Here is a 52,762-nt window from a genome sequence, read left to right as displayed (position 1 = left end):
GCGATCGCTATCGGATCGGGGCCGCCGAATTCGAGGTCAGCCAGCCGCGGGTGACCTGCTATCGAGCCGGGCTGCGGATCGGCGAACCGCGGCTGGCGGCGCTGCTGGTTTCCCATCACCGGCCCGGTTTCTATATGCGGGTGGTCAAAGAGGGGCTCGTACGGGCCGGCGACGATATCGTCCGGACTTATGCCGGGGTGGGAAGTGTGAGTGTCGCCGCCGTCGACGCCCTGCTGTATTTGCCGGACAAGGACCGCGAAACGCTCCGCGGGCCGTCGACATCTCGGCGCTGAGCCACGGCTGGCAGGAATCGCTGCGGCAACTGCTGGACCCTGACGAGACTCCGGGTCCAGGGTGGACCGGGTTCCGGAAACTGCGGGTGACCCAGGTCGTACGAGAAAGCGCCACGATTTCCTCGATCCACCTCGCCGATCCCGATGGCGAGCGGCTACCGCCGGCGCGGCCAGGCCAGTATTTGTCCGTACGCGTGCCAGTCGGCCCGCATGGCGCGGTCCGCAGCTATTCGGTGTCGTCCACGGACGCATACCGGATTAGTGTCAAACACGAGCCCCATGGCCAGGTCAGCGGCTACATCCATGTGACCGTACGAGCCGGGGACACCCTCGAGGTCGCCGCGCCACGCGGAGATTTCGTGCTGGGGGAGGACAACCGGCCGGTCGTGCTGGTCTCCGCCGGCGTCGGCATCACGCCGGTGCTGGCGATGCTGCACCGGCTCGCCGCCCAGCGGTCCGAGCGCGAGATCTGGTGGCTGCACACCATCCGGCGGCCGCAGGAGCAAGCCTTCGCCGGCGAGACGCAGGACCTGCTCGCCTCGCTGCCGCACGTTCATGCCCGTACGTATTACAGCGCCGAGAGCCGACTTTCGGCGGCCCGGCTGGCCGAACTGAAGCTTCCAGCCGATGCCGTCGCGTACGTGTGCGGACCGACAGGGTTTATGACCGACATGGCCGAAGGCCTGCGGGCGGCCGGACTTGATCGTGTCTACAGCGAAACTTTCGGCACACTCGCGCCGATCACTCCCGGAATCAGGGACAAGAACACCAAACAGCCCCACCAACCGGCCGGAAAGCTTGGGCGAGGACCGGAGATCACTTTCGCTCGCAGTGGTATTTCGGCGGCCTTCACCGAAGGAAGCATTCTCGAATTCGCCGAATCGTGCGATGTCCCCGCGCGTTGGGCGTGCCGTTCTGGAGTCTGTCGTACGTGCGAGACGCCGTTGCTGTCCGGAGAAGTCAACTATTCGCCAGCACCGCTGGAAAATCCGACGCCTGGCACCGTCCTGCTGTGCTGCGCCCGTCCGCGTACTGACGTTGTTCTCGACATGTAAAGGAAAGCGATGGACCACCAACTCGAAGATGGATCAACATGAACTGGAATGTCCGGCACAGGCTCGCAACACTGGTCCTCAGAACGGTGGTGGTGGGTATTCGTCGTTGGGTGTGACGTCGTAGGTGCGTCCGGTGGGGCTGGTCCAGAGGAATCGGCCTGGTGTTGGTTGGGTGACGGTCCAGCCGTGTTCTTTGATGTCGTTGTGGAATTTGCATGCTGGTCCGGCACTGTCGTACGCGGTTTTCCCTTCCGGGTCACGGAAGGGGGTGGTGTGGTCGAACTCGCAGGTCGCCGCCGGCCGGTTGCAGGCGGGTCCGCAGCATCGTTGGTCGCGTGCGTTCACCAGGTCCCGTAGTGCCTTGGTGGGGCGGTAGCGCGTACGGCCGTGGTCGATGACCACACCACTGACTGGGTCGGTGAGGATGCGGTACCAGTCGCTGTTTTCGTCGCCGGCGAGTTCGCGGGCGCGTTGCGCGGTCATCGGGCCGTATCCACTCAGGATCGCGGGATTGTCGTCCAGACCCATCAGCGTGGTGGCGTCTACGCGGAGTTCGATTTTGGTGCGTACGTTGCTGGGCACGCCCAGACAAAGGTCGGTAAGAGCGTCGGCGCGGAGCGCGTCCATGGTGCGGGACTCGTCTTTGGTTTTGAGGCTGCGGGCGATGGTGTCGATGATGCGGTAGATCGCTTCGGCTGATTCGGCGGGCAGGAACGCGCCCAGTAGAGCCATCCCGTCTTCGCAGGGCTGCTTTTCCACCCGTCGTTCGGAGACGAGTTTCTTGCGGCGGGTTTCGGCAGCGGCTGGGTCGATTTTGATGACCTCCCGGCGGGCCCTGTCCCTGATCGATCGAGGCGTCTTGGAATCGGCGCCGGGTAGGACCTTTTCTTCGACTTTCTGTGCGTCTTCGGGTGAGAGGTGGCTGACCTGGTCCGCGAACGTGAATGCTTTACGCAGGTCAAGGTGACCGTGAGACATTCCCGCCATGGTGCCGGGGAGTTCGTGAACCAGTTGGTACGCCAAATTCAACCGCTTCTGAGCCGCGGACACGCTCCACGTGAGCGATGCGGCGATTTCACCGGCCGCGTACTTGGAGAACGGTGCACCTACGGCGGGGCGGGCGTTGGTGAAGCGGTCCATGAACCGCATCTGCATCGCCTGCGTGTAGGAGATGACTTTGTCGAGTGTCTCGACCGCGGCCAGTGCCGTGTCCGCGTCGGCTCGGCCGTACCGGTCGAGTTCCTCCAGCATCTGCAAAGGAACCCAGCTGGGTGGCAAGGTCCGCCACGGTTGTTTGTTGGGGTCGGTGAATTCCGGTCGCCTTCGTTTTCTGCTCATGACCCGATTTTACCGGCTGCCACCGACAGTTGGGACGCCAATTTTGTTTCTGTGGATAGGAATGGCCCTTGTGGGAAAAGACAAAGAATGATTGTTGTTGTTGATCATGGAAATTCCCGCACTTTCTCGACTTCGTGTCAAGTGCGGGACACTCCCATGATCAACAACTTAGTGCGGGGTGCCAGACGGTGAGTGAGACGGACGTGCCGTATGGCGCTCGGCGCACCGGGAATGCTACCGGAGTAGTTAGCGGATCCCTCCCCGGCGCAAACACCGCGAACTTGACGTTCTCGCAGTGTCTATCGGCGTGTCGGCAGTGAAAACGTCGAGTTCGCGAAGAACTTCGTCTTTGGGGATCCGCTGGAGTCTACCGTCGATCGCGAGAGGATGAGGTGGGAAGGACCACTCGGACCGTCAGGCCGCCGCCTTCGCGCGGGAAGGCGGTCGCGGTGCCGCCGTGTGCGACCGCGACGGACCGGACTATCGCGAGGCCAAGTCCGAAGCGGCCGGTGCTGGCCGTCCGCGGGCCGAGCCGGCGAAAAGGCTCGAAGATGGCCTCGGTCAGGTCGGCTGGTACGCGGGACCGGAATTGCTGACGGTCAGCACCGCGCTTTCTTGGTACTGAAAGGTTTCCACCGCGACCCAGCCGTCTGGTTGGTTGTACGTGAGCGCGTTCTGTACGAGATTGTGGGCTACCCGCTCCAGCAGCACACCGGTCCCCGTTGACCGCCGCCGGACCCAGCGAGGTGCGTACGGTGTCCGCGGCGGATTCCGTTGCGTGCCAAGCGATGTCGGCGAGGTCGACCGGTGTACGGGTAGCCAGCCCCTGGTCGCTGCGGGCCAACGTCAGTAGCCCGTCCAGCAACTGTTCATGCCGGGTGGTGGCGATCAGTAGCTTGCCGCCGAGTTCGCGCAGGTCGGCGGAGGCGTTCGGCCGGTTCATCGCCACCTCCAGCAGCGTACGGTTGACCGCGAGCGGCGTTCGCAGTTCATGCGATGCGTCCGCGACAAACCTGCGTTGGTGCGAAAAAGCGCGGTCCAGCCGGGCCAGCATCGCGTCGAAGGTGTCGGCCAGCTCCTTCAGCTCGTCGTCCGGCCCCCAACCGATCCGCTCGTGCAAGGTGGAGTCCGCGACCGTACGAGCCGTCGCGGTGATGTGGTGCAGCGGCCGCAGTGCCCGCCCGGCCAGCAGCCATCCGCCGGCCAGCGCCAGCATCGCCACCAGCCCGAGCGCGATCGCACTCTCGGTCAGCAACGACTGTTTGGCGGCCGTTTCGGCCGCCAGTTGGCGGCGGTTGAACTCGTCCGCCAACTCAATAGCCGCCTCTTCCCGCTTGGCCGCCTGCGCGTCGGAAAAGCGCGGGGTGGCGGCCACCCCGAGATCCTGAACGATTTTCGCCGTGGAGCGGGGATAAATACGATCGGTCGTGGCGGTGATGTTGTTGTGCAAGGCGTTCGCGAACAGGACGTACGTGATGCTGACCAGACAGAGGCCGGCGACCATCACCATCGCGCCGTACCAGAGCGTCAACCGCACCCGTACGGTCGGCTGTTTCGTTACGACAGCTCGTATCCGGCGCCACGGACCGTGGTGATGAGTGGGGGCTGGCCGAGCTTGCGACGCAACGTCATCACCGTCACCCGTACGACGTTGGTGAACGGATCGATGTTCTCGTCCCATACCCGCTCCAAGAGACATTCCGCCGAGACCACCGCGCCATCGGCTCGCATGAGTTCTTCCAGCACGGCGAACTCCTTGAGGGACAGGTAAATCGGCCGGTTGTTCCGGAGCACCTCGCGGCGGTTCGGGTCCAGCCACAGCCCGGCCTTTTCCAGCACCGGTGGCGCCAACGGCCGGGATCGCCGGGCCAGCGCCCGGATCCGGGCCACCAGCTCGACGAAGGCGAATGGCTTGCCCAGATAGTCGTCCGCGCCCAACGAAAGTCCGCCGACTCGATCGTCCACTGTGGTCGACGCGGTCAGCATCAGCACCCGAGAATGGCCCCCGGACAGCACAATCCGCCGGCAGACTTCATCGCCGGAGAGCGTGGGCAGGTCCCGGTCGAGCACGACCAGTCGTACTCGTTGACCGCCAACCGGTCCATGCCGTCGTCGCCGTCGTACGCCACGTCGGCGGCGATCGCCTGCTGCCGCAGGCCCTCGGCGATCGCGTCGGCCAGCAGCTGTTCGTCCTCGACGACCAGTACGCGCATTTTCCCTCCCGCTGTTCCCGCTCATTGTGGTGATGTGTGTATAAGCGGGGGATAAGGAGAATTCCTTACGCTGTCCTTAACTACCGATCTCTTGACTGTGCCTGGAGAAAGTCCCAGCACCTTCGGAGGCCGAAATGAAACACCGTCATTGGTTGCTCGCCGCCTCGCTGGCCGCGGTGGCGATGACCAGCGCGTGCGGCGCTGGTACGAGCGTGCCGCAGGTGGCGTCGGCGAACGGCTCGTCGGCTCCGGCCGCGTCGCCCAGCGCGGCGGATCCGCACGCGCAGGCGGTGAAGTTCACCCAGTGCCTGCGCAGCCACGGCATCAAGATCGATGACCCCAAGGGCGACTCCGGCGGGTTGCCGCGACTGCCCGCTGGCCAGGACCCTGGCAAGATGCAGGCCGCCTTGCAGGCATGTCAGCAGTACGCGCCGCAGGGCAACGTGGGCAAACCAGCGACCGCCGCCGACCTGGCCAAAGCCCGCAAATGGGTGGCGTGCATGCGCGACCACGGGGTGAAGAACATGCCCGACCCGAACCCGCAGGGTGCCATCCCGGAGCCGTCAAACGTGGACAAAGGCACATACCAGGCGGCGCAGAAGGCCTGTCAGTCCATCTTCGGCAGCGACAGCGGCGGTCGCTGATGAACGTGCGATCCCATACGGCCGTGCTGGCCGGCGGGGTGGGGGCGGTGGTCGTCGTCGCCCTGGTCGCCGGCACGGGCGTACTCACCGCGGCCAAGAGCGGCCCACCCCAGTCCACCGGCCTGCCGCCGGCGACCGCGACGGTGAAAGTCGGGGATGTCACCGAAACGCTGGACACCACGGGCAAGCTGGCGCACGGCTCGCCCGTCGACGACCTCGCCGCGCACTCCGCCGGCACGCTCACCTCGCTGCCCGCGGCCGGTGCCAAGGTGGTGCGCGGTGGCGCGCTTTATTCGGTCGACGCGAAGCCGGTTTTTCTGTTCTACGGAACGGTTCCGCTTTATCGGCCGGTGCATTCCGGCGACACCGGCGCGGATGTGGCGGAGGTCGAAAACAACCTGTCCAATCTCGGCTATGGCGGGTTCACCGTCGACGACAAGTTCACCGACAAGACCGCGCAGGCCATCAAGAACTGGCAGAAGGACGCCGGCGTCCCGGTCACTGGGAGCATCGACGCGGCCGATTTCGCGGTAGCGGCCGGGCCGGTCCAGGTTTCGCAGCTGCACCACGTGCTCGGTGACGCCATCGCGCCCGGCCAGCCGGTCCTCTCGTACACGTCCGGTGGCCGGGTCGTGACCGCGTCGATCGACGCCTCTGACCAGCAATATGCGCAGGTCGGTGCCTCAGTCACCGTCGAACTGCCGGACCACAGCAGTACCGGAGGCACTATCGCCGCGGTCACCAGCGCGCCGCCGCCGAGCACCTCGGACGGGAACTCGTCGTCGTCGGCGAACCTGACAATGACAGTTTCCTTGCAGAATGCCGACAAAGTCACCGGAGTCGATGGCGCGCCCGTCACGGTCCATGTTGTGACCGCCCATAAGGACAACGTGTTGACGGTCCCGGTGATCGCGCTCTTGGCGCTGTCCGAAGGCGGCTATGGCGTCCAGGTGGTGGATGGCGCGAGTACGAAGACCGTTGCTGTCAAGACCGGGCTGTTTTCGCAGGACACGGTGGAAATCAGCGGGGCCGGCGTGAAAGCCGGAATGAAGGTCGGGGTGCCGTCGACGTGACTGTGACCGCGTTGAACGACCACCGCCCGCCGGTGCTGGAGCTGATGGAGGTGGAGAAGATTTACGGACGATCGGGCTCGCAAACGCCGGCGTTGCGCGGAGTGTCGATGACCGTACGAAATGGCGAATTCCTGGCCATTGTCGGCCGTCCGGCCGGCTCCGGCAAGACGACCATGTTGCACTTGGCCGGCACGCTGGAAAGGCCCACCGCCGGGATCGTACGGGTGGATGGCGAGGACATTTCCCGGCTGCCGGACCGGCGGCTCGCGGCTATTCGAGCGTACCGGATCGGCTTTGTTTTCCAGCATTTCTTCCTCTCTGCCGGCAACACCGCGCTGGAGAATGTCGCCGATGGGTTGATCTATGCCGGGGTCCCGGTCCGTCGGCGTCGAGTGCTCGCGGCACAGGCGCTGGAGCGCGTCGGGATGTCCCACCGCGTACGCCATCGGCCGCACGAGCTCTCCGGTGGCGAACAACAGCGAGTGGCGATCGCCCGCGCGGTCGTCGGCGAGCCCGGGTTGTTGCTGGCCGACGAGCCGACCGGCAACCTGGACAGCGAGTCCGGCGCGGGGGGGGGCTGGCGCTGCTGCGGACACTGCATGCGGCTGGTACGGCCATCGCCCTGATCACCCACGACGTGCCGCTCGCGCGGTCCATTCCGCGTACGGTCACCATCCAGGATGGCCGGATCGCGCAGGACTCCCGATGAGCAAATCCCGGCTCCGCCCCTCCGACCTCGCCCGTGCGGGTCTTTATGGACTGCGAGCCCGGCCGATCCGGATCGTGCTGTCCGCGCTGGGCATCGCCATCGGCATCGCGTCGATGGTCGCAGTGGTGGGCATCTCCACCTCCAGCCAGGCCTACCTGAACCAGCGGCTCGCGCGGCTGGGCACCAACTTGCTGAAGGTGCAACCGGGGCAGAACCTCGCCACCGGCGGCACCGCCGCGCTGCCGGACACCGCGCTGTCGATGGTCGGCCACATCATCGCGCCGGTCACCTCCGCGACCGCGACCGGCATGGTGCCGCACACGCACGCGTACCGCAACGATCACATCGCGGACGTACAGACCAACGGCGTCGAGGTGGACGCGGCCAAACTCAACCTGCTGTCGACGGTCGGCGGCACGCTGTCCAGCGGTACCTGCTGAACGCGGCCACCCAAAACGTCTCCGCGGTCGTACTGGGGCACAACACCGCCCAGCTGCTCGGCATCGGTTCCGCTGGCCCCGGCGTGCAGGTTTGGCTGGGCGGCAAGTGGTTCTCGGTGGTCGGCATCCTCAACCCGGTGCCGCTGGCGCCCGAGCTGGACAACTCCGCGCTGGTCGGATGGCCGGTGGCGCAGAAGCTGCTCGGCTTCGACGGGCACGCCACCACCATCTACGAAAGATCAGCAGACGACGCCGTACCAGCCGTGCTGGCCGTCCTCGGCGCCACCGCCAACCCGCAACACCCTGAGTCGGTGAACATCAGCCGCCCGTCCGACGCGTTGGCCGCCCAGAACGCGGCGAACCAGACCTTCAACGGCCTGCTGATCGGGCTCGGCGCGGTCGCGCTGCTGGTAGGCGGCATCGGAGTGGCCAACACCATGGTCATCTCGGCGCTGGAGCGTCGCCGCGAAATCGGCCTGCGCAGAGCTCTCGGAGCCACCCGGCCACATATTGCCGGGCAGTTTCTGGTCGAGTCGGTGCTGCTGTCCGCACTGGGGCGGGGCCGCGGGTTTGCTCTGCGGGATCGCGGCGACGGCCGCCTATGTGCTGCCGCGCGGCTGGGTGGTGGCTGTGCCGGTCTGGGTCAGCCTCGCGGCCGTTGTGGTGACGATGGGGATCGGCGCGCTGGCTGGTCTTTATCCGGCCGTACGCGCCGCCCGCCTGTCACCGACATCAGCGCTGTCCAGCGGGTGAACTCGTCGATGAGTGGAGCTGGTCCTCAGATGCTGCCGGGGTCTTTCTGGAATGCGGGCGGTGGCGGCGTGAGCTCCGGCTTTTGGCGCTTCTCCCGGAAGAACCAGCCGCCGACAATGCCGGCGGCGAATCCGAACAGGTGGCCTTGCCAGCTGATTTGTTCGTTGGTCGGGAGCAGGGCGGTGAGTTGGTACGCGAAACACAGGGCCATTACCGCGCCGATGACGATATCGATCAGGTGCCGGTCAAAAATGCCGCGAACCATGATATAGCCGAAATAACCAAAAACCAGCCCGCTGGCGCCGACGGTGATCGCGGACGACGGGCCGGTGAGCCAGATGCCCAACCCGCTGGCGGCGATGATCAGCGCGGTGACGCCGAGGAATTTCTTCACTCCGCGGTACGCGGCGAGGAAGCCGAAGATGAACAGCGGTCCGGAGTTTTCCCTCGATGTGCGCCCAACTCGCGTGCAGGAAAGGGGCGGTGACGATTTCCGGCAGCGAGCCGATGTCCCGCGAGGTGATGCCGAGGTCCTGGCTCAGCCGGTAGCTGTCGACCGAGTTGAAAAGCTGCACCACCCACATCAGGGCAAGCAGCCCCACCATCACCCACAGCGCCTTCTTGGCTTCGGCGATCATCAGCTCGGCAGCACTGCGGCCCTGCGGATCAACGGCGTTTTTCAAGGCCATGCATGCCAGGCTAGTCGAGAAAGGCCGCACTATGAGGTGATCAGAGCCCGAAGGGCAGTGGGTGATTCCCCGAAGTGCTCCCGGACGGTTCGGCACAGGTGCCCCTGGTCGGCGAAGCCGAGGTCGGCGGCGAGAGTGGCCAGGCTGCGCTCGCCGGCTTCCAGCCGGTCCAGGGCGCGGCCGGCTCGTACGCGATTTCTATACCGAGTCAGGGAAACTCCCATCACCGCGGTGAAGTCGCGGCTCAGCCGGTAGGGCGAGACCGCCAGCAGGTGGGCCAGCGGCAGCAGCCCGGTGGCGGCTGGGTGGCCGGCGAGGATCGCCTCGCGGGCCGCGGTGACCATGCGATTGTCATGAATCGGGCGCAATGTCTGGCCGATGGTGGCGCGGACCAGCGCGAGCAACCGCTCGGTGAGCGCGTAGTCGACATCGCCGCTGTGCCCAGCGGCGAGCAGCCGGCGATGGGCCAGCTCCAGGCGCGCATCGACATACACGGCCGGGTTCGGGTGTTCGGCTGCCCAGGCCGGCCACAACGCGCGGGTGAGCTCGATGCTCGTACAGTCGTCGCCGCCGGCCGGATGCGCGAAGGACTCCTCTTCGTCCGGCACACCCAGATAGGCGGTCGTCCTGTCGAGGTCGGCCACCGCATCGGCGACCCGGCGGCGGAACCGCCCGCGCCGGATCAGCACCACCCGAAAGTCAGTCCGCGCGGGCTCGGCGGACCAGCCGCGGTGGTCGTCTCGGCAGCTCACCGCGGCGACCCGGAAATCGGGCCGCTCGGCGAGCACCACCTCGGACAACATGAGATCCACCATAAACGGCGGGCGCAGGACACTAGTACGACAGTGCCCGCAAGGATCTCCAATACATCGCCGCGACCGGCGGGCAGCCTGATGCCCGCAGGTTCTGTCGCAGTCGAAGGAGCTATCTCATGTCAGGAATCAGCAGTGTCGTCATCAACTGCGCCGATCCGGTCGCGCTCGCGCATTTCTACCAGCAGGCGACCGGCTGGAAAATCACCGCGAGCGACGCGGATTACGCGGCTTTGTCTGGAGAAGGCAGGCACCGTGCAGCTGGGATTCCAGCGGGTGGACGACCACCAGGCGCCCGGCTGGCCGGGCACCGGAAAGCAGCATTCCCATCTGGACATCGACGTCGTCGACCTGGCCCAGGCGACCAAGGAACTGCTGGCGATCGGCGCCACCCAGCCCCAGTTCCAACCCGGCGGCGACGACTGGGTGGTGCTCGCGGACCCGGAGGGTCACGTTTTCTGTTTGGTCACTGGATAACTCGCGGCGGCGCTGGCGGTCGCCTACCAGCAGAAGTCCGGCAAAAGCCAGCGTGTAGGCGGTGATCCGCAGGTCGCGGTGAAACGGAACAGTCATGCTGACGATCAGAACAAGTGCTGATCCGGCGAGCTGTTAAACTCCCGGCATGACCTCAGGGCTCCCGCCGGCGTTGCCTCAGCGCAGCCCGGCGGATCGCCGAGCCTATTTGTTGACCTTGACTTCGCAGGGAAAACGCGCACACACAGCGTGGCGAGCGACTTGTCGATGGATGTCCATGAGTGCGGGACTGAGCATTGGGCAGGTGGCCGAGCGGACCGAGCTGAGCGTGCACGCCCTGCGCTTCTATGAGCGCGAAGGGATCCTGGTCGGCCCGGTGCGGCGGGATCACAACGGCCGACGGGTTTATCACGAGTCCGATGTGGAATGGCTGACCATTTGCACGTGGTTCCGGGTTTCCGGCATGTCCTTGCCGACTATTCGGCGATATGCCGAACTCGTCCGACAAGGCGTTGGCAATGAAAAGAACCGGTTGGCGATCCTGCGCGAGCACGAAGAACGGGTGATCGGTCAAATCCGTGCGCTGTCCGAATCCCTGGACACGATCAAATATCTGGCGAGCGCGTACGAGAGCCGGATCGCCGACGGCAGCGCGACCGGCCTGTGGACCACATCATTCGGCGCCGCACAGACTGCACAGACTGACCAGACGACTTAACGCACGTCTATCGTCGAGTTCATGGCGAACTGGGGAGATCCGGCGCTCGCGCCGGTTCGGCGGCGGCTGGACGCCCGCGCGTTGGTGGCGGCGCTGGCGGCGGATGCCGGCGTGCGGCTGGAGGTGCTGGGGCCGGCACCCGGCGGGCAGGTCGGCGCCGCGTACGTACGCTGGCCGGACGGCCGCGAGGGGGTGCTGACCTGCGCCTCGCCGGGCTCCGCGGGACGGTTGCAGCGGACCGACGAGCTGCTCAAGCTGGCCCGGCTGCGCGGGATTCCGGTGCCGGCGTACGAGCTGATCGCCGACCTGCCGGACGCGGTCGCGATCGTGCAGGAGCGGTTGCCCGGCGACCAGCCCGATCGTGCGGATCTGCCGTTGGTACGCGCGATGGTCGACCTCAACGAGCGGTTCGCTGGTCTGCTGGCCGACCGCCCGGACGTGCCGGCGCCGGAGCTTTACCTGACCAAGAGCGGGCCGGGTTTCTGCGTCCACGAGTCGCTGCGCGTACACAGCCGCCGCAGCCAGGCCTTGCTCGACTGGATAACCGAAGTTGGTCGGCAGGGACCGTCGACGATGAGTGGTGACGACCTCGTGCACCTGGATTTCCATCCGGAAAACGTGTTGGTGCGGCACAACGCGATCAGTGGGATCGTGGACTGGGACGGCATCGGCCGTGGTGACCGGCATTTCGGGTTGGTCACCCTGCGATTCGCGTTGGTGGGCGGCGATCCGGCGGCCGCCCGCTGGGTGGACGACCGGATCGACGCGACGCTGGACGACGAGACATTGTTGCTCTATCAGGCCCACATGAGTTTGCGAATGGTGGACTGGGCGATCCGGCATTTCACCGCGGCCGACATCGAGCGGTGGCTGGACTTCACCGAGGACCTCAGCCGTTCTTGGGGATGATTCCGTTGATGTCCCGTACGGTCGTGGCCAACGTCGGTCCGACCGGGCGCTCCCCGCTGAGCATCTGATCCCACGAGGATTTCAGGATGTTGTTGGCATAAGTGGCCCACGGTTCGACGAACCGGATGCCGACCTTGCCCGGTGAGCTCTCGTATTGGACGGTCGGACCCACCGATCCGTCGCCGACCTTCTTCATGGCGGCGAAAAATAGGTGACCGATGCCGGCGCGTAAGCCGAAGGTGCGACCGGCGCGGCGGCCAGGACCTTGGCCAGCGCGGTCGTCTCCAAATACGTCATGACCGACCAGACCTGGTCCGGGTTGCGCAGCGTTTTCGGTGCGCAGATCCCGACGGCATCGAAGGGTTGCACACGCCGGCCGTTTTCCGGCATCGGCGCGAAACCCCAGCCGAAGGCTGGCTTGGACTGTTGGATGGACGGAGCCAGCCACTGGCCGCCGAAAAGCATCGCCGTACGCCCGCCGCTGAAGGCCGCGGTGGTGTCACCGCTGCCGGCGCCCGGCTCGGTCATCTCGCCGGCCTTGATCGCGGTCACCAGTTTCTCCACCGTCTGGGTGAAAAGCTGATCAGTCTGCACCGCATCGGCGCCGACCGGTCGGTTTTCGAACGGCTTTCCGCCGGCCGAAAAAGGGACGCCTGCGCGATCCCGAATGGCCCGTACAAAGTCGATCCCCAGCCGCCGTCATGCGCGTCCACCACGACACCAGGGCCGGTGTGCCCGTCGGCCTTGGTCAGCGCGGTGGCCGCGGCGAAAAGCTGGGCGTAGGTCCAGCCCGGTTGAGGCACCGGCACGCCGGCCTTCGCGAGCAGCTTTTTGTTGTAATAGAAGCCGTACGTGTTGACCAGCGTGGGCAGCCCATAGAGGCCGCCGTCCGGGCCGTGCCAGTAGTCCAGCGCGCCCGGCACGAAACCGGCCGGGTCCATGCCGTTCGTACGACGGGAAAGATACGCGTTCCAGTCGAAAAGCAGCCCCTTCTGGCCAAGGCTCTGCGCGGTGTCGTTGCCACACCAGAAGAAGTCCGGTGCCTTGTTCGCGAGGAAGAGCGCGGCGATCTTCTGGTCGTAGTTGTATCCGGGCGACGGCACCCTTTCCAGCTTTACCCCGGTCGCCGGTAGGCTGGCCATCGCCGCGTCCGATGGCCGCGTTGGTCTGCGGGGTTTCCCAGGTCAGATACGTCACGGTGTCCGTCGCCGTCCCGCTGCTGGCCGCGCAACCGCTGGCCAGCAACGCAAAAGCGGCCAGCGCACCGACCAGTCGAAGGTGGCTTCTCATCTGGACGCCGTGGTGCCAAGGGCGCTCAGGCCCTGCATGAAATAGCGCTGGGCCAGGAAGAACAGCAGTAATGGCGGCAACATGTAGAGCAGGTTCGTTGCCATGTAGTAGTTGTACTGGGTGGTGGCGACACCGGCGAACCCGCCGAAGAAGGATCCCATTCCCAGCGAGAGGACGAACTTGGACTCGGTGGTGAGGAAGATCAGCGGATTCAGGTAGTCGTTCCAGATGGACTGGAAGGCCAGGATCGACATGGTCATCCACAGCGGTCGGGTGATCGGCAGCATCACCGTGAAGAAGGTCCGGAAGTAGCCGCAGCCGTCGATTTTCGCGGCCTCGTCGAGGGAGTACGGGATTGGTGAAATACTGCCTGGCCAGGAAGATGAAGACCGGGTTGGCCAGCCAGGCCGGCAGGATCAAGGGGATCCAGGTGTCGTCGACTCCCAGCAGGACGTAGAGCCGCAGCAGCGGAATGATGCCGACGATCGGCGGCAGGAACATGCTCGCGGTGAAGACGTAGAACCAGATCTTGCGGCCGGGAAACGGAATTCGGGCGAGGCCGTAGCCGACCAGCATCGAGCTGAACACCGAGCCGATGGTCGCCAGCACGGTGACGATCAGAGTGTTGCCCAGCATCTGGTAGAAGTTGATTTGTTTTGGCCCCGCGACGAAGTTCTCCAGGTGCAGTTCCTTGGGGAAGAACTGTGGCGGGAACTGCAGGATGTCACTGTCGCCCTTCAAGGCGATGGTGACCATCCAGAGCAACGGCATCAGCATGAAGGCCGCGAGCAGCAGGCACAGCAAATACCAGGCGGCGCGGGACACCGCGAGGGGTACGCCCAAGTCGGTCCGCGCGCTCGTACGAGTGAGGACCGCATTGTTGAGAGTGGCCATCGTCGACTCCTAATCCTGCGTGTTGTCGGCGTAGACCCACAAAGACGAGGTCCGGAGGGTCAGCGCGGTCACGATCAGGACCAGGATGAACAGCACCCAGACCTCGGCGGTGGCATAGCCCAGCTGCGGGAACTTGCTGAAATTCTGGAAACCGTCGAAGTAGATCTTGTACATCAGCAGGTTGGTGGTGTTTTCCGGGCCGCCGTTGGTCAACAGTTGGATCGGGGTGAAGGTCTGGAAAGCCTGGTTGATCTGCAACACGATTTGCAGCAGCAGGATCGGCGTGATCATCGGCAGGGTGATCGTGAAGAACGCCCGAATCGGTCCCGCGCCGTCGATCCGAGCCGCCTCATGCAGCTCGGCCGGCACGGTTTGCAGGCCGGCGAGGAAAATCATCATGGTGGCACCGCAGCCCCAGAGCCCGATGATGACGATCGAGGGCAGTGCCATCTGGGTGCTGCCGAGCCACAGGCTGGTGGGCAGGTGCAGTGCGGTGAGTGCCTGGTTGGCGAGCCCGTACTGCGGATCGTAAAGATATTTCCACAGTGTCAGCACGGCGACGGCCGGCAACACGACCGGCAGGAAGAAAATCGTCCGGAACCACCGCACGCCGGCAAGTGCGCGGTTCAGCAGCATCGCGAGGCCCAGCCCGACAATCAGGGTGGCCGGCACGCTGATCAAGGTGAACAACAGGGTCGCCCACAGCGACGGCCAGAAAGTCGGGTCCTGGGTGAAGAGGTACGTGAAGTTGTGCCAACCGGTCCAGGTAGCCGCGGTCAGGCCGTTCCAGTCGGTGAACGCGTGATATCCGCTGAAGATGATCGGATATCCCACCAGCACAAGGAAACCAATGATCGCCGGCGCGATGAACAAATAGCCGGCACCGATGTCCCGACGATGTTTGCGCCACCATTTGCGGCTCGCCGGCCGGCCGGTGGCTCGAGCCGGCGCGAGCGGTCCGGAAACCGGCCGCGACGGCCGTCGTGTCGGTCGACATCCACACCTCCCAGGCGTACGCCCCGAAACTGTCACCGGACAGGCTGTGACATGCGTCTCTGGCAACGTTCTCAGGAACGTAACGACGAGCCGTGCTCCGGTCAAGCCTCACTCCGGCGAACAGTCTGAAGGGCGCGAAGATGCGCGACATCGCCTACGCTGCCGCGCATGAACCGGAACCGCGCGTTGGTGGCCTGTGGCGTGATCGGGCCGCTCCTGTTCGTCGTGGTGTTCCTCATCGAGGGCGCGGTCCGGGCCGGGTACAGCCCGTGGCGGCACCCGGTCAGCTCGCTGTCGCTGGGCCCGCTGGGCTGGATCCAGGCGGTGAACTTCGTGGTCAGCGGGCTTTTGGTGATCGCGTACGCGATCGGGCTGCAGTCCGCGGTGCGGGCGTACGGCGGCGGATTCTGGACCCCGATGCTGATCGCGCTGGTTGGCTTGGGCCTGTTCGGTGCCGGCTTTTTTTCGCGACCGACCCGATCAGCGGCTATCCGCCCGGGACCGCGCCGATAACGGCCGTACGTACGGTCCACGGCGTCCTCCACGACCTGTGCTCGACACCGGTGTTCACCGCGCTGCCGGCCGCTTGCTTCGTGGTGGCCTATCGGATCGGGAAGCGCTTCTGGGTGGTCTACTCGATCGCCAGCGGGGTCGCGTCGCTGGCCTGTTTTGTGCTGACCAGCCTCGGATTCCAGCAGAATCCGGCCTTCGTGTCGGTCGGCGGGCTGCTGCAGCGGCTGACCATCGCGATCGGCTTCGTCTGGATGTCCGCGCTGGCCGTGCACCTGCTGCGCCGGACTGAATAGGGCACGAATGGGCGGGTAGCCGTGCGCGCGATGGCGACTGTGACGGCGGTCTCGTTTCTAGCCTGCTGACCAGAGACCAGCTGGCGAAAGCAGGCGCGCATGCGTACCGAGATGTTCGTGGACGGCAAGTGGATCGGCGCCACCGGCGGCACGTTCGCGAGTGTCGATCCGGCCACCGGCGAAGTGCTGGCCGAGCTGCCGGAGGCCACCGAGGCGGAGGTGAACGCGGCCGTCGACGCGGCCGCGAGGGCCTTCGAGTCGGCCGAGTGGGCGGGCATGTTGCCGGCCGCGCGGGCTCACGTGCTGCTGAAGGCTGCCGACCTGCTGGCGGCGCGTACGGCCGAATTCGCCCAGCTGGAGACCCGTGACCAGGGCCAGCCGCTGGCGATCAGCGCCGGTTTCTCGGTGCCCAACGCGGTCGAGCACTTTCGCTACTACGCCGGCTGGGTCACCAAGATCACCGGCATCACCGCGCCGCTGTCCGTGCCGAACGTCGACTACCGCACCCGGCGCGAGCCGCTCGGCGTTTGCGCGCTGATTACGCCATGGAACTTCCCGCTGATGATCCTGGTGTGGAAGCTCGCGCCGGCGCTGGCCACCGGCAACACCGTGGTCATCAAGCCGGCCGAGCAGACCCCGCTCACCACCCTGCTGCTCGCCGAGGTGCTGGCCGAAGCGGGCGTGCCAGCCGGAGTGGTCAACATCGTGACCGGCGGTCCCGAGGTCGGGAAGGCGCTCGTACGACACCCCAAGGTCGCCAAGATCTCCTTCACCGGCTCCACCGCGGTCGGTCGCGAAATCGCTTCGGAGGCTGGGCGCGCGCTCAAGAAGGTGTCGCTGGAGTTGGGCGGCAAGGCGCCGAGCATCATCGACGCCGACGCGCCGACCTCGACGAGGCCATCGAGGGCAACCTGATGAGCGGCCTGCTGAACTCCGGCCAGGTCTGTGCCGCCGCCACCCGCTTCTACGTCGACCGCAAGCGCGCCGACGAGTTCGCCAGCAAGGTCGCCGCGATCGCTGGCTCGATGAAGCTCGGCTCGGGCCTGGACGAAACCAGCCAACTCGGCCCGCTGGTGTCCCTTGAGCAGCTCGAACAGGTCGACCGCTATGTCCAGATCGGCCGCTCCGAAGGCGCCGACCTGCTCACCGGCGGCAGCCGCGCCGACGGCGACCTCGCCAACGGCTTTTTCTACCGCCCCACCGTCTTTGGAAACGTCACCCAGAACATGCGCATCGCCCGCGAGGAAATCTTCGGCCCGGTGCTTGCCGTTCTGCCGTACGACGACGCCGACGACCTCGCTTCCCGCGCGAACGACACCGATTACGGCCTGGCCGCTTACATCTGGTCGCGCGACATCGGTACGGCCAACCGGCTGGCCCACCAGGTGAAAGCCGGAACCGTCTGGATCAACATGCCGCCACTGCTGGACGCGGGTGCCGCCTGGGGCGGAATGAAGGCGTCCGGCATGGGCCGCGAGATGGGTTGGGCGGCGATCGAGGACTTCACCGAGGTCAAGAGCATCTGGACCAGCCTGGCCTGACTGCGACCAAAGGCCAGGAAACCTACGCAGTGAAGAAGTCGCCGACGGCCACCGCGAGTGACTCAGCCGAGGCCTGGTGGAACTCGCCGTCCAAGGTGGTCAGCGAGCCCTGTTCCAGGGTGTCCGCGAGCCACTTCGTGGACGTATGGGCCCAGTCCTCGACCTGGGAGCCGACGAGGATCAGCGCGGGCATCTTGGCGGCGGCGGTGCGCTCGGGCGACAGCGGGTGGCCGATCATGGTGCCTTCCAGGATTGCGCTGTCGTAGATCAAAGTGGGCGCGACTTTCTCGTACTCGGCCCAGGTGGGATCGGCGCGCATATATGGGATGGCTTCGGCTGGTACGCCGACGCCCTTGACGAAGAAGTGTTCGGCGGCTTCGCCGCGCCGGCCGGCGACCACGAGTTTGACCATGTCGTCGAGGTAGCCGGGCGGCACGGGCGTACGGGAGTCGTCGATGACGAAAGGTGGCTCGTACAAGGCCAGTTTGGTGATGGGGAGGCCGCGGTTGGCGGCTTCCAGGACGAGGGCCGCGCCGGATGACATGCCGTAGACAGCGGCCGAGCCGCCGGCGACGGTGAGCATGGCGGCCAGGTCGTCGATTTCGCGCTGTACGTCGTAGCCGACCGGGCCGGCGTTGTCGCCGCTGTCGCCGCGGCCGCGGCGGTCGTAGTTGAAGACGGTGAAGGTCGCGGACAGCAGCTCGGCGAGCCGGCCCATTTCCGGATTGAAGGCGCGGTGGCCGAGCGCTGGGTGGACCAGCACGACCGGTGGCCCGTCGCCGAGCCGGTCGTACCCGATGACGGTGCCGTCGGTTGAGGTCGTGGTGTCCATCGGAGATCTCCATTCACTGGCGAGCTGACACCAGGGGATCGAAGCATGCCGCCGCGGTTCTACATTTCCCGCGAAATTTCCCGCGGAAGTTCCCGCGGAGTTTCTCGCGACGATTGTCGGATGGCCGCCGCGGTCTGCCCGAACTCGCCCTTCAGGGCCCGGCTGAGGTGCGCCGGGTTCAGGATTCCCCAGCGGGCCGCGATCGAGGCCACCGTCCGGTTGGCCAGCCCCGGGTCGGCGAGGTCGTGCCGGATCCGGGCCAGCCGCTCGCCGCGAATCCACGCGGCCAGCGTGAGATCTCGCGGCTGTAGCAATTTGTACAGATATCGTACGGAAATTCGGTGTGCCTGGGCCACTGACTCGACCGTCAGCCCGGGATCGCCCAGTCGGGTCAGGCAGTACGCCAGCAGCCGGTCGGCGAGCTCGGACTCCGGCCGCCGGACCGGCACGTCGACCAGCTCGGAAATCACCATCGACACCAGCGCGTCGGCGAGGTGCCGGCCGGCGTCGCCGGCGAAGACGTCCGGGCCGGCGTCCAGCGGCTCGCTGACCGTACGGAAGAAGGTCGCCACCGCCGCGCGCGGACCGCGCCACCGCTGGGCACTGCGACGGCGGTCTGGCGGTCCAGGTCACGAGCGTGCAGGCCGAGCCGGCGCACCGGGACGCCGATGACCACCGCCTCGTACGGCTCGGTGAAGGTCAGTTTGTACGGCCGGCTCGTCACGTAGTTCACCAGGTCACCCGGGTGCAGCAGGCTCTGTCGGCCGTCCTGCTCGACGCGTGCCGTACCGGTCGCGTGCAGCGCCACCTTCACCAGCTCGGGATCGGACGAGCCGATCAGGGCGGGCGTCCGCAGGACCGTACAAGGGGCGCCGGTGATCCTGGTGACCCGTACGTCGCCGGCGGCCGCGCTGCGGAACGAGTTCCGGAAATCGCCGCGGCCCGCCGGAGCGATCTTCAGCGGTGCGAACGCCTGGGAGGCGGCCGTCTGGAACGACTCCACCTGGCCGTCGAGCGCGTCCGCGAACCTCGCCATGGCCGCATCATTGCCGAAACCAGCCCGCGTTGTCAGCCGGAAAACGGACGAAAGGCACAGGATCTTTCCTTGGCGTTCGGCGAAGTTTCGCGCTTAGCCGCGGCTATTTCGGATTCGGTTAGAATGCCCGCGGGAAGACGGGGAAATCAAAAAAGCGAGGCAGCCATGACGGCACCGACGGGGGACGGGCCGCTCAGGTTTGAGGTCCTGGGTCCGGTGCGCGCGTACGCCGGGGACCGCGAGCTTGACCTGGGCCCGTTGAAGCAACGTGCGGTGCTCGCGGCTCTGCTACTCAATGTCAACGAGACTGTTTCGGTGTCCCGTTTGGTGGACACCGTCTGGCCGGACAATCCCCCACACAACGGGCCGAACGTCGTACAGAAGTACGTTGCTGGCCTGCGTCGAGTGCTGGAGCCGGATCGTGCCGTACGCGCCCCGGCCCAGCGACTGCTGCGGTCCGACGGCGGCTATGTGCTGCGGGTGGACCCGGGCGGGTTGGATGCCGAGCGGTTCGCGCAGTTGCAGGGCGAAAGTGTGAACGGCGATCCGACCCTGTCGATCAGCAAGCTGCGGTTGGCCTTGGACCTGTGGCGCGGCGAGCCGCTCGCCGGCCTCGCCGGACCGGCGTTCGCGCATGCCCGGATACGGCTCTCGGAAAGCCGCGCGGTGGCCGCCGAGACGCTTGCCGAGACCGAGCTCGCGGCCGGCCGGCACCGGGAGTCGACCGCCGATCTGACCAGGCTGGTGGCCGATTTTCCGCTCCGCGAGCGGCCCCGCTACCTGCTGATGCTGGCGTTGCACCGGTCCGGCCGGCCGGCCGAGGCGCTGGCGGTTTTCGACGACGGCCAGCGACTGCTGACCGAGGAGTTCGGCATCGACCCCGGTGCCCGGCTGCTGGAACTGCGTGCGGAGATCCTTGGTGCCCGGACGGCCGAAATCGTTCCACGGCCGGCGGTGACCGCGGTCGCCCCGGCCGGTCGCCTCGGCTGGACGTGGGTACGCAAGGTGCTGGCTGGCCTGATCCCGCTGGTCACGTTTGGGTTGGCCAGCTGGGCGGTGGTGCTGTCGGCGGCGGTGGCCCGGCGGAGCTGGCGGTTGGGACTGTTGGCCGCGCTGTTCCTGGTCCAGGCCGCCGCAGTGGTGGTCGCCGCCATCGAAAATTATGAGCCGCCGAGTCCACTGGTTGCCGCGGTGCTGAGCGGCGCGTACGTGGCCAGCATCCTGTGGGGTGCGATCGCCGGCCTGTTGCTGGTGCGTGCGCCGGCCGGCTGGCTGGCGGCGCGGCGAGCTCCCGGGCCATCCGGCTGGTGGCGGCGGCGATCCCGTTGTTCTCCTTCGGGCTCGCCACCTGGGCGGTTTTCGGGTATTACGCCATCCGGCGACGCAGCGTCGGGTTGGCGCTTGCCGCGGTCGGCTACTACATCCCGTCCGCCATCCTCTTGGGCGCCGCCGTCTTCGACCCGGATGCGAGTGTTGGCTCGACTCTGCCAACCCTGGTGTATTTTCTGGTCGTGGGCGTCGGTGGGATGGTGCACGCGCACACGCTCGACCCGGACCGGCATCAGGTCAGCTTCCTGCCAGCCGACACCAGCCGGTGAGCGCTACCCCGAGTTTGCGGTCCGGCGCGGTGGGCCTGGGCGGCGCGGTCATCATGTCGGCGGCGCTGATGGGCCCGGCGGTGTCGGTCTACTTCAACCCGCAGGTGGCCGCCCAGCAGGCCGGCGCGGCGACACCGTTCGTTCGTCTTCGTGATCCGCGCTGGTGGTGGTGCTGGTGGTGGCGAACAGTGTGGTGGAGATGGCCCGGGTGTTCCCGAGCGCCGGCTCCTTCTACACGTACGTGTCGAGGGCGATCGGCCCGCGCACCGGCTTCGTCACCGGCGGCCTGATGTTCGTCGCGTACGCGCTGCTGGTGCCCGCGGAGCTGGCGCTGATCGGCACGTACACGCACGACATCCTGGCCGGCTACGGCGTCCAGATCCACTGGACGATCATCTCGGCGGTCTTCGCGGTGTTGGTGGTTTTCCTTTCGCTGCGCGGAATAACCGGTTCGCTGCGGACCGCGTTGGCGCTTTTCGGCGCTGAGGTGGTCGTCATCGTGCTGCTGAGCGCGGTGGTGGTGCTGGCCAAGGGCGGCGCGCACGGCCTCAGCGTGCTGCCGCTGCTGCCCACCGAATCCCCGAACGGCCTGTCCGGCCTCGCCCTCGGGATGGTTTTCGGCATTCTGTCCTTCGTCGGTTTCGAGGCGGCTACCACGCTGGGCGAGGAGGTCCGGCTGCCGGCCCGCAACGTGCCGCGCGGGATCTATCTCTCGCTGTTTTTTTCGTCGGCGTGATCTACCTTTTCTGTACGTACGCGGAAATGATCGGGTTCGGCGTGGACGGAGTGTCCCGGCTGGTCGCCGACGCGGCACCTTTCACCACGCTGGCGGACAAGTACGCGCCGTGGCTGAAACTGCTGGTCGGTCTGGCCGGCATTTCCAGTATTTTCGCCGTCACGATGAACTCCAACAACGGCATCGTCCGCATCCTTTACGCGATGGGACGGGAAGGTCTGTTGCCGCGGCTGTTGGCGAAGGTCCATCCAGTGCACCGGACGCCGACGGCGGCGATTTGGCTACAGGCCGCGGTGGCGGTGGTCTTCACGTACGTGGTTGGGCTGATTTCCGGGCCATTCAACGCGTACGTGTATCTGGGCTCGGTGCTGACCCTGGCGATCATTCCGGTCTACATGCTCACCAGCGTCGCCTGCATCCGGCACTTCGCCGGCCGCCGCTCATGGTGGCGGCATCTGGTGTTGCCGGTGCTGGGGATCTTGCTGCTGCTCATTCCCGTCTACGGCCAGGTCTATCCGGTGCCGGCCGCGCCGCTGCGGTATTTCCCTTATCTGGTGCTGATCTACCTTGTCGTGACGGCCGCGATCGCGATCGTCCTGGGTCGTACCCGCCCAGCGGTGCTCAGCCGGGCTGGCGCGATTTTGGCCACCGCTAAGAGCGACGGCTAGCCAGTACGACGATTTCGTTGACCACCGCCAACAACAGCACCACGATCGACACCACGACCGAGAGAATGAAGACCAACCGCCAGCTAAATGCCTGGGTGAGCACCAGACCGGAGACTGGGCCAAGGATCAGTGCGATCAGGATGGCGAATGACAGCACCGCGGCGGCGACTTTTCGAGCGCACGACCAAAAGCGCGGCCGTCGCGATGACCGCGCCGGCGCCGAGGCCGGTCAGCACCCGGCCGACCAGCAACACACCGCGACGCTGGGCGCGAATGCCATCGGCAGCAGCCCGAGCACCATCAGCGCGACACCCGGAAGCAGAGTAGCCGCCGGCCATCGCCGGCCGAGCACCACGCCGGCCGCGGCGGTCAGCAGCGCCGGCAGGACAAACGCCACCAGCGACCAGAGCACGAGACCTGAGTCACCGTGCAGATCGCGGCGTACCGCGGTGAAAGTCGGTCCCACCAGCGAAGTCAGCAGGAAGGCCCCGAGCAGGGCGGCCAGGCCCGGTGCGGCCAGCGACCAGAGCGGTCGGCGCGAGTTCTCGATCACGGAGGGAGTCTAGTGATCGGGTCAAGGGCCGATGCCGACGAAGGGGAGCGAACTGTGGTCCGGCACCTTCATCTCCGGGGCCGTGGTGGGCAGCGCCGAATATCCGTCCTGTTTGGACACCCAGAGCCGGTAGTCGTCGGTCAGGCCGATATTCGTACCGTATTCCCGGCCGCCGATCACCGCCGGCGACTTGGTCATTTTCCCGATCAGGACAGCGATCCACAGCTCCTTGTTCACCGACTCGGCTGGTACGACCGTGTTCAGCGGCAGCCGCAGTGGCGTGGATTGCTGCAATGAGGCCGAAACGTCCTCGGTGGAGGCGAGCAGCTTGTGGGTAGCCGGGTCGTAGACGCCCAGATACGACTGGGTGAGACCGGTGCCCGCGGTGACCACCGCGATGAACGCGTCATTCGAGGCGCGGGACTGGTCCACATAAACCCGGCAGAAATAGATGATTCCGGGACTGAAACCGGGCGTGCTCGGCATCACCGCGGGATCGCCGGTGGCCGCGACCATGCCGAGCTGCGCGGGAGTCCAGGCGCCCTGATGGACGCCGTCGCCAGCGGCCGGCGGAGCGGGCTTGTCGGGGCTGTTGCTCGTACAAGCGCTCAACAGCACGGCGGCCAGGGCCGCGATCGTGACAGTTTTCCTCATATCAGGCACTTTTTGCGTCGGCGTACGGACAGGGCCCACATCACCAGCGGGACCTGCAGCGGCAGGCGTCCCCAGGCGATCGCCTGATACCACCTGGGTTTGCGGGTTTCCGGCAGCGACGAGTCGACGGCCATCTGGATATTGGCTGGGAAGACCGAAACAAAGAGCGCCGCAGCGGCGGCGCCGCCGAGTGTGCGGGTACGCGGAATCGCGACCAGCGCCGCGCAAGCCAACTCGGCTACCCCACTCGCGGCGACCAGCAGCTCTGGCTCGGGCAGCACGCGCGGCACAATCGCCACGAAAGGCTTTGGTGCGGCGAAATGCAGCACACCCATGCCGCCGAGCACACCGGCCAGCACCCAGGGTGAGGCTTTGGTCCATCGAGCCGCCATCGTCGCCGACCTCTCACTGTCGCTTTCGGACGGCGTTCAGCATCGCACCCGCGAGAGTGGCCGCTTCACCTGGTCCACGGGAAAGGCGCCAGGTCGGGGCCTACCCAGCCGGTCCGGGCGGCCTCGCCAGCCAGCGTCGTCGTCGAGCGGTAGAAACGGGTCAGCAACCGCTTGTCCAGCAGCGCTGAATGGTGTCGTACGAACGCGTCGAAGTCGGTTTCGGCGGTCTCCGTCACGTGGTGGCCGACCAGCTCCACCCAGGCCCGGCTGACCGTCACGTGGTATTTGCGCGGTGCCCCGGCATATCGCGCGGTCCGCTGGATCCCGTCGCTGACCAGGTCGATCGCCGCCGGTACGCCACAGCGGCGGACCGCCAGCCAGGTCAGGTGGACGTGTTCGCGATGGCCGAAACGCGGCGCGTCGGCCAGCACTTCGTTCATCAGATCGGGGAAAGTCGTCATTCGGGCACCTCCGTCAGCGCCTGCAATCCGGCGCGTAAGCCAGCGACAGCGTCTGTGGGCAGCCCCCCGAGGGCCTGCCGCTCCAGCTCGCCGAACGTCTGGCGGATGGTGGCCGCGGTGTCGCGGCCCAGTGCGGTGAGTGCGATCACGACGGCCCGCCGGTCGCCCGGCCGGTTGCCGCGGGTCAGCTGGCCACGCCGCTCCAGCCGGTCCAACACGCTGGTCAGCGTGGTTGGCCGCAGGCCCATAAGTGCGCCCAGCTCAGACACCGTACGGTCCCGCCCGTCGGCCAGGTTGGCCAGCGCGTTGACCTCCGACGCGGTCAGGTCCAGATCGACCAGCCGAATCGCCAACACCTGCAGGGTCATGTGCGTCGCCCGTTGTACGGCCAGCAGCGCCGACCACTCACTATCCACGATATCGGATTATACGAGATCGTACTATTGACCGCAACGACGCGATGCGGTCAGCGGATTTGCGGGACACTAGCGGGGCGTACCGAAGACCTGGGTCCAGTACGTGCCGTAGCTGCCGCCAGCGGCGAGGCCGACCCCGATCTCGGTCAGTTCACCGTCCAGGATGTTCGCTCGGTGGCCGGGGCTGTTCATCCAGCCGTCCACCACCTCGACGGGCGTGCGCTGCCCGGCGGCGATGTTCTCGGCGATCTTGCGGTAGCGGTAGCCGACCAGTGCGCCCGGTCCCAGCACTGCGCGCCGTCCGGGTTCTGGTGGTCGAAGAAGTTCCGCATCACCATGTCCAGGCTGTGCATCTCCGCGGCCTCGGCGAGCTGCTTGTTGGCCGAGAGCGGCGGCAGGCCGTGCTTGGCCCGCTCGGCGTTGGTCAGGGCGATCACTTCGCCGTACGGGCCGCTGGTCCGGCTCGGCGGCGGACCGGCACCTGGCGCCGCCGGTGGAGGCGGCGGGAACGGAGCAGGTGGGAACGGCGCCGCGGCCGGGACCGGGGTGGGAGCGAGCGGTTGGGCGGCCCACTGGATCACTCGGGCCGGTGCTGGCTCGTCGATCACGTCGACGCCAAAGTCGCGGGCGAGGCCGGCCAGGCCGTCGGCGTACCCGTGGCCGATCGCGCGCAGCTTCCACTGGGAGTTGCGCCGATAGATCTCGGCGAGCTGGGCGGCGGTCTCGGTCCGCAGGGCGGTCAGCAGGATGCTGGCCAGTTGCCGGCCGTTCCGGTCGGCGGCGACCACGGACGGTCGGGGCAGCTGGCCGAAGGTGCGGCCGATCTCCTCCGGGCTGGCGACCAGGACGACCCGGTCAGCGCCGGAGCGCAGCCGGCCGGGGTCGATGGTGACTGTACGAGTGCGCAGCTGGACGCCTGGCGCGGTCGGCTGGTTGTAGAAGACGAAGTCGGCGTCGCCGCCCACTCGGCCGTCGCTGCCCAGCACGATCGCCGACACGTCGTACGGACCGGTCACCGCGATCGATACCGGCCCGCTGGGCAGCGGCATGTTCGCGCCGGCGACCAGCTCGGCCATCCGCACTCCTGCCGCCGGGACCAGATGCCTGTTTCAACTGCTCATAAGACCACTAGGTTCCCGGCACGTCACGACGCCACGTCATCGGGCGATGACGTGGCGTCGGAGCTTGCGAACTGCCTACCGGCCGACGCCGGCGATCGGCATGTCGCTGATGTTGGTGATCTTGACCGAGTCGCCGGGCTCCGGCGCGTGGATCACCTGGGTGTGGCTGATGGCGATCCCGACGTGCTCGAAGCCGTAGAAGAAGACCAGGTCACCGGTCCGGATGTCGGACTCCGAGACGTGCGTGAGAGCCGCGTACTGCAGGTGCGCCGAGTGCTCGAGGCTCTTGCCGATCTGCTGGTACGCCATTTCGGTCAGTCCGGAGCAGTCCCAGGTGTCCGGTCCGGCGGCACCGAAGACATACGGTTTGTCCAGCTGCGCGTACGCGAAGGCGACGTTCGCCGGCGACCCGGGCGGTGCGATGGCGTGGTAGCTGTTGTCGCCGAACGTCGGGCTCATCTTGGCCTGCAGCGCCAGCAGCGGCTGGAGCTGCGAGTTGAACGAGGCCTTGCTGGTCGTCAGCGTCTGGACCAGCGTGTTCGCCGACGTGACCAGGCCCTGCAGCTTGGTGTTCTGGGCCGCCTGAACGGCCTGCTCGGCCTTCAACGCCTTGAGCGGGGCTTCGGCCTTGCTGGTCAGCGCGTCCACGTGGTCAGCTGGTCGAGGAACTGGTCAGCCGAACCGGTCGTCATCATCGAGCCGAGCATGCTCATGTCGCCGCCCTTGTACGCGTTCACCGCGTACGAACCGGCCTGTTTGCGCAGCTCAGCGACCTTGATGTTGGTGTCCGCCAGTTGCTTGGAGACGGTGGCCTGCTGGTTGCGGACCTGGCCGAGCTGCACGTTGGCGGTGTTGTACTGCTCGTTTGCCTTGTCGATCTGACCGGTGAGCGCGGTGATCTTGGCCTGCACGTCGCTCAGAGTCTGATCGGCCATGGCTGGGGAGGAGTCCAGGAAGCTGGTGCTGACCAGCGCCAAGACCATGAAGAGGGGGACGAAAAGGGCATGCTTGCGCCGAGGCGCCCAAGCGCGAGTCACTCTCGCGAGACTCCTTCTTCCACTGCTACCGCCTACCGAGTTAGCTGACGGATTCGGACGGGGAAGAAAAATCGCCCTACCACGGCAAGCCGCGGATTCACCCCAAGTGCTCGGGTCCCCGGTTCAGTTCCCAGTTGCCTGGTCACCGATTCGGCGGCGTCTGATGAGGGCGCCGGGTTGGCGCCGGAAAATCACCGGACCGAAGCGACCCTACAAGGAATCGCTACGGTTGTTCTATCGCGGGTCCGAATCGTGGCGTTACGGGTCACGCATCACAAATATTATTGGCTTCACCGCGAGGTTTCGCCCGTCTTGAGGAGTTAGCGGCCTGGATTTTGGTTAAAGCAGCCTTATCCATAGCAGGTTTTCGCAGGTGGTGCGGTGTTGTGGATTTCACAGCCCGAGAAAACTCAGCCGGCCAGTCTTGTCCGCAACCGGTCCACGGCCGGCGGCGGCGCCGGGTCCACCCCGATCTCCGCCATCCTGGCCACGTAGCTGCGGTAATGCCGGTGCGCCGCACTGGTCCGTCCGGTGGTCAGGAAGGCCTGCACCAGCCCCAGATGCGCGGCCTCGTCGAAGGCGTCCCGCTGCAACGCCTGCAGGTGGTAGGACCGCGAGGTGATGCTGGCCGCTGTCCGCGCTCAGTTTCGCCAGCGCGCGTACGACCTCGAGATAGTTGGCCTTCGCCGTTTCCCGTACTGGCGCGGTCCACTCCACACACTGGTCCGCGGGCAGAAAGTCGCCAACATAAAGTGATTCGGCGAAAGCCAATGCGTGAGCCGCATCACGGTCGCCGCAATAGTGGCGTTCCAGTGCGACGGTCGCATGAAAGACAAAGATCTCGGCGTCCACCGCCAGATTGCTGAGGGTGACCGCATATCGGTCGGCGGCAACGAAAAAGTCGGCCGGATGGACGCGGTCGGGGTCGAGCACGGTGCGTACGGCCGAAAGCGCCACAGACAGTCGGTTGGCCACCCGGCTGGAGGATTCGTCCGGCCACAACACGTCCATCAGCAGTTCGCGCGAGGTGGCCCGGTTTCGGCGGGACAGCAGGAACTTGAACAGTTCCTGGGATTTCTTCCACCGCCATACCGAAAGCGCACCCTGCGCCCATCCCGGTAGACCTGGAAATCACCGAGAGTGCGGATGCGTACACATGATGACGGTAAAACTTCTGGCTGGACTAATTTGGTTATGGTCATGGTGAGCTGTCCCCGTTCCGGCTGCGCCGCCCGCACCGGAAACGACAAAAAGGGCGGCAAAAGCAGAGCTGACTTACTTATCCGGCCAGCATGGAATTGGGGCTGTATAGATTCGGCACAGAATCCGCACACGCGAGGGTGCGACTTACTCTTCGCGTACGAGGCAGAACTCAGTGCATGGTCAGATGCGGGAATCCCAGTCGATGTGGTGGTCGCGGAGCCAGTTCGCGTTGCTGGACCGCTGGTCGGGGCGCTCCTGGGTACGCCGCTGGCTCATCGCCGCGCTGGCCTGCACCAGCCGCTCCACCCGCTCCCGGCTCCCGGCGGTGCCGCTCGTACGTGTCGAAGGCGGTCGCCGGGTCGGCGATGTCCCGCAGGCATTTGGCCAGCACGACCGCGTCCTCGATGGCCATCGAAGCGCCCTGGGCGGCCGCTGGGGAGGCCGCGTGGGCGGCGTCGCCGGCAATCGTCATCCGGCCGTTGTGCCAGGTGGGGACGGTCGGCACGTCGTAGTTGCCGGTGCCCACGATCGGTTCGGTGGTGGCCGCGACGACCGCGGCGGCCGGCGTGCGGTCCGCCTCGAAGACGGCGATCAGCTGGTCCCGCCACTGCGCGGTCGTCACCGCGGCGGCCTGCGCGCTGGTCAGCTCCGGTCCGGACACCCGGGCGAACCACCACAGCCCGCCGGCCGGCGCCCCGGTGATGCCGAAGAAACCCTTCTCGCCGCGGATCATCTGGTACGTGTCAGCTGGCACTTCGACCGGTGTTTTGTCGGTGAATCCATAGACAATGTGTTGGCCGGTGTAACGCGGCTCTGGCGCGGCCGGGTCGATGAGCTGCCGGGTGACCGAATGCACACCGTCCGCGCCGATGAGCACGTCGGCCCCAGCACTGCTGCCGTCGGCGAAAGGTGGCTGTCACGCCGGCCGTGGTCGCGGTGCCGTCGACCAGCCGTTTGCCGCGCTGAACAGGCAGGTCGCGGGCGGCAAGCTCGTCCTGCAGCACCCGGTAAAGGGCGGCGCGTTTGAACGTACGGGGACCCAGATCCGGCCGTTCCGAGCCGGTGATCGGCGCTTGCCCGACCTGCTCGCCGGCCGCGTCGAAAACCTGCAGCCAGCGCGCTGGTACGCCGGCCGCCGCGACCGATCGGTCCAGATCGACAGCCTGTAAAGCGTCGATGCCGTTGGTTCCAACGGTCAGAAATGCGCCAATCTCATCGGCCGGCGTGGCGTACGCCTCGTAAACCGTGGCGCCGATTCCGGCTTTGTGCAAGGCGATCGCGGTGACCGCACCGGCGATGCCACCGCCGATAATCAGAGCCGTTGTCATTTGCACAGACTAGTGTGTGACGTGCCGGGGAGGAGTTGCGGAGAATTGGTGTTGTTCAACCGGAGTCGGGGGCCGTCCTTTTGGCGGTGGTGCTGGTTTTGGGCGGGCTGACAGCGGGTGCCTCGGTGCAGGAGGACCCGGTCCGGCTGCCGATTCCCGGCGTGCCGACCCAGGCCGCCCAGGTGTCGACGCGGCCGAACCAGAGAGCTGTCGCGGCGCATTTGAAACCGGCCTCGTTCGTCTACGAGGACACCGGCAGCGCCGGCATCCAGCTGACCTTCGACGACGGTCCGAGCCCGCTCTGGACGCCGAAAGTCCTGCAGGTGCTGGCCAAATACCACGTACACGCGATCTTTTGCATGGTCGGCTTCCGGGTCCGCGAACATCCCGAGTTGGTACGAGCGGTCGCCGACGCTGGTCACACGCTGTGCAACCACACGGTCGAACACGACCCGAGCATTGGCACCTGGTCGGTGCCTGACATCCGCGCCGACCTCGTCGAGAACAACGAGTTGATCACGGCGGCCAGCGGTGGCGTGAAGCCGGTCTATTTCCGGTCTCCGCACGGCGATCACTCCGCGCATCGTCGAGGTGGCGCGGGAGGTCGGCCTCGCGTCGCTGGGGTGGAAGGTCACCGCCACCGACTGGGCCGACCCGCCGCCGCCGCCGGCCTGGGACATCGCGGCCAACATCCACCACCACGTGCGCCCTGGCTCGATCATCCTGTTCCACGACGCCGGTTCGCCGGGCACTCACGCGCAGACCGTGGCCGCTCTCAAGCTGGTCCTCGACGATTTCCAGCGCCGCCACCTCAAGACCGCTTACCTCTAGTGTCCTGCGCCCGAGGTTCGCTACTTTCTCCGGCGCCCAGACGGCGACTGAGAGCACCGGAGAATCGCCCACATACGCACCAGTATGAGGGCGATCCTCCGGCGCAGTCAGATCACCGTCTGGATCACCGAATAAAGCAACGAACCTCAGACGCAGGACACTAGACCTCCAGCAATATCTTCAAAAGATCGTCGCCGGCCAGCCGCATCACATTGTGGCCGACCGGGAGGTCGTGGACTTTCCAAGTCGCGTCCTGGGAAAGCCGCTCGTACGTAGATGCGAACGGCGTTCCGGACCAGCCGGAAAGATAGACAAAATGCCGCCGGGTCGGCAGCTCGGCGCCGGTCAGCTGGATCGCCTGCAGGAAAGTCGCGAGCGGCTGGGAGGTGGCCCGCGGGTCCATTCCGGCCGGCGGTTCCACGTTTTGGCCGTCGCCGGTCGCGTTGGCCAGGAAGAGCCCTCGGTAGACGTCGCTGGTCAGGCTCCAGCAGGAGTCGCCGTCCTGGGGCAGATACGCGTCGCAGTACGTGACGGCCTCGACCCGCTCCGGCGCACGGTCGGCTACCCCGCTGACCACCATGCCGCCGTAGCTGTGCCCGCAGAGCACCGCGTCGGTGATTTGCTCCGTCTCCAGCAGGCTCAGCACATCCTGGATGTGGGTGTCCAGGTTCACCGCCGCCGACCGCAGGTGATGCCGGTCGCCGACCCCACTCAGCGTCACCGCATAAGCCTGATGGCCGTGCCATCGCAGGTGTTGGGCCAGCGGCTCGAAATACCAGCCGCCGTGCCAGCCGCCGGGTACGAGAACGTACGTCGCCATGCCAGTGCCTCCCCGATCCAGAGTCCCTCGCCGCAGGGACTGTAGACGTACCCACTGACAAAACCGCGACCGCGCTGGGTGCGACCAGCGTCACCGTTGCTGACGACGGCGTGACCAAATATGCTTATCTGGTCACCGCGTTCAGATGGAGGTGTGAGACGTGCCGGAGAACCGTGGCGTACGGGCCGAGCGAGTCCTCGACGCGGCCGCCGAGCTGATCGTTCGGTGGGGCTACGACAAGACCACGATCGAGGACATCGCGCGCGCGCGCCGCGGTCGCGCGAAGGGCACCATCTACCTGCACTGGAAGACCCGTGAGGACCTCTTCATCGCGCTGCTGCGGCGAGAGAGCGGGTGGCCCTCATGACCGATGTCCAGCAGCGCGTCGCCGGAGACCCGGCGGGCGCGACGTTGCGTTCGGTGATCGAGAAGATCGCGGTCGCGTACGTCCGACGCCCGCTGCTCAAGGCGGTGTTGCTGCGCGACATGGAGGTGATCGGCAAGCTGTCCCGCCAGCGGGAACTGCAGCGGACGCCGAAACTGCAGCGCGCGGGCTGGCTCGCTATGTGGCCGATCTTCGGGACCTCAAGCTGGTGCGTACGGACCTCGACCTGCACGCGCAGCTGGCCGTCCTGAGCGCTGTCTTTCTCGGGTTTTTTCGGCACCGCCGCGGTGATGCCGGCCGAGTACGCGCTCGGCGAGGAGCAGATGGCCGCGCTCAGCGCGGAAACGGGTGGCCCGGATGTTGGACCGCGGCACCGCGTTGGACGACGGGGAACGAACGGCGGTCGCGGACATCACCGACCGGTTCCTGGCCGGTACGCTCGCCGAAGAGCGGGCGAAATACGAGCAGATGTCCGGTTTAGAGTAGGGGGGGTGCTCTTCGTGAGCGAGGAACGTTTCGTCGTACCGCTGGACGATCCGGCCGCCGAGCTGGCGCTGGTGGGTGGGAAAGGGGCGTCGCTGGCCCGGCTGGCCGTCGCCGGTCTACCGGTGCCACCCGGATTCCACCTCAGCACCGCTGCCTATCGCGCTTTTGTCGCGTACAACAGCCTGCAGGACCAGATTTTGGCTGTGATCCAGGAGAATCAGCCGGATGCCGCCGCCGAGCGGATCGCCGCGCTTTTCGCCGCCGCGGAAATTCCGGCCGAGCTTGTCGAGGCGATTGTCAAGGCGTATGCGCTGCTGGGGGACATCGCGGTCGCGGTACGTTCGTCGGCCACCGCGGAAGACCTGCCGGAGCTGTCTTTCGCCGGCCAGCAGGACACTTATCTCAACATTCGCGGGGAAACCGCGGTGGTGGACGCGGTGAAGCGATGCTGGGCGTCCTTGTGGACCGCCCGTGCCATCGGCTATCGGGCCCGTCATCAGATCGGGTCCGAAGACGTGGCCTTGGCCGTTGTCGTACAGGAACTGGTGCCAGCGGACGCGGCCGGCGTGATGTTCACCGTCGACCCGGTGACCGGGGATTCCAGTCAAGTGCTGATAAATGCGGCTTGGGGGCTCGGCGAGGCGGTCGTCTCCGGGCTGGTCACTCCGGACACTGTCGCGGTGGACCGCGAGTCCGGCGCGGTTGTGCACCGCCGTACCAGCGAAAAAGCGGCGATGACCGTACGGACCGCCGACGGCACCCAGGAACAGCCGGTGCCGGTCGAGCTGCGTCGAGCCGAGGTGCTCACTGATCGACAGGCCTGCGAGCTGAGCGTTTTGGGCGTACGCATTGAAAAACTCTACGAGCGGCCGATGGACATCGAATGGGCTGTGCACCAGGGGCGGCCCTTCATCGTGCAGGCCCGGCCGATTACCGGCCTGCCAGCCAAAAGTCTGGCACTGGAGGCTTGGAACGACAGTCTGGACGGCGACTATCTCTGGACCAACGCGAATCTCGGTGAAGCGGTGCCGAGCGTCATGACGCCGGCCACCTGGTCGTTGATGCGGATTTTCATGAGTTGTGCGATGGCGACCACGGCGATCGACGGGATGCTTGGCTACGGCCAGATCGGCGGCCGGCTCTACATGAACCTCAGCATGTCGCTGTCGATCCCGGCCCGGTTCGGAGTCACCCCGAAGCGCATTCTGGGCATGATTGGTGATGTTTTCGGTCGTATCCCGGAAGGTGTTCAGCTGCCGATAGTCCCGCTGCCGCGAGTGTGGATGCTGCGCCGGCTGATCCCGACTTCGCTGGCGGTGGTCAAACGCGTACGGGCGAACAAGAAAATCCTGCCCGAGCTGCTGGCGGCCGCACCGACCAGATTCCAGGGCATCCGGGCCCGGATCGAAGCCGCCGCGACGCCGGCCGAGCTGGGCAAACTCTGGGACGCTCAGGTCCACGACTATTTCCTGCAGTCCAGCTATTTGCTCGAAGCGGCCACCAAACTGGAGTCCGGCCCGCTGACTTTCACTCGTACGCTGCGCAAACTCGTCGGTGAAGCCGACACGAACGCGCTGCTGACCGGCCTGAACGCGGGCAGCGGCGGGTTGGCCAGTCTTGGCCCGCTGCTCGGGTTGGCGCAGGTCGCGCGCGGTGAGATGGACGCGCAGACGTACGCACGAGACCACGGTCACCGGTGCCCGGACGAGTTCGAGGTCTCGGTGCCGCGACCGGCCGAGGACCCGCACTGGCTGGACCGCCAGCTCGCTGGTTTCGCTACCAATACTGTCAAACCCGAGGAGCTGCTGGCCCGTCAGCTGGCCGCTCGCACGGCCGCCTGGGAGCGGCTCGAACAGCGTTTCCCCAAGAAAGCGCCAAAAAAAATCGCCAGACAGCTGGAGCACGGTGGAAATGTCGCGCGGGGCCGCGAACATGCCCGGTCAGAGGTGATTCGCGGGTTCTGGGCGATGCGGATCTTCCTGCTGCGTGCCGGCGAGTTGACCGGTCACGGCGACGACGTCTTTTTCCTGAGCCTGGACGAAACGCTGGCACTGCTGGCCGGCGATGAGCGGGCTTTGGCGCAGGTGCCAGCGCGCCGCGAAACGTACCGCCGCTATAGTGCGCTGCCGCCGTACCCGGCTGTCATCCGTGGCGCGTTCGACCCGTTCGAGTGGGCCGCCGACCCGGACCGGCGCGGCGATGTCTTTGATGCCACCGATGCGGTGCATCCGGTCAGTGACGCCGTCACCGGTTTCCCCGGCGCGCTGGGAGTGGTGGACGGTGTCGTACGCGTCCTCACCACCATGGACGAAGGCGATCAGCTGCAACCGGGCGAGATTCTTGTCACCACAGTCACAAACGTCGGCTGGACCCCGCTCTTCCCACGCGCCGCCGCGGTCGTCACCGACGTGGGCGCGCCACTCTCGCACGCCGCCATCGTGGCCCGCGAGCTGGGAATCCCGGCCGTTGTCGGCTGCGGCAACGCCACCATGCGGCTGCACACCGGCGACCACGTACGCGTCGACGGCGAACACGGCACCGTCACCCTGCTGGCCGGGTAAGAAGCACGGCCAGCGCCGCCCGGTCGGGCAGAGTTTCGCGCAGATGCTGGTAAAAAACTCGGCGCTCAGCGGGGCCAGCAACAACTCCGCGCGGACGTGCGGGTGATCGACCGACAACTCGTGGAACAGGGTGGTCAGGTGCAGGCGCCAGAACTGGTACGAGCCACCGCGAAAGCGGGCACCGAGGCTGTTTGTCTCTGACATCAGCACGAGATCTCCGTGCTCGTCGAGGAATTCGGCGTACGCGCTGACAAAAGCCTTGATGCGTACGTCCGCTGGCGCGCCCGGCCCGAGCGGCGGCGGTCCGTTGAGGATCGCCGCCTGCAGTTGGCGCTCCTGCTCGTCCAGCAGTGCGATCGCGAGGCCGCCCTTGTCGCCGAACCGGCGGTAGAGGGTGCCCTTGCCGACGCCAGCGGCGGCCGCTACGTCGTCCATCGACACTTCGGCCACTCCGCGCTCGGCGAACAGTCGCTGGGCGGCGGCCAGCACCTTCAGCCTGTTCCGGGCCGCGTCGGCCCGTTCGACCACCACGCCGGAGCCGAGCACGGGCAGGCTTCTTGACGATCCGGACTGTGGTCCGCTAACGTCTCCAGACATGAACCGGACTCTAGTCCAGATGGGCTCGGGTCACCATCACCGACACGAAGGAACGACCATGACCGCGACCATTTCCCGCCACGAGCTGCAGAAGCTCATCGACACCGACGCCGTCACCGTGGTGGACGCGCTCGGTGGGTCCTACTACGAGCGTGCGCACCTGCCCGGCGCTGTCCCGCTGGTCGAGGCTGACCTCGCCGTCCAGGCCGGTGCGGTGCTGCCGGACAAAACCGCCGCCATCGTCACGTACTGCTCCAACACCGCGTGCGCGAACAGTGGTCGGGTGGCCGCCGGGCTGGAGAAGCTTGGCTACACGAACGTCCGCAAATACGCCGAGGGCATCCAGGACTGGACCGAGGCGGGGTTGCCGGTCGAGGGCAGCGGAGTGTGACCCTGCTTGACAATCTCCCTCGCCGTTCGGTAAGCAGCGCTTGAAGTTTTGCTGGATCCGTCGTCATCGGGGGCCGCCGTGATCGCTTGTCCGTACGCGCCCATGGCGTCCTCGTGACGACCGAACAGGTCGCCGCGCCGGCCGTAAGGCCGCCGGTCCGCGGTCGCTCCAGCGGTGGCCGGCAGCCCAAAGGCGACCTGTGGCTGCTGGTCCTGCCGGCCCTCGTCCCGATCCTGCTGCTCAGCGTGGTCCCGCTGGTGCAGGGCATGGCGCTGGGTTTCACCGACTCCAAGCTCGGCCTCGGCGCCACCACGCGGTTCACCGGCCTGGACAACTTCGGCCGGCTGTGGGGCAACGACCTGTTCTGGAATTCGTTCCGGATCGGGGTGATCTGGGCGGTCGCGGTGACCGGCCTGCAGTTTCTGTTGGCGATGGGCTTGAGCCTGCTGCTGAACGAAAACCTGCGGTTGCGGTGGCTTGTCTGTACGCTCGCACTCACTCCCTGGGCGATGCCGCCGGTGATCATTGCCATCACCTGGAAACTCCTCCTGGACCCGACCGTCGGGCCGGTCAGCTCGACCCTTTCGGCCGCCGGGTTGGTGGACGGTTCGGTGAATCTGTTGGGAGACTTCCGGTATGCGTTGCCGGCGGTCATCGCGGTCGGTGTGTGGGTGGGAATGCCGCAAACCACCATCACACTTTTGGCTGGCCTGCAGTCAATTCCGGCCTCGCTGCACGAAGCCGCTGCCGTCGACGGCGCTGGCGCCGTGCGGCGGTTTTTCAGTGTCACACTCCCGCAACTGCGTCCGGTGATCGTCGCGATCACCGCGCTGGACGTGATTTGGAATTTCAACTCCTTCGCGCTGGTGTACGTCCTCACCGCCGGCGGCCCGGGCGGGCAGACCATGTTGCCGATGCTTTTCGCGTACAACGAGGCTTTCCGCTACGGCCAGTTCGGTTACGCCTCGGCGATGGGCGACGTGATGGTCGTGTTGGTCGTCATCGTCATCGTGCTGATCGTCTACCTCCGATCGACGTTGCGAGGGACCAAATGAACCGGACACCGCTCGCCGGCCGGATCGCGCAGTACGTCGCTTTGGCCGCATACATGGTCTTTCTGGCCTTCCCGCTGCTCTGGCTGCTCTCGGTTTCTTTGAAGAGCCCGGCCGAGCTCGCCTCGGTCTCGCCGCACCTGATCCCACGCGGATTCGATTTCGGCAATTACGTCGAAGCCTTTACCCAGCAGGGCTTGCCCGGCGCGGCCTGGAACAGCACCGTGGTGGCGATTGGCAGCATGCTGCTGACCATCGTGGTGGCGTTGCCCGCGGCGTACGCACTGGGGCGGTTTCGCAGTGTGTTGGGACCGATCGCGACCATGTGGATCCTGGTCAGCCAGGTCTTTCCGGTGGTGTTGATCGCGATCCCGCTCTTTATGATCATTCGCGGAATTGGTTTGCTCAACACCCTTCCCGGGTTGATCCTGGTCTATTTGGTGTGGACGTTGCCCTTTCGCGTTGTGGATGCTGCGCGGGTACGTCAGCGCGCTGCCGATCGAGCTGGAGGAAGCGGCTGCGGTCGACGGCGCCAGCCGGCCGCGGATCCTGCTGAGCGTGGTGCTGCCGCTGCTAAGGCCAGGCATCATCGCGACCGCGATGTTCGCCTTCATCTCCGCGTGGAACGAGTTCTTTTTCGCTTTGGTGCTGCTGAAAAGCGACACGCTCACGCTGCCGCTCGTACTGGCCCGGTTCGTCGGCGCGGAAGGCAAGGTGAGCCTCGGACCGCTCGCCGCGGCCTCGGTTTTCGCCACCCTGCCGAGCCTGGCCATTTTTGCCATCGTCCAACGGCGGTTGACTTCCGGCCTGCTCGCGGGCGCGGTCAAGGGATAGGGGAGTTCGGATGAAACGACGGGCGCTGATGGGCGCGTTGGCCGGTGCGGCGGTGTCCGGGCTGGTGGCCGGCTGCGGCGGTGGTGATGCGGAGCTGAGGAACGGCGTGGTGACGCTGTCGTTCCAGAGCCTCGCGTACCAGAAACCGACCATCACCGCGGTCAAGAAGATCGTTTCGGACTGGAACAAGGCGAATCCGAAGATCCAGGTGACGTACCAACAGGGCAGCTGGGACGCCGTGCACGACCAACTCGTCACCCAGTTCGCCGGCGGCACCGCCCCGACGATCATCCACGACGAGGCGGCCGACATCGCCGGCTTCGCCCAGCAGGGCTTCCTCGCCGACCTCGGGCCGTATCTTTCCCCGGACGTCAAGGCAAACGTGCCCAAGGGCATCTTGGACACGGTGACCACGGACGGCAAGACGTACGCGGCGCCGACCCTGTTGCAGTCGTACGTTGTCTTCGCGAACACCGATCTGCTGCAGAAGCAGGGCGTGACCGTACCAACCGGCGGCACGATGAGCTGGGAAACCCTGGCCGCCGCTGCGAAGCAGGCGACGAAGGGTGGGGTCTATGGCCTCGGCTGGGGTCTGAAACAGCCGACCGCCGCGGTGATGAGCCTGGCACTGAACTTCGGCGGCAAGTTCTTCACCGGGGCTGGACAGGACGCCAAGGTTTCCGTTGGTGACGCCGAAACGCAGGTGCCCAAGCGCATCCACGACATGGCCTACGTGGACAAATCCATCGCCTTGACCACCCTGACCCAGTCCGGCACCGACATCCTTCCCGACTTCTACGCTGGCAAATACGCGATGATCGTCGCGGGCAGCTACGTCGCCCAGCAGATCACCGAAGAGGCACCGAAAACCTTCCACTGGCAGGTGCTGCCAGGCCTCGCCGGCACTTCACCCAACCAGGCGGCCGATCCCCAAACGCTGTCCGTTTCGGCCACCAGTAAGCACATTCCCGAGGCGACCCAGTTCATCAACTATTTCATGAAGGCGCAGAACCTGGCCGCGGTCGGCCAGGGCGACTGGCTGATCCCCACCACCGGCCCGGCCCGCGACGCGATCTCCCAGGCCACCGGCGGGAAATCCGGCTGGTCGCAGACCCTGGCCGGCGCCACCAGCATGACCGACGCGCCCTTCCAGTCCGTCACCAACTACCCGCGCTGGAAAGACCAGATCGCCACCCCTGCCTTTCAGCAATATCTCGGAAACAAGATTACCCTCGACCAGCTGACCGGACAACTCACCAAAGGCTGGTCCCAGGTCAACCAATGACTTTTGGACCAACAACGGAAACCAGGCGCGTGGACGACGACTTTTCTGAGCTGAGGCACGAGTTCGAGGCAGCTGATGGCAGCTTCCTCATCGGGCTGCGCTCCCCCGCTGGAATGGGATCGAGCGGCCTTCAGCCGTTTGGAACAGGCGATGCGAGCGGCCTGCTCGCGATGCCAAGGTCAGGATCTGTTGGAGCGGTGGATGGCCGACGGGTTCCACTACGTCAGTCGATTCGTACGGGACTGGACATCGCACCCGAACTTTCCCCGACCCGAACCGCTGAGCTATCACCACGACTGCCTCGAACGACTGGACGACCTCGCCGACTGGTTCTTCCACGGCAGCCACAATTACCAGGATCCGCACGTGTGGCGGGACCTCTAAATGCCTGGTTACCTGCGGCGCGTCAGCCAGCGAACCAGCCAGCCCGCCGTCCAGCAGACACGCTTAGAACGGTGGCGGTGGGTATTCGTCGTTGGGCGTCACGTCGTACATACGACCGGTGGGGCTGGTCCAAAGGAACCGGCCTGGCGTCGGCTGGGTGACCGTCCAGCCGTGTTCCTTGATGTCGTTATGGAATTTGCAGGCTGGTCCGGCACTGTCGTACGCGGTCTTGCCTTCCGGTTCGCGGAAGGGGATGGTGTGGTCGAATTCCCAGGTCGCCGCTGGTCGGTTGCAGGCGGGGCCACAGCATCGTTGGTCGCGTGCGTTGACCAAGTCGCGTAGCGCCTTGGTGGGGCGATAGCGCGTACGGCCATAGCCCGCGGAGAACACTGAGTTGCGGATAGGTCCGTGACTGTAAGACCGACGCTCCTCCTTGACCGCTTTGCAGGGCGAGCCCGAGCCGATTCGCCGGGTTCCACCCGTACCGCACGCCTCCAGGTACCAGGTCGCCGCCAGTACCTTGACAGGCACAGTACTTGGGCGTACGTTGTGCATCGGAGGTGGTGAGATGAGCGCAAACAGGATCACATCCGATTTGTTGCGTGGGAATACCGACACGATGATTTTGCGACTGTTGACGGAGTCGGACTGCTATGGCTACGAGATCGTCAAGGTGATTGCCGAGCGTTCGCACGGTGAGTACGAGCTGAAGGAAGCCACGATGTATTCCAGTGTCCGGCGCTTGGAGACGGACGGCGACATCACGTGGTATTGGGGCGAGGGGTCCCAAGGTGGCCGGCGCAAATACTTCCGGATCACCGACAAGGGCAGGGCGACCTATGCCCGCAATAAGAGCAACTGGGAGTACGCGAAGCGCGTGCTTGACACATTGGTCTGAGGAGACAAATCGATGAGCGACAAACTGAACGAATACGTGGACGGCGTTTTTGCTCCCGTACGAGGGTGCGAAGAGCATCACCGAGCTGAAGGCCGACCTTCTCGCGGATCTACACGAACGGTTCCTTGAGCTCAAGGCTGAGGGCAAGGACGACGCGGCGGCTTTCGAGTTGACCATTGACAGCATTGGCGATATCGAGCAGACCGTACGAGAGGTCTCCAACCTTTCTCGATCGCTCGAGCGTCAACTGGTGACGAGGTTCGATGCCAGTGATCTGAGGGGAAGCGACTTCGCCGGCGTGGTGGCGCCGAACCGGAAGTTCGAATCGAGCGCGTTGCGCGGCTCCGATTTCTCTCGCGCGGATCTGACCGGCAGTTCATTCAAGAGCAGTGATGTGGCGGACTCGAATTTTGACGGCGCTAATCTCACCGATGTGAACATGTCGGTGATCGACCTGTCCCGAGCAACATTCCGTGGCTCTATACTGGTGCGTACGGACTTCAGCAAGTCAGGTCTGAACGAGGCCCGATTCGCCGAGGTCGCTCTCACGGACGTCAAAAGCTCCGCATGACCGACCTGCGGCGCACGACTTTCGAGAACTGCACCTTCACCGGAGTAGATTTCACCGCCTCCGATCTGCGCGGCGTGAACCTGGATGGGGCGGTCTTCACCAGCGTGAAATTCGACAAGACGGCGATGACCGGTGTCACGTTCCGTGGCGCGATGCTGCGGGATGTGTCCTTCCGTTACTGGAGCAAGAAATACCGCACTGTTTTCGATGGAGCCCGAATGGACAAGCTGACGTACGCCGGTCTCAAGGGCATGGGTGCGGACCTGTCAAACGTGATCGTGGAATAGGGAGTTAAAAATGCAGGAGAAGGGCGTGGCGATCCAGGTTCACGGATTGCGGAAGTCCTATAAGGAAGTGCAAGTGCTGAAGGGTGTCGACTTCGAGGTGGCGAGCGGAAGCATTTTCGCCCTGCTCGGATCCAACGGCGCGGGCAAGACCACGATCGTGCGAATCCTCAGTACTCTGCTCAAGCCGGACGAGGGCACGAGCCGTGTAAACGGATTCGACGTGCTGTCGGAACCGGCGCGGGTAAGGGAATCGATCAGCCTGACCGGCCAGTTCGCGGCGGTGGACGAAGTTCTCACCGGCCGGGAGAACCTGATCATGATCGCCGAGCTGCGGCGGGTGAAAAGGTGCGCGCAAAGTGGCTGACGATCTGCTCGTACGATTCGGCCTCGCCGACGCCGCGGACCGCCGGGTGTCGACATATTCCGGCGGCATGCGCCGTCGCCTTGACATCGCCATGAGTCTTATCGGCCGCCCGCCGATCATTTTCCTGGATGAACCGACCACCGGCCTGGATCCAGAAGCCCGCATCGAGGTATGGCAGGTGATCCAGAACCTCGCTGACAGTGGGACGACCGTGTTGCTGACGACCCAGTATCTCGACGAGGCGGAGAAACTCGCCGACCGGATCGCGATTCTGCACGAAGGCACAATCATCGTGTCCGGCACGTTGGCGGAGCTGCGAAAGCTGCTCCCGCCGCCGGCGAGGTCGAATACGTGGAACGGCAGCCCACCCTCGAGGAGATTTTTCTGGCGATAGTCGGAAGCGACAAGAAGGCGCAACGATGAACACATCTTTCTTCAACAGTACGCGCGTGATGGTCAAGCGTTCCATGCGACACGTCACCCGCAGCATGGACACCATCATCACGGTGACCATCATGCCGATCGCCTTCATGCTGTTGTTCGTATACGTCCTGGGCGGCGCCATCAAGGCGGGCACTGACAACTACGTGAACTACCTGCTGCCCGGCATCTTGCTCATCGCGATTTCCAGTGGCATTTCCTATACTGCTTTCCGCCTGTTCAACGACCTGAAAAGTGGCATCTTCGAAAGATTCCACTCGATGCCGATCGCCCGTTCGTCGGTGCTGTGGGGGGGACATGTCCTGACCTCGTTGGTGTCCAACGCCATATCGGTCGTGGTCATTATCCTGGTGGCACTCGTCATGGGTTTCCGCTCGTCTGCCGGGGTGCTGCCGTGGCTCGCAGTGGTCGGCATTCTCGTACTCTTCACGATGATGCTGACCTGGATAGCGGTGATCGCCGCGCTGTCCGCGAAATCCACCGACGGGGCGATCGCCTTTTCGTATCCACTCATCTTCCTTCCATTCCTCAGCTCGGCGTTCGTGCCCACCGCTTCGATGCCGGGACCAGTACGCGTCTTTGCCGAAAACCAGCCGGTCACCTCGATCGTCAACACGATCAGAGCGTTGTTTGAGCAGCGGCCAGTCGGAAGCGACATCTGGATAGCTCTCGCCTGGTGCGTGGGCCTTCTTCTTGTCGGCTATGTGCTCGCCGTCGTGGCTTACCGTCGCAAAATCGCCTGAGACAAGCGGATCGGCCGAGAGAACCAGATCGCTTGGGGACAGGTCCCGGGTGCGCGTCGTACTGTCCCGAAAACGGAAGGGACGGGTGTGATGCGCGGAAAATGGTGGATGGCGACAATGGTCGCCGTGGTCTTGGTGATCGTCGGGTTTTCGCCTGGTCAGGCTGCCGCGGATGGCCCTGATCGCTGGGAGATCAGTCCCGGAGTGACATTGCCGTACTACGCCAGCTATCCGCTTTCCGGCTCGTCCAAGGTCACCGGCGCGGTGGTCGTCATCCATGGCACCGAGCGGAACGCGGAGCACTACTTCGAGCTGACGCAACGGGCCGCGGCGGCGTTCGGCGACAAGGCCGAGATCGTCGCACCCTGGTTCCAAACCAACGACGACAAGCCGTCCAGTTCGGACGCGTACTGGACAAATGGTGGCGATGGATCGTGGAAGGACGGCGGCGACGCGGTCCGACCGAAGGGCCTCAGCTCGTACGACGTGATCGACCAGATCCTGCGGAAGCTGGCGGACAAGTCGACATTCCCGCACCTGACGAAAATCACCCTGCTGGGACATTCAGCCGGCGCGCAGTTCATCCAGCGGTACGCGGCGGGAGCGCCATCGATTGCCGCCAACATCCACATTGTGGTGGCGAACCCGTCGTCGTACCTCTATTTGAACTCCACACGGCCGGCCAGTACGTCGGGTTGCTCGGACTACAACGACTACAAGTACGGCTTGGATAATCGCAATCGCTACATGCGGACGTCGAGCGACGAGAAGAAGATCGTGCAGCAGTACACCTCGCGTCAGGTGACCTACCTGCTGGGTGAAGCCGACACCGTACAGAACGGCGACATGGACGAGTCGTGTCCGGCGAATGCTCAGGGCGAGAACCGTTTTGAGCGGGGAAAGTTCTACTTCTCGGCCATTCACTCCGCCTATCCGTCGGCTCCACAGGATCTGTCGACGGTGCCAGGGGTCGGCCATGACAACGAAGCGATGATCAACTCGGCGCAGGGTAAGGCCGCGATCTTCCGCGGTTGGTAACCCGGCGAATTCGCTGGACGGACCACAGATAATAGGACCATGAACGTGACAGAGCTGTTGGGGTTTCCGGCTGATGCCCGGTTGCTCATTCTCAATCTTGACGACTTCGGGATGTATCCGGCGATCAACGCAGCCGTCGTACGCTCGATCGAGGACGGGATTGCCACCTCGTGCAGCCTGATGGTCCCGTGCCCGGCCGCGCCGGCGGCGATATGCCTGCTCAGGGACCGACCGGAGATCCCGTTCGGCATCCACTTGACCCTTTTCTGCGACACGACCGACTATCGTTGGGGACCACTGAGCGCCGCTGAGAAGGTGCCATCGCTACTGGACAAGACTGGTGCGTTGTTCACCCCCAAAGAGGTTCCCACGCTGCTTGCCCAGGCGCACCTCGACGAGGTCGAGCTTGAGTTCCGTGCGCAGATTCGCGCTGTAGTCGACGCGGGCCTGACACCAACGCATCTTGATTGGCATTGCCTCGCCGACGGCGGTCGTACGGATATTCTGGAGATGACGGTGTCGCTGGCCGCGGAATACGGTCTGGCGGTGCGGATCTGGCTCGAACCCGCGTTGGGGCGATTCCGGGAACAGGGCTTGCCGGTTGTCGATCACGATTTCCTGGACAGTTTCAGCCTTGATCTCGATGGCAAAGCGGATCGTTATGCGCGCTTGCTGCGTGAAGTGCCAAGGGGGCTGACCGAGTGGGCCGTGCATCCGGGGATGGGGGATGCGCAGGCTCAGGCGATCGATCCCGGTGGTTGGCGCGTACGAAGAACCGACTACGAGTTCCTCATCTCATCGCTGGCCAGGGAAATCCTTCAGGAGGAGGAAATCTTCGTCACGGACTATCGAGCCGCCCAACGAATCTGGCCTGGGCCTTGATTTGGCCCGGTAATCGGCCCAGTCCTGGGTGATGCCGGTTTTGTCATTACCGCAGTGATCCCCGGCGCACCCAGACCGACTTCTGGATCACCGAACCCGCCATCTCAAATCAAAGACGGACCACTAGCCCGGCCAGGCCGCGATCAGGTCATCCGCGGTGAAAGAGCGGATCGGAAGATCGCCAGCCGGAGTTCGACTCACCGCGATGGGCTGGGTTTGTGGATCGACACCGGGAATCATTGCCATGTCCCGTACCAAAGTGTGGTGGTCGTGGAGGTCGAAAGGTGTGCTGGCGTGCCATTTGATACTCCCGACGAAAAGAATCTTCCCGGCGACGCCCGCGCGGTCCGCGCCCACCAGGTCGACTTCGGGATTGTTCTGGCGATTCCACCAGCCACCGACAGCCTCCACCTCCGGCCAGCCAAGTTCCGGGGCGAGGCGCAATAATGCCTCCCTTACCACCGGCTCCACCGCGCGACCCCCCCACGCTGTCCACGAGCGCTTTACTTGGCGTATCAACAAATCGGCTCGGCCTCGCTCCACCAGTGAAAGCCCTGAACGCAGAAACGCCAAGTAGAACCGAAGATAGGGGTCGGCGACCCGATAGCGTCGGTCCTTCTCCGCTGGCTTGGTGGACAGCGGTGTCTCTGCGGCGACCACTCGCTTTGCTTCCAACAACTGCAACGAGTTCGTCAATGAGCTGGCCGCCATCTGGTCGGTGCCGGTCGAGAGCTTTCCGCGGATGCCGCTCCAAGTTCGTTCACCATTGCCGATCGCGGCCAAGACGTGTTGCGCTTGTAGATGGGCGGGGAACTCGGCGGCCAGCGAGCGTTCACCGGAGACGAGAAGAGCTGAGGTGGGTTCGCTCAGTGTTGCGCAGAGGAAGGCGTCGAGGGTGTCGCCAGGCGTCCATTCCTGACAGACCAAGGGAAGTCCGCCGGTGACAAGAAAAGCGTCGATAGCATCGGCGGCCGGCAGCGCCAGCATCGACCCGACCTCGGCCGGGCTCAGCGGTGGGAGCACCATCACCGTGCCGCGTTGGTGGAATGGCCGTTCGTAGTCGTCGAGGCGCTCCATCATCGCGAGATCCGAACCAATCAGCACGAACAAGACCGGCTTTCGCGACAGGAGGGTGTCCCACGCTGTTTGCAGCGCCCCCTCCAGACTGGGGTCCGACTCCAGCAACCATGGCAGCTCATCAATGACCACGATGCTGCCCTGGTCGTCGGGCAACGCGGGCCAACTGACGAAACAGCGCCATCCAGCTGGACAAGACGGCTTCTGGTGCGAAGAGATCCCGCCCGGGAAGGCGCGATTCCGCTATGGCGGCGGCGAAATCGGCGCGTTGGCTGGCCGGGCTCGCGCCCTGGCTCGCCTGGAAGAAGACCGATGGCACACCGGATCGTTCGCAGAACACCTCGACGAGGCGGGATTTTCCGACCCGGCGTCGCCCACGCAGCAGAACCGCGACGCCAGGCAGGTCACGGTGTCCATCTTGGACACGGCTGAGCAGCCTCTCAAGCCGGCCAAGCTCGGTCGTACGGCCGACGAATCCACCAGTCATCGAGTTAACTCCTGTCGACTGAACTACAGTTCAGTGTAGTTCAGTCGACAGGAGTTAGCTGGCGAAGGCTGCGCGGAGAGCGGTGCCGGACTTCGCGACCGCGTCCCGGGCCGTGTCGAGCACACCGGTCATCTGGAAGAAGCCGTGGATCATGCCCTCATATTCGACAGTTTCGGTGGGCACGCCGGCGTCGGCGAGCCTCTTCGCATAGGCGGTGCCCTGATCGCGGAGCGGGTCGAATTCGGCGGTGATCACCAACGCCGGCGGCAGTCCGGAGAGGTCGGCGGTGACCGCGGGAGAGACCAGCGGATCGGCGATGTCGGCCGGATTCTCCAGGTAGTGATTGATGAACCAGTCAATGAAAGGTCTCGTCAGCAGGTAGCCTTCGGCGTTCTCGATCATCGACGGGCTGTTGTCGGCCGCGTCGGTCCCCGGGTAAATCAGCAGCTGCAGAGCCAAAGCTGGCCCGCCGCGGTCTCGCGCGAGCTGTGCCACCACGGCGCTCAGGTTGCCGCCGGCACTGTCGCCGCCCACGGCCAGCCGAGATCCGTCGCCACCGTAGTCGCCGATATGCTCGGCGACCCAAGCCGCCGCCGCGTACGCATCAGTGACGCCGGCTGGGAAGGGATGTTCGGGAGCGAGCCGATAGTCGACCGACACGACGACGCAGCAGTCGGCGGCCACCGCCAGCGATCGGCAGGTGCGGTCATGGGTCTCGAGGCTGCCGATCACCCATCCGCCACCGTGGTAGTAGACCAGTACGGGCAGTGGCTTTCCCTCGGACGGCGTGTAAATCCGAACTGGGACAGCGCCGTTCGGGCCTGGAACCGAGGTGTCGACGACCGAGTGGACTGGGGTCGCTGGGCCGGCCAACTCGCCAAGTTGGCTCATCATCTCGCGGTTTTGTTCGACGGTAAGGTCCTGCGGTGGCGGCCCTTCGATTTGGCCATTTCCTCGAGCAGGTAGCGCACCTGGGGGTGCAGCGGCATCCGAACTCCTGTCAGCGTAGGAAGGCGAGCACCCGCTCGCGTACGGCTTCGATGGCCTCCAGCTGCACGAGGTGCCCGGCCCCATCGATCAGAACAGTGTCGGATTTCGGCAGCAGAGCGGCGAAAGACTCGGCGTAGACCGGTGGCACCAACCGGTCTTCCCGGCCCCACACCAGCAGCGTTTCGGCTCGTACGCGATGAAGGCGGCGCTTGAGCCCTTTGTCCGGGATGGGCCAGATGAAGTGCAGGATGCTCGCCATCCGCATGGCGGCCTCGAAAAGTGCCAGCGGGTCGTCGGCCGGTGGGGACAGGCCGATCGCCAGCGGGCCGGTCGGGTCCGCGAGCAGCAATTCGGGCAGTCGGGTGGCCGGGGTCGCCGCCAGGTCCAGGATCGGTGTGTCGTCTCGCCACAGCCCGAGTGGCGCGAGCAGGGCGAGTTTTCGGACCCTGCGCGGACTGTTCGCGGCCAGCTCGGCGCCGACCATGCCACCGAAGGAATGTCCGACCACCGCAGTGGTTTCCAGGTCCAACACGTCCAGCAGTTCGTCGTAATAGAGCACCAGATCCCAGATGCCACGCAACTGGCGAAGAGCGTCCTCATCTCTGGCGCCGGGATGCTCGGCCGCGTAGACAGTGTGCTCGGCGGCGAGCGCTTCCAGGAATGGATCCCAGCTGAGCCCGCCGGTGCCGTGCAGGAAGAGCACCGGATCGCCCTTCCCGGCAACCAAAACTCGGCCTTGAAGCTTTCCACCTGCCAACGGCAGAAGTCGTTCGGTGACGTGTGCGGGTGCGGCGATCGGCATTGTCATCCCCCTCAGACCGCCGCGGCATTGCGGTCGGCAGCGCCTTTTGGCCACCATTTGTGGTCCCAGCCCTCGTCCGCCCACAGTTTGCGCAGCCGCGGCAGCACTTCCTCGGCGAACAGCGTGATGTTCTTGACCGTCAGGTCATGCGGCATGGAGCCAATCTGCAGTAAGGCGTGCAAATTTCCCACCCGCAGCCCCTTCGCCACCTCGATGAGCTGTTCCGCGACGGTGTCCGGGCTGCCGCCAATCACGAAGCCTCTTTCGGTCAGCGTCTTCCAGTTCTTCTCTTCGGCGGCAGCCGCGGCGAGGTCGCCGGGCTGGCCGGTCCGGATCGCGAACTCGGCACTGCGCCGGGTCCGGTAGCCCGGAGCAGTCATGAAATGCGACGGGATATGCAGGCATTTGTTGAAGAAGTACGAGCAGTGATCGAGATACTCCTGCTCGGCTCGCTCGTCGGTCTCCGAGACACAGATCAGCTGGCTGAAGCCGGCTCTGTATGGGTTGCGGTCAACGCCGAGCTCATCCATTTTCGCCCAGAAGCCGTCCATCAGTTTCTTCGCGAACTGATAGCCGAAAAAGCTGAGGTAGCTGTACGTAAAATCGCGGTGCGCGGCGAGTTCCCAGGTTTTCCACCGAGCCACCGCCGGCTAACCACACGGGCGGGTATGGCTTTTGCAGCGGCTGTGGCCAGGGGTTGACATATCGGAGTTGGTTGAATTCGCCGTTGAAAGCGAATGGTCCTTCCCGCGTCCAGGCCTGGATAATCAGGTCAACCGCCTCGCGGAACCGTGGTCGCGTCTCGGTTGGCGTGATCCCGTAACAGAAGTTGACGTCCATCGAAGTGCCGACTGGGAAACCGGCCAGCAGCCGGCCGCCGGTGAGCACGTCCAACATCGCGAATTCCTCGGCGACCCGGGTGGCTGGCGAGTAGAGCGCGAGAGTGTTGCCCAGCACGCAGATCGCGCTGTTATTGGGCGTACGACGGGCAAGCGCGGCGGCCATCAGGTTCGGCGAGGCCATGAAACCATAGCCGTTCTGGTGGTGTTCGTTGACACCAACACCATCGAAGCCCAGCTTGTCCGCCAGCTCCAGCTCGTCGAGATTCCAGTTGTAGTACTGATGGACCATCGCCGGGTCGCAGAGCGTGGTGTTCGGTGGCGTCACCCAGATGCTTTCGTGCTGTTGCTCGAAGTCGGCCGGGAGGTCCCTATACGGCATCAGGTGGAACATGATCGCCTTCACGCTGGACCTCCGGTCGCGCGGTGCCGCGGTTCACCTGTCACAGGCTATGTAACGTCCCGTCGCGATGTCTGTCAACGGCCCTGGTCAAGCCCGTCGTTCGACCCGCATCTGGAGCCGCGACGGAAGCAGCGTGGCGGAGGCCTTTTCCTTGGTGTCGCCCACCGGAACCAGCCGCCACTGGGCTGCGATCGTGCTGGTCACGGTCGCCATCTCCAGGGTGGCGAAGCCCTCGCCAACACAGTTCTGTGGCCCCGCACCGAAAGACAGAAAGGCGTGCCGCGGCGCCTGCGCCGCGCGCTCGGGCAGCCAGCGGTCCGGATCGAAGCGGTCGGCGTCGGCGTAGCTGGCCGGGTCTCGTTGCACCGCGTAAGGGCTGAAGAGCACCTGGGAACCGGCGGGCAGTTCGTACGCACCAAGCTGGAGCGGCTCGCGTACGCGCCGAGAGACGAGCCACGGCGGCGGGTAGAGGCGCAGCGTTTCGCGGGCAACCCGGTCGACAAAGGCCGAGTCGCCGGCCTGGACCTGGCGTTCCGCGTCCGGATGGGCGCCGAGCGCGTGCCACAGCCAGGCCATCGCGTTGCCGGTGGTTTCGGTGCCAGCGAACAAAAAATTGACCACTTCGTCGCGGACCTGGTTTGTCGTCCAGGGCCTGGCCTGTTTCCGGGTCGCGGGCGTTGAGCAGCAGCGACAACAGGTCGCCGTTGTCCACACCGGCCGCCCGATAGCGTTGGACCACCTGGTAAACCACGCTGCGTAACCGGTTGTTGGCCGCGGTGAAGCGACGGTTGGCCGGAAGCGGAAGGCTTTCCAGCGTACGATTGGAAAGCAGCACGCGCCACGCGACGCCCCGAAGGACCGCGGGCAGGTCTTGCTGGATGGTGGTCACCGCATCGCTGCCCAAGTCCGCCGAGCACAGTGCGCGGGCAACGATTGTCAGTGCCAGGGCGCGCATCGCATCGTCGATCGCGATCACGTCGCCCGGCCGCCACTGCTTGGCTTGGTCAGCTCCAACGTCGCCTCGCGCATGGTGACTTCGTGCTGTGCGACGCGTTCGCGGTGAAACGCCGGCTGCATCAGCCGGCGCCGGTCTCGATGTGCTGTCCCACTGGTCGTCGCCAGCGAATTTCCCCGCAGGGTGGCCAACTTCTCGTATTGCACACCCTTGTCGAAATGCCCCGCGTCGGCTACCAGGACCCGCCGGATCAGGTCCGTGTTATGCACTAAATAGGCCGGTGTGGTGCCCAAGTAGACGGTGGAGACATCACCGAATTGGCGCAGTGACCGGACAAACGGCAGCGGTCTGCGCACCAGCGCTGGCAAGTGTCCCAGCAGCGGCAAACGGCCGGGTGCGACCGGAATTTCCTGGCTAGACGGCATAATCGCCGGCCATGTCATAGTCGTCGTACGCCTGGGTATACATCTTCTCGTGGAAATCGACGAATCGTCTCGCCATCACCGTCGTCCGGTGATCGTGCAACCGGCCGTCGAGGTCGGTCAGCTGCTCGCCGAATGCCACCTTGTTCCTGGCGTAGAGATCAGCGAAGAAATCAAGGCCATTGGCGAAGGCGTCCATGCCCGTCCGGAGACTGTCGGACCGATAAACCTCGTAAAGGCAGATGTTGAACTCTCTCCGTTGAGCAGGTCCTTGCGGAACCGGTTGAGCACCGGTTCGTTGACCGCTTTGGTCAGCAGGGAGATGGCAGTGTCCAAAGGCTCGGCCCGGTCTCGCAGGTGCTGGAGGAACGCAGTTCTTTCGGTCCTGGGCATGAGCAGCAGCGGTGTCCCAATGTCATTTTGCAGGCGTACGAGCAAAGACCCGGTGTCGAAGGCGGCCAGCAGCGATCCGTCGTCGAGAGCCGCGTGATAGCCCGGATCATCTCCCAGGATTTCCCCGAAAACGGTGCCGAAGTAGCCGAGAGTGGGGGTGACCAGGATGGTTTGCGTGCTGGTCAAAACCAGGTCGTCACGGGACAGTCGAAGGGTCGTGAGCGTGCGGTCGACCGCCTCGTAGCGCTCGATCGTCCGGGCCCGCATCGCTGGTTCCGCGTGCGTGCGTGCCGGCGAGCGCGGCGAGCACATCCCGGCCGGATTCGATGTTGGCGACCAGCCCGCTCCACACCGTGTGTTCGAGCACGTCGAGATCCAGGTTTCCCACGCTGGCCGCGTACTTCTGGGCGATGGTGGAATGGAACCGCTCAGCGAGACTCTGCGCGAAACTGGAGACCTGGTGGGTGGGCGCTTTCAGGTGTGCGAGCAGCTCGGTGGCCGGCCGGGAGGTGGGATGGCAGAGGTCGTCGGCCGCGACGGTGTCGAACGCGACGACCAGGTCCCGCAGCTCGGAGTCGTCGTCGGCGCGTACGTCGGCAAGCCCGAGGCTCAGGTTGTCGGAGACCACTTCGAAAACCTGGTAAAGGTTTACCGGAAGCGCCTGGTTTACCAACGTAGGCCAGTCGTCATTGCCGCCAATGTCGGAAAGCACCGCGGTGGTCAAATGGGCGAGCTGATCCAGCGCGATGATCCGGCAGAACAGCGCCTGGTCTGGATTCTGGTCGGACAGTGCCCATCGGAAGTAGTCCCGGTGGGTGGTGTCTGGCAGGTAGCGATCAAGGTTCGCAGCCAATGCGTCACGAGTAGCACGCAGAGCGTAACGACGTCTTTCGATGACATTTGTCATGGCGTGTTTTCCCGCTGTCAGGGTCGAACGGACGGCCTTACCTGGCACTACTGCGCCGCCAGAATAGTTATTTTCCCGGCCGCTGTCGATGGTTTCCGGTGGTCACTGGTGAGGCGAATCAGGGAGACCAGCGTCCCGCATCCACCGATTGGTTGACGGGGACTGTCGGTTGGTGGACGGAGTCGGTCAGTGGACCGGCGGTCGCATCGTCGCGGCTTGGCCGATTCGCCAAACCGTTCCACCGGCGATGCTCGATGTATCAAGCCCGCCGACCAAGGAGCCAGTACGATGACCAGTAAACGCACCACCGTCGCGGAGCCTCGAGCCAGCCGGCTCGATCCACGGATCGCGGCTTTGCTGCCCGCGTTGTTCGACCTCGCGGTGCCAACCCTGGTTTTCTACGGCCTGCGCTCGGCCGGCGTCGGCTTGTGGTGGGCGCTGGTTCTCGGAGGTCTGGCGTCGTACGGATCGTCTGGGGGATCGTACGGAACCGCAAGCTCAACGGCATCGCGCTGTTCACGATCAGCATGATGGTGGTGGGCAACGCCATCTCGTTGCTCACCGGTGATCCGCGACTTTTGCTCGCAAAGGAAGCTTGGATGACGATGGTCGTCGGGTTGTGGATGCTCTCGTCACTTTTCGCCCGGCAGCCCGTCATCTTCACCGGCGCCAAACTGATGATGCCGAGCCAGCAGGCCCGTGACGACTGGGAAGAGTCGTGGACTCATCCCGAATTCCGGCATGTCATGCGGGTTGGCACAGTGATTTGGGTGGTGCTTCTGTTCGCGGACACCGCCGTCCGGGTCGTGATGGCTTACACGCTCCCGGTGGACCAGGTGCCGGTACTGAACGTCGTCACTTGGATCGTGTTGATCGCGGCAATGCAGGTTTGCGTCCGTGCGTACGGGAAAAATCTATGCACGCGCGACACGCCTTCAAGATGGTCGGCCCGAAG

70 protein-coding genes, 6 pseudogenes and 1 riboswitch (1 of these 77 cut by a window edge) are annotated in these 52,762 nt (G+C 65.3%); of the genes and pseudogenes, 37 read left to right on the top strand and 39 right to left on the bottom strand.

Going from position 1 to position 52,762, the window contains the following annotated elements; all coding sequences use genetic code 11:
* Window positions 1-1,348 (top strand): annotated as a pseudogene (locus tag GNX96_RS24735) (MOSC domain-containing protein) (it extends 304 nt beyond the left edge of the window).
* A gap of 78 nt (window positions 1,349-1,426) precedes the next feature.
* Here the strand turns inward: GNX96_RS24735 and GNX96_RS24730 are convergent.
* The 3 genes and pseudogenes from GNX96_RS24730 to GNX96_RS24720 form a co-directional block, all read right to left on the bottom strand.
* Window positions 1,427-2,686 carry a DUF222 domain-containing protein gene (locus GNX96_RS24730; protein WP_163569912.1) on the bottom strand — a complete coding sequence of 420 codons (1,260 nt, stop codon included), beginning with the start codon at window positions 2,684-2,686 and terminating at the stop codon, window positions 1,427-1,429.
* A 367-nt stretch (window positions 2,687-3,053) separates the two neighbouring features.
* Window positions 3,054-4,223 carry a sensor histidine kinase gene (locus tag GNX96_RS24725; protein WP_279581388.1) on the bottom strand — a complete coding sequence of 390 codons (1,170 nt, stop codon included), beginning with the start codon at window positions 4,221-4,223 and terminating at the stop codon, window positions 3,054-3,056.
* A gap of 20 nt (window positions 4,224-4,243) precedes the next feature.
* Window positions 4,244-4,899 (bottom strand): annotated as a pseudogene (locus GNX96_RS24720) (response regulator transcription factor).
* 134 nt (window positions 4,900-5,033) lie between these two features.
* Between GNX96_RS24720 and GNX96_RS24715 the strand changes: the two are divergent.
* The 5 genes and pseudogenes from GNX96_RS24715 to GNX96_RS64730 form a co-directional block, all read left to right on the top strand.
* Entirely contained in the window at window positions 5,034-5,543 is a 510-nt protein-coding gene (locus GNX96_RS24715) for a hypothetical protein (protein ID WP_163569911.1), read from the top strand.
* Entirely contained in the window at window positions 5,543-6,616 is a 1,074-nt protein-coding gene (locus GNX96_RS24710; protein ID WP_163569910.1) for a peptidoglycan-binding protein, read from the top strand. The genes GNX96_RS24715 and GNX96_RS24710 overlap by 1 nt, the downstream gene beginning before the upstream one ends.
* Window positions 6,617-6,618: 2 nt before the next feature.
* Entirely contained in the window at window positions 6,619-7,242 is a 624-nt protein-coding gene (locus tag GNX96_RS24705) for an ABC transporter ATP-binding protein (protein ID WP_279581387.1), read from the top strand.
* 79 nt (window positions 7,243-7,321) lie between these two features.
* The gene (locus GNX96_RS54915) at window positions 7,322-7,765 is read left to right on the top strand and encodes an ABC transporter permease (RefSeq protein WP_279581386.1); all 444 of its coding nucleotides are present in this window, start codon (window positions 7,322-7,324) and stop codon (window positions 7,763-7,765) included.
* 83 nt (window positions 7,766-7,848) lie between these two features.
* Window positions 7,849-8,310 (top strand): annotated as a pseudogene (locus GNX96_RS64730) (ABC transporter permease); the annotation flags it as partial.
* A gap of 233 nt (window positions 8,311-8,543) precedes the next feature.
* Here GNX96_RS64730 and GNX96_RS64725 read toward each other — a convergent pair.
* Window positions 8,544-8,912 (bottom strand): rhomboid family intramembrane serine protease, encoded by a 369-nt coding sequence (locus GNX96_RS64725; RefSeq protein WP_390624131.1) that lies wholly within the window; start codon window positions 8,910-8,912, stop codon window positions 8,544-8,546.
* Window positions 8,913-9,236: 324 nt separating this feature from the next.
* Window positions 9,237-10,010 carry a helix-turn-helix transcriptional regulator gene (locus GNX96_RS24690; RefSeq protein WP_163569909.1) on the bottom strand — a complete coding sequence of 258 codons (774 nt, stop codon included), beginning with the start codon at window positions 10,008-10,010 and terminating at the stop codon, window positions 9,237-9,239.
* Window positions 10,011-10,138: 128 nt separating this feature from the next.
* Here GNX96_RS24690 and GNX96_RS64720 point away from each other — a divergent pair.
* From GNX96_RS64720 to GNX96_RS24675, 3 genes and pseudogenes are all read left to right on the top strand, one after another.
* Window positions 10,139-10,496: pseudogene (locus tag GNX96_RS64720) on the top strand (VOC family protein).
* Between the two features lie 274 nt (window positions 10,497-10,770).
* Window positions 10,771-11,211: a MerR family transcriptional regulator gene (locus tag GNX96_RS24680; RefSeq protein WP_163569908.1), complete on the top strand. Its 441-nt coding sequence runs from the start codon at window positions 10,771-10,773 to the stop codon at window positions 11,209-11,211.
* A 21-nt stretch (window positions 11,212-11,232) separates the two neighbouring features.
* The gene (locus GNX96_RS24675; protein WP_163569907.1) at window positions 11,233-12,120 is read left to right on the top strand and encodes a phosphotransferase; all 888 of its coding nucleotides are present in this window, start codon (window positions 11,233-11,235) and stop codon (window positions 12,118-12,120) included.
* Here GNX96_RS24675 and GNX96_RS24670 read toward each other — a convergent pair.
* The 4 genes from GNX96_RS24670 to GNX96_RS54900 form a co-directional block, all read right to left on the bottom strand.
* Window positions 12,101-12,316, bottom strand: coding sequence for a hypothetical protein (locus GNX96_RS24670; RefSeq protein WP_163569906.1), 216 nt, complete (start codon window positions 12,314-12,316; stop codon window positions 12,101-12,103). The genes GNX96_RS24675 and GNX96_RS24670 overlap by 20 nt on opposite strands.
* Window positions 12,313-12,714: an extracellular solute-binding protein gene (locus GNX96_RS24665; protein ID WP_279581382.1), complete on the bottom strand. Its 402-nt coding sequence runs from the start codon at window positions 12,712-12,714 to the stop codon at window positions 12,313-12,315. The genes GNX96_RS24670 and GNX96_RS24665 overlap by 4 nt, the downstream gene beginning before the upstream one ends.
* Window positions 12,669-13,262: an ABC transporter substrate-binding protein gene (locus GNX96_RS24660; protein ID WP_163569904.1), complete on the bottom strand. Its 594-nt coding sequence runs from the start codon at window positions 13,260-13,262 to the stop codon at window positions 12,669-12,671. The genes GNX96_RS24665 and GNX96_RS24660 overlap by 46 nt, the downstream gene beginning before the upstream one ends.
* A 144-nt stretch (window positions 13,263-13,406) precedes the next feature.
* Complete coding sequence (locus GNX96_RS54900; protein ID WP_279581415.1) at window positions 13,407-13,766, bottom strand: ABC transporter permease subunit; 360 nt, start codon at window positions 13,764-13,766, stop codon at window positions 13,407-13,409.
* 365 nt (window positions 13,767-14,131) lie between these two features.
* On the opposite strand from GNX96_RS54900, the gene GNX96_RS54895 reads away from it, so the two are divergent.
* The gene (locus tag GNX96_RS54895) at window positions 14,132-14,317 is read left to right on the top strand and encodes a hypothetical protein (RefSeq protein ID WP_279581381.1); all 186 of its coding nucleotides are present in this window, start codon (window positions 14,132-14,134) and stop codon (window positions 14,315-14,317) included.
* Here GNX96_RS54895 and GNX96_RS24650 read toward each other — a convergent pair.
* Entirely contained in the window at window positions 14,314-15,336 is a 1,023-nt protein-coding gene (locus GNX96_RS24650) for a carbohydrate ABC transporter permease (RefSeq protein WP_279581380.1), read from the bottom strand. The two genes, GNX96_RS54895 and GNX96_RS24650, sit on opposite strands and share 4 nt — an antisense overlap.
* 132 nt (window positions 15,337-15,468) lie before the next feature.
* Between GNX96_RS24650 and GNX96_RS54890 the strand changes: the two genes are divergently transcribed.
* The 4 genes from GNX96_RS54890 to GNX96_RS54875 all read left to right on the top strand — a co-directional run bounded on the left by GNX96_RS54890 (window position 15,469) and on the right by GNX96_RS54875 (window position 17,647).
* Window positions 15,469-15,813 carry a DUF998 domain-containing protein gene (locus GNX96_RS54890; RefSeq protein WP_279581379.1) on the top strand — a complete coding sequence of 115 codons (345 nt, stop codon included), beginning with the start codon at window positions 15,469-15,471 and terminating at the stop codon, window positions 15,811-15,813.
* Window positions 15,705-16,106: a DUF998 domain-containing protein gene (locus GNX96_RS54885; protein ID WP_279581414.1), complete on the top strand. Its 402-nt coding sequence runs from the start codon at window positions 15,705-15,707 to the stop codon at window positions 16,104-16,106. Before GNX96_RS54890 ends, GNX96_RS54885 begins: the two co-directional genes overlap by 109 nt.
* A gap of 99 nt (window positions 16,107-16,205) precedes the next feature.
* Window positions 16,206-17,021 (top strand): aldehyde dehydrogenase family protein, encoded by an 816-nt coding sequence (locus GNX96_RS54880; RefSeq protein WP_279581378.1) that lies wholly within the window; start codon window positions 16,206-16,208, stop codon window positions 17,019-17,021.
* Window positions 17,021-17,647 carry an aldehyde dehydrogenase family protein gene (locus GNX96_RS54875; RefSeq protein ID WP_279581377.1) on the top strand — a complete coding sequence of 209 codons (627 nt, stop codon included), beginning with the start codon at window positions 17,021-17,023 and terminating at the stop codon, window positions 17,645-17,647. Before GNX96_RS54880 ends, GNX96_RS54875 begins: the two co-directional genes overlap by 1 nt.
* 22 nt (window positions 17,648-17,669) lie before the next feature.
* Here the strand turns inward: GNX96_RS54875 and GNX96_RS24635 are convergent, their stop codons facing one another.
* Genes GNX96_RS24635 through GNX96_RS24625 form a run of 3 tightly spaced genes read right to left on the bottom strand, consistent with a single transcriptional unit; the run spans window position 17,670 to window position 19,515 of the window.
* The gene (locus tag GNX96_RS24635; RefSeq protein ID WP_163569903.1) at window positions 17,670-18,479 is read right to left on the bottom strand and encodes an alpha/beta fold hydrolase; all 810 of its coding nucleotides are present in this window, start codon (window positions 18,477-18,479) and stop codon (window positions 17,670-17,672) included.
* A gap of 59 nt (window positions 18,480-18,538) precedes the next feature.
* On the bottom strand, window positions 18,539-18,952 hold the full coding sequence (locus GNX96_RS24630; protein WP_279581376.1) for a helix-turn-helix domain-containing protein: 414 nt from the start codon (window positions 18,950-18,952) through the stop codon (window positions 18,539-18,541).
* A complete protein-coding gene (locus GNX96_RS24625) occupies window positions 18,946-19,515 on the bottom strand; it encodes a cupin domain-containing protein (protein WP_163569901.1) in 570 nt (189 codons plus the stop codon). Before GNX96_RS24625 ends, GNX96_RS24630 begins: the two co-directional genes overlap by 7 nt.
* A 165-nt stretch (window positions 19,516-19,680) precedes the next feature.
* Between GNX96_RS24625 and GNX96_RS24620 the strand changes: the two genes are divergently transcribed.
* The 3 genes from GNX96_RS24620 to GNX96_RS24610 are packed head-to-tail and all read left to right on the top strand — an operon-like array spanning window position 19,681 to window position 22,517.
* The gene (locus GNX96_RS24620) at window positions 19,681-21,267 is read left to right on the top strand and encodes a BTAD domain-containing putative transcriptional regulator (RefSeq protein WP_163569900.1); all 1,587 of its coding nucleotides are present in this window, start codon (window positions 19,681-19,683) and stop codon (window positions 21,265-21,267) included.
* 15 nt (window positions 21,268-21,282) lie between these two features.
* Window positions 21,283-21,849 (top strand): APC family permease, encoded by a 567-nt coding sequence (locus GNX96_RS24615; RefSeq protein ID WP_279581375.1) that lies wholly within the window; start codon window positions 21,283-21,285, stop codon window positions 21,847-21,849.
* Window positions 21,846-22,517, top strand: coding sequence for an amino acid permease (locus GNX96_RS24610; protein WP_163569898.1), 672 nt, complete (start codon window positions 21,846-21,848; stop codon window positions 22,515-22,517). The genes GNX96_RS24615 and GNX96_RS24610 overlap by 4 nt, the downstream gene beginning before the upstream one ends.
* Here the strand turns inward: GNX96_RS24610 and GNX96_RS24605 are convergent.
* The 13 genes from GNX96_RS24605 to GNX96_RS54860 all read right to left on the bottom strand — a co-directional run bounded on the left by GNX96_RS24605 (window position 22,501) and on the right by GNX96_RS54860 (window position 29,682).
* Window positions 22,501-22,674 carry a hypothetical protein gene (locus GNX96_RS24605; RefSeq protein ID WP_163569897.1) on the bottom strand — a complete coding sequence of 58 codons (174 nt, stop codon included), beginning with the start codon at window positions 22,672-22,674 and terminating at the stop codon, window positions 22,501-22,503. The genes GNX96_RS24610 and GNX96_RS24605 overlap by 17 nt on opposite strands.
* A 72-nt stretch (window positions 22,675-22,746) precedes the next feature.
* A complete protein-coding gene (locus GNX96_RS24600; RefSeq protein ID WP_163569896.1) occupies window positions 22,747-23,070 on the bottom strand; it encodes a hypothetical protein in 324 nt (107 codons plus the stop codon).
* Between the two features lie 21 nt (window positions 23,071-23,091).
* The gene (locus GNX96_RS24595) at window positions 23,092-23,724 is read right to left on the bottom strand and encodes a hypothetical protein (RefSeq protein WP_163569895.1); all 633 of its coding nucleotides are present in this window, start codon (window positions 23,722-23,724) and stop codon (window positions 23,092-23,094) included.
* Window positions 23,721-24,116, bottom strand: a complete 396-nt coding sequence (locus GNX96_RS24590) for a DoxX family protein (protein WP_163569894.1) — start codon at window positions 24,114-24,116, stop codon at window positions 23,721-23,723. The genes GNX96_RS24595 and GNX96_RS24590 overlap by 4 nt, the downstream gene beginning before the upstream one ends.
* Before the next feature lie 65 nt (window positions 24,117-24,181).
* Window positions 24,182-24,577 (bottom strand): hypothetical protein, encoded by a 396-nt coding sequence (locus tag GNX96_RS24585; protein ID WP_279581374.1) that lies wholly within the window; start codon window positions 24,575-24,577, stop codon window positions 24,182-24,184.
* Window positions 24,574-24,993: a MarR family winged helix-turn-helix transcriptional regulator gene (locus GNX96_RS24580; RefSeq protein WP_279581373.1), complete on the bottom strand. Its 420-nt coding sequence runs from the start codon at window positions 24,991-24,993 to the stop codon at window positions 24,574-24,576. The genes GNX96_RS24585 and GNX96_RS24580 overlap by 4 nt, the downstream gene beginning before the upstream one ends.
* A 69-nt stretch (window positions 24,994-25,062) precedes the next feature.
* Entirely contained in the window at window positions 25,063-25,197 is a 135-nt protein-coding gene (locus GNX96_RS54870) for a CAP domain-containing protein (protein WP_279581372.1), read from the bottom strand.
* Window positions 25,182-26,069 (bottom strand): TerD family protein, encoded by an 888-nt coding sequence (locus GNX96_RS24570; RefSeq protein ID WP_163569892.1) that lies wholly within the window; start codon window positions 26,067-26,069, stop codon window positions 25,182-25,184. The genes GNX96_RS54870 and GNX96_RS24570 overlap by 16 nt, the downstream gene beginning before the upstream one ends.
* A 120-nt stretch (window positions 26,070-26,189) precedes the next feature.
* Window positions 26,190-26,762, bottom strand: a complete 573-nt coding sequence (locus tag GNX96_RS24565) for a C40 family peptidase (RefSeq protein WP_163569891.1) — start codon at window positions 26,760-26,762, stop codon at window positions 26,190-26,192.
* Window positions 26,750-27,151 carry a coiled-coil domain-containing protein gene (locus GNX96_RS24560; protein ID WP_163569890.1) on the bottom strand — a complete coding sequence of 134 codons (402 nt, stop codon included), beginning with the start codon at window positions 27,149-27,151 and terminating at the stop codon, window positions 26,750-26,752. Before GNX96_RS24560 ends, GNX96_RS24565 begins: the two co-directional genes overlap by 13 nt.
* Before the next feature lie 14 nt (window positions 27,152-27,165).
* A riboswitch (cyclic di-AMP (ydaO/yuaA leader) is annotated at window positions 27,166-27,317 on the bottom strand.
* 227 nt (window positions 27,318-27,544) lie between these two features.
* Window positions 27,545-28,162, bottom strand: coding sequence for a bacterial transcriptional activator domain-containing protein (locus GNX96_RS67350; RefSeq protein WP_279581371.1), 618 nt, complete (start codon window positions 28,160-28,162; stop codon window positions 27,545-27,547).
* Window positions 28,163-28,523: 361 nt separating this feature from the next.
* Complete coding sequence (locus GNX96_RS54865) at window positions 28,524-29,210, bottom strand: FAD-dependent monooxygenase (protein ID WP_279581413.1); 687 nt, start codon at window positions 29,208-29,210, stop codon at window positions 28,524-28,526.
* Entirely contained in the window at window positions 29,098-29,682 is a 585-nt protein-coding gene (locus tag GNX96_RS54860) for an FAD-dependent oxidoreductase (RefSeq protein WP_279581370.1), read from the bottom strand. The genes GNX96_RS54865 and GNX96_RS54860 overlap by 113 nt, the downstream gene beginning before the upstream one ends.
* An 86-nt stretch (window positions 29,683-29,768) precedes the next feature.
* Between GNX96_RS54860 and GNX96_RS64705 the strand changes: the two are divergent.
* Both GNX96_RS64705 and GNX96_RS54855 read left to right on the top strand, forming a co-directional pair.
* A pseudogene (locus tag GNX96_RS64705) lies at window positions 29,769-30,203 on the top strand (polysaccharide deacetylase family protein); the annotation flags it as partial.
* A 70-nt stretch (window positions 30,204-30,273) separates the two neighbouring features.
* Window positions 30,274-30,513: a hypothetical protein gene (locus GNX96_RS54855; protein WP_279581369.1), complete on the top strand. Its 240-nt coding sequence runs from the start codon at window positions 30,274-30,276 to the stop codon at window positions 30,511-30,513.
* A 160-nt stretch (window positions 30,514-30,673) separates the two neighbouring features.
* On the opposite strand, the gene GNX96_RS24540 is transcribed toward GNX96_RS54855, so the two are convergent.
* Entirely contained in the window at window positions 30,674-31,333 is a 660-nt protein-coding gene (locus GNX96_RS24540; protein ID WP_163569888.1) for an alpha/beta fold hydrolase, read from the bottom strand.
* Between the two features lie 160 nt (window positions 31,334-31,493).
* Between GNX96_RS24540 and GNX96_RS24535 the strand changes: the two genes are divergently transcribed.
* The 6 genes from GNX96_RS24535 to GNX96_RS24510 all read left to right on the top strand — a co-directional run bounded on the left by GNX96_RS24535 (window position 31,494) and on the right by GNX96_RS24510 (window position 36,808).
* Complete coding sequence (locus GNX96_RS24535; protein WP_163569887.1) at window positions 31,494-31,700, top strand: helix-turn-helix domain-containing protein; 207 nt, start codon at window positions 31,494-31,496, stop codon at window positions 31,698-31,700.
* Window positions 31,697-31,969, top strand: coding sequence for a hypothetical protein (locus GNX96_RS24530; RefSeq protein WP_163569886.1), 273 nt, complete (start codon window positions 31,697-31,699; stop codon window positions 31,967-31,969). Before GNX96_RS24535 ends, GNX96_RS24530 begins: the two co-directional genes overlap by 4 nt.
* Window positions 31,970-32,075: 106 nt before the next feature.
* Window positions 32,076-32,204, top strand: coding sequence for a hypothetical protein (locus GNX96_RS54850; protein WP_279581368.1), 129 nt, complete (start codon window positions 32,076-32,078; stop codon window positions 32,202-32,204).
* Window positions 32,205-32,218: 14 nt separating this feature from the next.
* The gene (locus GNX96_RS24525; RefSeq protein WP_279581367.1) at window positions 32,219-34,765 is read left to right on the top strand and encodes a PEP/pyruvate-binding domain-containing protein; all 2,547 of its coding nucleotides are present in this window, start codon (window positions 32,219-32,221) and stop codon (window positions 34,763-34,765) included.
* 655 nt (window positions 34,766-35,420) lie between these two features.
* On the top strand, window positions 35,421-35,753 hold the full coding sequence (locus GNX96_RS24515) for a rhodanese-like domain-containing protein (RefSeq protein WP_163569885.1): 333 nt from the start codon (window positions 35,421-35,423) through the stop codon (window positions 35,751-35,753).
* A 113-nt stretch (window positions 35,754-35,866) separates the two neighbouring features.
* Entirely contained in the window at window positions 35,867-36,808 is a 942-nt protein-coding gene (locus GNX96_RS24510) for a carbohydrate ABC transporter permease (protein ID WP_279581366.1), read from the top strand.
* A 166-nt stretch (window positions 36,809-36,974) separates the two neighbouring features.
* On the opposite strand, the gene GNX96_RS54845 is transcribed toward GNX96_RS24510, so the two are convergent.
* Window positions 36,975-37,193, bottom strand: coding sequence for a hypothetical protein (locus GNX96_RS54845; protein ID WP_279581365.1), 219 nt, complete (start codon window positions 37,191-37,193; stop codon window positions 36,975-36,977).
* A 74-nt stretch (window positions 37,194-37,267) separates the two neighbouring features.
* Between GNX96_RS54845 and GNX96_RS54840 the strand changes: the two genes are divergently transcribed.
* From GNX96_RS54840 to GNX96_RS24495, 3 genes are all read left to right on the top strand, one after another.
* The gene (locus GNX96_RS54840) at window positions 37,268-37,639 is read left to right on the top strand and encodes a carbohydrate ABC transporter permease (RefSeq protein WP_279581364.1); all 372 of its coding nucleotides are present in this window, start codon (window positions 37,268-37,270) and stop codon (window positions 37,637-37,639) included.
* A 10-nt stretch (window positions 37,640-37,649) separates the two neighbouring features.
* Window positions 37,650-38,924: an ABC transporter substrate-binding protein gene (locus GNX96_RS24500; protein WP_163569884.1), complete on the top strand. Its 1,275-nt coding sequence runs from the start codon at window positions 37,650-37,652 to the stop codon at window positions 38,922-38,924.
* A 75-nt stretch (window positions 38,925-38,999) separates the two neighbouring features.
* Entirely contained in the window at window positions 39,000-39,308 is a 309-nt protein-coding gene (locus GNX96_RS24495; protein WP_279581363.1) for a hypothetical protein, read from the top strand.
* A 63-nt stretch (window positions 39,309-39,371) separates the two neighbouring features.
* On the opposite strand, the gene GNX96_RS24490 is transcribed toward GNX96_RS24495, so the two are convergent.
* Complete coding sequence (locus tag GNX96_RS24490; protein ID WP_163569883.1) at window positions 39,372-39,698, bottom strand: HNH endonuclease; 327 nt, start codon at window positions 39,696-39,698, stop codon at window positions 39,372-39,374.
* 178 nt (window positions 39,699-39,876) lie between these two features.
* Between GNX96_RS24490 and GNX96_RS24485 the strand changes: the two genes are divergently transcribed.
* The 7 genes and pseudogenes from GNX96_RS24485 to GNX96_RS24460 all read left to right on the top strand — a co-directional run bounded on the left by GNX96_RS24485 (window position 39,877) and on the right by GNX96_RS24460 (window position 44,532).
* Entirely contained in the window at window positions 39,877-40,206 is a 330-nt protein-coding gene (locus GNX96_RS24485; RefSeq protein ID WP_163569882.1) for a PadR family transcriptional regulator, read from the top strand.
* A 49-nt stretch (window positions 40,207-40,255) separates the two neighbouring features.
* On the top strand, window positions 40,256-40,777 hold the full coding sequence (locus tag GNX96_RS54835; protein ID WP_279581362.1) for a pentapeptide repeat-containing protein: 522 nt from the start codon (window positions 40,256-40,258) through the stop codon (window positions 40,775-40,777).
* The gene (locus GNX96_RS54830; RefSeq protein WP_279581361.1) at window positions 40,774-41,064 is read left to right on the top strand and encodes a pentapeptide repeat-containing protein; all 291 of its coding nucleotides are present in this window, start codon (window positions 40,774-40,776) and stop codon (window positions 41,062-41,064) included. The genes GNX96_RS54835 and GNX96_RS54830 overlap by 4 nt, the downstream gene beginning before the upstream one ends.
* Window positions 41,065-41,074: 10 nt before the next feature.
* Window positions 41,075-41,851 (top strand): annotated as a pseudogene (locus GNX96_RS24475) (ABC transporter ATP-binding protein).
* The gene (locus GNX96_RS24470; RefSeq protein ID WP_163569881.1) at window positions 41,848-42,612 is read left to right on the top strand and encodes an ABC transporter permease; all 765 of its coding nucleotides are present in this window, start codon (window positions 41,848-41,850) and stop codon (window positions 42,610-42,612) included. Before GNX96_RS24475 ends, GNX96_RS24470 begins: the two are co-directional and overlap by 4 nt.
* A 90-nt stretch (window positions 42,613-42,702) precedes the next feature.
* Window positions 42,703-43,650 (top strand): alpha/beta fold hydrolase, encoded by a 948-nt coding sequence (locus GNX96_RS24465; RefSeq protein ID WP_279581360.1) that lies wholly within the window; start codon window positions 42,703-42,705, stop codon window positions 43,648-43,650.
* A gap of 45 nt (window positions 43,651-43,695) precedes the next feature.
* Entirely contained in the window at window positions 43,696-44,532 is an 837-nt protein-coding gene (locus GNX96_RS24460) for a polysaccharide deacetylase family protein (RefSeq protein ID WP_279581359.1), read from the top strand.
* A gap of 123 nt (window positions 44,533-44,655) precedes the next feature.
* Here the strand turns inward: GNX96_RS24460 and GNX96_RS24455 are convergent, their stop codons facing one another.
* The gene (locus GNX96_RS24455) at window positions 44,656-45,741 is read right to left on the bottom strand and encodes an ATP-binding protein (RefSeq protein ID WP_279581358.1); all 1,086 of its coding nucleotides are present in this window, start codon (window positions 45,739-45,741) and stop codon (window positions 44,656-44,658) included.
* Between GNX96_RS24455 and GNX96_RS54825 the strand changes: the two genes are divergently transcribed.
* The gene (locus GNX96_RS54825; RefSeq protein WP_279581357.1) at window positions 45,734-46,135 is read left to right on the top strand and encodes a hypothetical protein; all 402 of its coding nucleotides are present in this window, start codon (window positions 45,734-45,736) and stop codon (window positions 46,133-46,135) included. The two genes, GNX96_RS24455 and GNX96_RS54825, sit on opposite strands and share 8 nt — an antisense overlap.
* A gap of 15 nt (window positions 46,136-46,150) precedes the next feature.
* Here the strand turns inward: GNX96_RS54825 and GNX96_RS24450 are convergent, their stop codons facing one another.
* The 9 genes from GNX96_RS24450 to GNX96_RS24415 all read right to left on the bottom strand — a co-directional run bounded on the left by GNX96_RS24450 (window position 46,151) and on the right by GNX96_RS24415 (window position 51,753).
* Window positions 46,151-47,038 carry an alpha/beta hydrolase gene (locus GNX96_RS24450; RefSeq protein ID WP_390624135.1) on the bottom strand — a complete coding sequence of 296 codons (888 nt, stop codon included), beginning with the start codon at window positions 47,036-47,038 and terminating at the stop codon, window positions 46,151-46,153.
* 58 nt (window positions 47,039-47,096) lie between these two features.
* Complete coding sequence (locus tag GNX96_RS24445; RefSeq protein ID WP_279581355.1) at window positions 47,097-47,888, bottom strand: alpha/beta fold hydrolase; 792 nt, start codon at window positions 47,886-47,888, stop codon at window positions 47,097-47,099.
* Between the two features lie 11 nt (window positions 47,889-47,899).
* Window positions 47,900-48,439, bottom strand: a complete 540-nt coding sequence (locus GNX96_RS54820; protein ID WP_279581354.1) for a hypothetical protein — start codon at window positions 48,437-48,439, stop codon at window positions 47,900-47,902.
* On the bottom strand, window positions 48,411-49,133 hold the full coding sequence (locus GNX96_RS54815) for an LLM class flavin-dependent oxidoreductase (RefSeq protein ID WP_279581353.1): 723 nt from the start codon (window positions 49,131-49,133) through the stop codon (window positions 48,411-48,413). Before GNX96_RS54815 ends, GNX96_RS54820 begins: the two co-directional genes overlap by 29 nt.
* Window positions 49,134-49,217: 84 nt before the next feature.
* On the bottom strand, window positions 49,218-49,844 hold the full coding sequence (locus GNX96_RS24435) for a cytochrome P450 (RefSeq protein WP_163569877.1): 627 nt from the start codon (window positions 49,842-49,844) through the stop codon (window positions 49,218-49,220).
* Window positions 49,845-50,102: 258 nt separating this feature from the next.
* A complete protein-coding gene (locus GNX96_RS24430) occupies window positions 50,103-50,510 on the bottom strand; it encodes a cytochrome P450 (protein ID WP_163569876.1) in 408 nt (135 codons plus the stop codon).
* Window positions 50,500-50,649, bottom strand: coding sequence for a hypothetical protein (locus tag GNX96_RS24425; protein ID WP_163569875.1), 150 nt, complete (start codon window positions 50,647-50,649; stop codon window positions 50,500-50,502). Before GNX96_RS24425 ends, GNX96_RS24430 begins: the two co-directional genes overlap by 11 nt.
* Window positions 50,628-51,086 carry a hypothetical protein gene (locus GNX96_RS24420; protein ID WP_163569874.1) on the bottom strand — a complete coding sequence of 153 codons (459 nt, stop codon included), beginning with the start codon at window positions 51,084-51,086 and terminating at the stop codon, window positions 50,628-50,630. Before GNX96_RS24420 ends, GNX96_RS24425 begins: the two co-directional genes overlap by 22 nt.
* Before the next feature lie 10 nt (window positions 51,087-51,096).
* Complete coding sequence (locus GNX96_RS24415; protein WP_163569873.1) at window positions 51,097-51,753, bottom strand: hypothetical protein; 657 nt, start codon at window positions 51,751-51,753, stop codon at window positions 51,097-51,099.
* A gap of 485 nt (window positions 51,754-52,238) precedes the next feature.
* On the opposite strand from GNX96_RS24415, the gene GNX96_RS24410 reads away from it, so the two are divergent.
* Window positions 52,239-52,762, top strand: a 524-nt coding sequence (locus GNX96_RS24410; protein ID WP_279581352.1) for a VC0807 family protein, incomplete at its 3' end; no start/stop codon positions are given.

The organism is Fodinicola feengrottensis, assembly GCF_010993775.1.
GTDB lineage: Bacteria > Actinomycetota > Actinomycetes > Mycobacteriales > HKI-0501 > Fodinicola > Fodinicola feengrottensis.
Note: the sequence above shows the minus strand (reverse complement) of the source record. Positions and strands in the feature narration are given on the sequence as shown.

Coding starts and splice junctions, on each gene's coding strand:
- GNX96_RS24730 (WP_163569912.1), bottom strand. CDS start 2,686: ATGAGCAGAAAACGAAGGCGACCGGAATTCACCGACCCCAACAAACAA.
- GNX96_RS24715 (WP_163569911.1), top strand. CDS start 5,034: ATGAAACACCGTCATTGGTTGCTCGCCGCCTCGCTGGCCGCGGTGGCG.
- GNX96_RS24710 (WP_163569910.1), top strand. CDS start 5,543: ATGAACGTGCGATCCCATACGGCCGTGCTGGCCGGCGGGGTGGGGGCG.
- GNX96_RS54915 (WP_279581386.1), top strand. CDS start 7,322: ATGAGCAAATCCCGGCTCCGCCCCTCCGACCTCGCCCGTGCGGGTCTT.
- GNX96_RS24690 (WP_163569909.1), bottom strand. CDS start 10,010: ATGTTGTCCGAGGTGGTGCTCGCCGAGCGGCCCGATTTCCGGGTCGCC.
- GNX96_RS24680 (WP_163569908.1), top strand. CDS start 10,771: ATGAGTGCGGGACTGAGCATTGGGCAGGTGGCCGAGCGGACCGAGCTG.
- GNX96_RS24675 (WP_163569907.1), top strand. CDS start 11,233: ATGGCGAACTGGGGAGATCCGGCGCTCGCGCCGGTTCGGCGGCGGCTG.
- GNX96_RS24670 (WP_163569906.1), bottom strand. CDS start 12,316: ATGAAGAAGGTCGGCGACGGATCGGTGGGTCCGACCGTCCAATACGAG.
- GNX96_RS24660 (WP_163569904.1), bottom strand. CDS start 13,262: ATGGCCAGCCTACCGGCGACCGGGGTAAAGCTGGAAAGGGTGCCGTCG.
- GNX96_RS54895 (WP_279581381.1), top strand. CDS start 14,132: ATGTCACTGTCGCCCTTCAAGGCGATGGTGACCATCCAGAGCAACGGC.
- GNX96_RS54890 (WP_279581379.1), top strand. CDS start 15,469: ATGAACCGGAACCGCGCGTTGGTGGCCTGTGGCGTGATCGGGCCGCTC.
- GNX96_RS54880 (WP_279581378.1), top strand. CDS start 16,206: ATGCGTACCGAGATGTTCGTGGACGGCAAGTGGATCGGCGCCACCGGC.
- GNX96_RS54875 (WP_279581377.1), top strand. CDS start 17,021: ATGAGCGGCCTGCTGAACTCCGGCCAGGTCTGTGCCGCCGCCACCCGC.
- GNX96_RS24635 (WP_163569903.1), bottom strand. CDS start 18,479: ATGGACACCACGACCTCAACCGACGGCACCGTCATCGGGTACGACCGG.
- GNX96_RS24630 (WP_279581376.1), bottom strand. CDS start 18,952: ATGGTGATTTCCGAGCTGGTCGACGTGCCGGTCCGGCGGCCGGAGTCC.
- GNX96_RS24625 (WP_163569901.1), bottom strand. CDS start 19,515: ATGGCGAGGTTCGCGGACGCGCTCGACGGCCAGGTGGAGTCGTTCCAG.
- GNX96_RS24620 (WP_163569900.1), top strand. CDS start 19,681: ATGACGGCACCGACGGGGGACGGGCCGCTCAGGTTTGAGGTCCTGGGT.
- GNX96_RS24595 (WP_163569895.1), bottom strand. CDS start 23,724: ATGAGGAAAACTGTCACGATCGCGGCCCTGGCCGCCGTGCTGTTGAGC.
- GNX96_RS24590 (WP_163569894.1), bottom strand. CDS start 24,116: ATGGCGGCTCGATGGACCAAAGCCTCACCCTGGGTGCTGGCCGGTGTG.
- GNX96_RS24585 (WP_279581374.1), bottom strand. CDS start 24,577: ATGACGACTTTCCCCGATCTGATGAACGAAGTGCTGGCCGACGCGCCG.
- GNX96_RS24570 (WP_163569892.1), bottom strand. CDS start 26,069: ATGGCCGAGCTGGTCGCCGGCGCGAACATGCCGCTGCCCAGCGGGCCG.
- GNX96_RS67350 (WP_279581371.1), bottom strand. CDS start 28,162: ATGGACGTGTTGTGGCCGGACGAATCCTCCAGCCGGGTGGCCAACCGA.
- GNX96_RS54860 (WP_279581370.1), bottom strand. CDS start 29,682: ATGACAACGGCTCTGATTATCGGCGGTGGCATCGCCGGTGCGGTCACC.
- GNX96_RS24540 (WP_163569888.1), bottom strand. CDS start 31,333: ATGGCGACGTACGTTCTCGTACCCGGCGGCTGGCACGGCGGCTGGTAT.
- GNX96_RS24530 (WP_163569886.1), top strand. CDS start 31,697: ATGACCGATGTCCAGCAGCGCGTCGCCGGAGACCCGGCGGGCGCGACG.
- GNX96_RS54850 (WP_279581368.1), top strand. CDS start 32,076: ATGTTGGACCGCGGCACCGCGTTGGACGACGGGGAACGAACGGCGGTC.
- GNX96_RS24515 (WP_163569885.1), top strand. CDS start 35,421: ATGACCGCGACCATTTCCCGCCACGAGCTGCAGAAGCTCATCGACACC.
- GNX96_RS54845 (WP_279581365.1), bottom strand. CDS start 37,193: ATGATCATAAAGAGCGGGATCGCGATCAACACCACCGGAAAGACCTGG.
- GNX96_RS24500 (WP_163569884.1), top strand. CDS start 37,650: ATGAAACGACGGGCGCTGATGGGCGCGTTGGCCGGTGCGGCGGTGTCC.
- GNX96_RS24495 (WP_279581363.1), top strand. CDS start 39,000: ATGGCAGCTTCCTCATCGGGCTGCGCTCCCCCGCTGGAATGGGATCGA.
- GNX96_RS24485 (WP_163569882.1), top strand. CDS start 39,877: ATGAGCGCAAACAGGATCACATCCGATTTGTTGCGTGGGAATACCGAC.
- GNX96_RS54830 (WP_279581361.1), top strand. CDS start 40,774: ATGACCGACCTGCGGCGCACGACTTTCGAGAACTGCACCTTCACCGGA.
- GNX96_RS24470 (WP_163569881.1), top strand. CDS start 41,848: ATGAACACATCTTTCTTCAACAGTACGCGCGTGATGGTCAAGCGTTCC.
- GNX96_RS24465 (WP_279581360.1), top strand. CDS start 42,703: ATGCGCGGAAAATGGTGGATGGCGACAATGGTCGCCGTGGTCTTGGTG.
- GNX96_RS54825 (WP_279581357.1), top strand. CDS start 45,734: ATGACCACGATGCTGCCCTGGTCGTCGGGCAACGCGGGCCAACTGACG.
- GNX96_RS24445 (WP_279581355.1), bottom strand. CDS start 47,888: ATGCCGATCGCCGCACCCGCACACGTCACCGAACGACTTCTGCCGTTG.
- GNX96_RS54820 (WP_279581354.1), bottom strand. CDS start 48,439: ATGGACGGCTTCTGGGCGAAAATGGATGAGCTCGGCGTTGACCGCAAC.
- GNX96_RS24430 (WP_163569876.1), bottom strand. CDS start 50,510: ATGCCGTCTAGCCAGGAAATTCCGGTCGCACCCGGCCGTTTGCCGCTG.